The sequence below is a fragment of the Arthrobacter cheniae genome (assembly GCF_003602275.1).
GTDB lineage: Bacteria > Actinomycetota > Actinomycetes > Actinomycetales > Micrococcaceae > Arthrobacter_D > Arthrobacter_D cheniae.
This window is the reverse complement of record NZ_QZVT01000005.1, coordinates 1-56,848: the sequence shown is the minus strand read 5'-3', so window position 1 is coordinate 56,848 and position 56,848 is coordinate 1. Positions and strand designations below refer to the sequence as shown.

General features: G+C 64.0%; 58 protein-coding genes (1 of these 58 cut by a window edge). 29 read left to right on the top strand and 29 right to left on the bottom strand.

What is annotated here, in order from left to right:
* Window positions 1-2,127, bottom strand: the 5' portion of a protein-coding gene (locus tag D6T63_RS10515; RefSeq protein ID WP_120149012.1) for a DEAD/DEAH box helicase. The gene continues 414 nt to the left of window position 1, outside the view; 2,127 of the gene's 2,541 nt are visible here — the first part of the coding sequence; the start codon lies at window positions 2,125-2,127; its stop codon lies off the left edge, out of view.
* A gap of 49 nt (window positions 2,128-2,176) precedes the next feature.
* On the opposite strand from D6T63_RS10515, the gene D6T63_RS10510 reads away from it, so the two are divergent.
* Window positions 2,177-2,950 (top strand): methyltransferase domain-containing protein, encoded by a 774-nt coding sequence (locus D6T63_RS10510; protein WP_120149011.1) that lies wholly within the window; start codon window positions 2,177-2,179, stop codon window positions 2,948-2,950.
* Between the two features lie 224 nt (window positions 2,951-3,174).
* Here the strand turns inward: D6T63_RS10510 and D6T63_RS18910 are convergent, their stop codons facing one another.
* On the bottom strand, window positions 3,175-3,378 hold the full coding sequence (locus D6T63_RS18910) for a hypothetical protein (protein ID WP_147394341.1): 204 nt from the start codon (window positions 3,376-3,378) through the stop codon (window positions 3,175-3,177).
* A gap of 951 nt (window positions 3,379-4,329) precedes the next feature.
* On the opposite strand from D6T63_RS18910, the gene D6T63_RS19230 reads away from it, so the two are divergent.
* The 3 genes from D6T63_RS19230 to D6T63_RS10485 all read left to right on the top strand — a co-directional run bounded on the left by D6T63_RS19230 (window position 4,330) and on the right by D6T63_RS10485 (window position 6,032).
* On the top strand, window positions 4,330-4,503 hold the full coding sequence (locus D6T63_RS19230; RefSeq protein ID WP_182976952.1) for a hypothetical protein: 174 nt from the start codon (window positions 4,330-4,332) through the stop codon (window positions 4,501-4,503).
* Between the two features lie 86 nt (window positions 4,504-4,589).
* Window positions 4,590-4,883: a DUF4287 domain-containing protein gene (locus D6T63_RS10495; RefSeq protein WP_120149008.1), complete on the top strand. Its 294-nt coding sequence runs from the start codon at window positions 4,590-4,592 to the stop codon at window positions 4,881-4,883.
* A gap of 777 nt (window positions 4,884-5,660) precedes the next feature.
* Window positions 5,661-6,032 (top strand): VOC family protein, encoded by a 372-nt coding sequence (locus D6T63_RS10485; protein ID WP_120149006.1) that lies wholly within the window; start codon window positions 5,661-5,663, stop codon window positions 6,030-6,032.
* 341 nt (window positions 6,033-6,373) lie between these two features.
* On the opposite strand, the gene D6T63_RS19790 is transcribed toward D6T63_RS10485, so the two are convergent.
* From D6T63_RS19790 to D6T63_RS10455, 6 genes are all read right to left on the bottom strand, one after another.
* Window positions 6,374-6,556 (bottom strand): hypothetical protein, encoded by a 183-nt coding sequence (locus D6T63_RS19790; RefSeq protein ID WP_235830679.1) that lies wholly within the window; start codon window positions 6,554-6,556, stop codon window positions 6,374-6,376.
* 771 nt (window positions 6,557-7,327) lie between these two features.
* Window positions 7,328-7,654, bottom strand: a complete 327-nt coding sequence (locus D6T63_RS10475; protein ID WP_147394340.1) for a hypothetical protein — start codon at window positions 7,652-7,654, stop codon at window positions 7,328-7,330.
* A gap of 65 nt (window positions 7,655-7,719) precedes the next feature.
* Window positions 7,720-8,469, bottom strand: coding sequence for a signal peptidase I (locus tag D6T63_RS10470; protein WP_120149004.1), 750 nt, complete (start codon window positions 8,467-8,469; stop codon window positions 7,720-7,722).
* A 103-nt stretch (window positions 8,470-8,572) separates the two neighbouring features.
* The gene (locus D6T63_RS10465) at window positions 8,573-9,247 is read right to left on the bottom strand and encodes a TasA family protein (RefSeq protein WP_120149003.1); all 675 of its coding nucleotides are present in this window, start codon (window positions 9,245-9,247) and stop codon (window positions 8,573-8,575) included.
* Window positions 9,248-9,631: 384 nt separating this feature from the next.
* On the bottom strand, window positions 9,632-9,868 hold the full coding sequence (locus D6T63_RS10460) for a YegP family protein (protein WP_120149002.1): 237 nt from the start codon (window positions 9,866-9,868) through the stop codon (window positions 9,632-9,634).
* 398 nt (window positions 9,869-10,266) lie between these two features.
* Window positions 10,267-11,346 (bottom strand): sodium:calcium antiporter, encoded by a 1,080-nt coding sequence (locus D6T63_RS10455; RefSeq protein ID WP_220725920.1) that lies wholly within the window; start codon window positions 11,344-11,346, stop codon window positions 10,267-10,269.
* 225 nt (window positions 11,347-11,571) lie between these two features.
* On the opposite strand from D6T63_RS10455, the gene D6T63_RS10450 reads away from it, so the two are divergent.
* The gene (locus D6T63_RS10450; protein ID WP_120149001.1) at window positions 11,572-11,757 is read left to right on the top strand and encodes a hypothetical protein; all 186 of its coding nucleotides are present in this window, start codon (window positions 11,572-11,574) and stop codon (window positions 11,755-11,757) included.
* Between the two features lie 905 nt (window positions 11,758-12,662).
* Here the strand turns inward: D6T63_RS10450 and D6T63_RS10445 are convergent.
* Complete coding sequence (locus D6T63_RS10445) at window positions 12,663-13,286, bottom strand: Chromate resistance protein ChrB (protein WP_220725919.1); 624 nt, start codon at window positions 13,284-13,286, stop codon at window positions 12,663-12,665.
* A 292-nt stretch (window positions 13,287-13,578) separates the two neighbouring features.
* On the opposite strand from D6T63_RS10445, the gene D6T63_RS18905 reads away from it, so the two are divergent.
* On the top strand, window positions 13,579-14,361 hold the full coding sequence (locus D6T63_RS18905) for a hypothetical protein (protein ID WP_147394339.1): 783 nt from the start codon (window positions 13,579-13,581) through the stop codon (window positions 14,359-14,361).
* Between the two features lie 153 nt (window positions 14,362-14,514).
* Here D6T63_RS18905 and D6T63_RS10435 read toward each other — a convergent pair whose 3' ends face one another.
* Complete coding sequence (locus tag D6T63_RS10435) at window positions 14,515-14,877, bottom strand: hypothetical protein (protein WP_147394337.1); 363 nt, start codon at window positions 14,875-14,877, stop codon at window positions 14,515-14,517.
* A gap of 278 nt (window positions 14,878-15,155) precedes the next feature.
* Between D6T63_RS10435 and D6T63_RS10430 the strand changes: the two genes are divergently transcribed.
* On the top strand, window positions 15,156-15,884 hold the full coding sequence (locus D6T63_RS10430) for a CPBP family intramembrane glutamic endopeptidase (protein ID WP_147394336.1): 729 nt from the start codon (window positions 15,156-15,158) through the stop codon (window positions 15,882-15,884).
* A gap of 223 nt (window positions 15,885-16,107) precedes the next feature.
* Here the strand turns inward: D6T63_RS10430 and D6T63_RS10425 are convergent, their stop codons facing one another.
* Both D6T63_RS10425 and D6T63_RS10420 read right to left on the bottom strand, forming a co-directional pair.
* Window positions 16,108-16,554: a DUF1772 domain-containing protein gene (locus D6T63_RS10425; RefSeq protein ID WP_120148997.1), complete on the bottom strand. Its 447-nt coding sequence runs from the start codon at window positions 16,552-16,554 to the stop codon at window positions 16,108-16,110.
* A gap of 262 nt (window positions 16,555-16,816) precedes the next feature.
* Entirely contained in the window at window positions 16,817-17,356 is a 540-nt protein-coding gene (locus D6T63_RS10420) for an SDR family oxidoreductase (RefSeq protein WP_220725918.1), read from the bottom strand.
* An 81-nt stretch (window positions 17,357-17,437) separates the two neighbouring features.
* Between D6T63_RS10420 and D6T63_RS10415 the strand changes: the two genes are divergently transcribed.
* Together D6T63_RS10415 and D6T63_RS20020 are read left to right on the top strand one after the other, a co-directional pair.
* The gene (locus tag D6T63_RS10415; RefSeq protein WP_120148996.1) at window positions 17,438-18,370 is read left to right on the top strand and encodes an AraC family transcriptional regulator; all 933 of its coding nucleotides are present in this window, start codon (window positions 17,438-17,440) and stop codon (window positions 18,368-18,370) included.
* 164 nt (window positions 18,371-18,534) lie between these two features.
* On the top strand, window positions 18,535-18,669 hold the full coding sequence (locus D6T63_RS20020) for a hypothetical protein (protein ID WP_268878020.1): 135 nt from the start codon (window positions 18,535-18,537) through the stop codon (window positions 18,667-18,669).
* A 173-nt stretch (window positions 18,670-18,842) separates the two neighbouring features.
* Here D6T63_RS20020 and aztD read toward each other — a convergent pair whose 3' ends face one another.
* The 4 genes from aztD to aztB all read right to left on the bottom strand — a co-directional run bounded on the left by aztD (window position 18,843) and on the right by aztB (window position 23,191).
* Window positions 18,843-20,096, bottom strand: a complete 1,254-nt coding sequence (aztD, locus tag D6T63_RS10410; RefSeq protein ID WP_120148995.1) for a zinc metallochaperone AztD — start codon at window positions 20,094-20,096, stop codon at window positions 18,843-18,845.
* Window positions 20,093-21,043 (bottom strand): zinc ABC transporter substrate-binding protein AztC, encoded by a 951-nt coding sequence (gene aztC, locus D6T63_RS10405; RefSeq protein WP_120148994.1) that lies wholly within the window; start codon window positions 21,041-21,043, stop codon window positions 20,093-20,095. The genes aztD and aztC overlap by 4 nt, the downstream gene beginning before the upstream one ends.
* Window positions 21,040-22,110, bottom strand: a complete 1,071-nt coding sequence (locus tag D6T63_RS10400) for an ABC transporter (RefSeq protein ID WP_235830677.1) — start codon at window positions 22,108-22,110, stop codon at window positions 21,040-21,042. The genes aztC and D6T63_RS10400 overlap by 4 nt, the downstream gene beginning before the upstream one ends.
* A gap of 181 nt (window positions 22,111-22,291) precedes the next feature.
* A complete protein-coding gene (gene aztB, locus D6T63_RS10395) occupies window positions 22,292-23,191 on the bottom strand; it encodes a zinc ABC transporter permease AztB (protein WP_120148992.1) in 900 nt (299 codons plus the stop codon).
* 53 nt (window positions 23,192-23,244) lie between these two features.
* Between aztB and aztA the strand changes: the two genes are divergently transcribed.
* Window positions 23,245-23,955 carry a zinc ABC transporter ATP-binding protein AztA gene (gene aztA, locus D6T63_RS10390; RefSeq protein ID WP_120148991.1) on the top strand — a complete coding sequence of 237 codons (711 nt, stop codon included), beginning with the start codon at window positions 23,245-23,247 and terminating at the stop codon, window positions 23,953-23,955.
* 167 nt (window positions 23,956-24,122) lie between these two features.
* On the opposite strand, the gene D6T63_RS10385 is transcribed toward aztA, so the two are convergent.
* The gene (locus tag D6T63_RS10385; RefSeq protein ID WP_120148990.1) at window positions 24,123-24,830 is read right to left on the bottom strand and encodes a GAF and ANTAR domain-containing protein; all 708 of its coding nucleotides are present in this window, start codon (window positions 24,828-24,830) and stop codon (window positions 24,123-24,125) included.
* Window positions 24,831-25,230: 400 nt separating this feature from the next.
* Here D6T63_RS10385 and D6T63_RS10380 point away from each other — a divergent pair, with 400 nt between their 5' ends.
* From D6T63_RS10380 to D6T63_RS10365, 4 genes are all read left to right on the top strand, one after another.
* A complete protein-coding gene (locus tag D6T63_RS10380; protein ID WP_120148989.1) occupies window positions 25,231-25,656 on the top strand; it encodes an ester cyclase in 426 nt (141 codons plus the stop codon).
* 425 nt (window positions 25,657-26,081) lie between these two features.
* Entirely contained in the window at window positions 26,082-26,744 is a 663-nt protein-coding gene (locus D6T63_RS10375) for a DUF3060 domain-containing protein (protein ID WP_120148988.1), read from the top strand.
* 216 nt (window positions 26,745-26,960) lie between these two features.
* Window positions 26,961-27,236 carry a hypothetical protein gene (locus D6T63_RS10370; RefSeq protein ID WP_120148987.1) on the top strand — a complete coding sequence of 92 codons (276 nt, stop codon included), beginning with the start codon at window positions 26,961-26,963 and terminating at the stop codon, window positions 27,234-27,236.
* A gap of 54 nt (window positions 27,237-27,290) precedes the next feature.
* A complete protein-coding gene (locus D6T63_RS10365; protein ID WP_147394335.1) occupies window positions 27,291-27,530 on the top strand; it encodes a hypothetical protein in 240 nt (79 codons plus the stop codon).
* A gap of 16 nt (window positions 27,531-27,546) precedes the next feature.
* Here D6T63_RS10365 and D6T63_RS10360 read toward each other — a convergent pair whose 3' ends face one another.
* The 3 genes from D6T63_RS10360 to D6T63_RS10345 form a co-directional block, all read right to left on the bottom strand.
* On the bottom strand, window positions 27,547-27,849 hold the full coding sequence (locus tag D6T63_RS10360) for an antibiotic biosynthesis monooxygenase family protein (RefSeq protein ID WP_182976951.1): 303 nt from the start codon (window positions 27,847-27,849) through the stop codon (window positions 27,547-27,549).
* A gap of 692 nt (window positions 27,850-28,541) precedes the next feature.
* Entirely contained in the window at window positions 28,542-29,423 is an 882-nt protein-coding gene (locus D6T63_RS10350; RefSeq protein WP_182976950.1) for a DUF427 domain-containing protein, read from the bottom strand.
* 193 nt (window positions 29,424-29,616) lie between these two features.
* Window positions 29,617-30,252, bottom strand: a complete 636-nt coding sequence (locus D6T63_RS10345; RefSeq protein ID WP_120148983.1) for an MBL fold metallo-hydrolase — start codon at window positions 30,250-30,252, stop codon at window positions 29,617-29,619.
* Window positions 30,253-30,455: 203 nt separating this feature from the next.
* Between D6T63_RS10345 and D6T63_RS10340 the strand changes: the two genes are divergently transcribed.
* The 13 genes from D6T63_RS10340 (at window position 30,456) to secG (ending at window position 44,997) form a co-directional block, all read left to right on the top strand.
* Entirely contained in the window at window positions 30,456-30,833 is a 378-nt protein-coding gene (locus tag D6T63_RS10340) for a GntR family transcriptional regulator (protein WP_235830676.1), read from the top strand.
* 85 nt (window positions 30,834-30,918) lie between these two features.
* On the top strand, window positions 30,919-33,831 hold the full coding sequence (uvrA, locus tag D6T63_RS10335) for an excinuclease ABC subunit UvrA (RefSeq protein WP_120148982.1): 2,913 nt from the start codon (window positions 30,919-30,921) through the stop codon (window positions 33,829-33,831).
* An 86-nt stretch (window positions 33,832-33,917) separates the two neighbouring features.
* Window positions 33,918-34,574, top strand: coding sequence for an HAD hydrolase-like protein (locus D6T63_RS10330; protein ID WP_235830705.1), 657 nt, complete (start codon window positions 33,918-33,920; stop codon window positions 34,572-34,574).
* The gene (locus D6T63_RS10325) at window positions 34,561-35,229 is read left to right on the top strand and encodes a lysophospholipid acyltransferase family protein (protein ID WP_120148980.1); all 669 of its coding nucleotides are present in this window, start codon (window positions 34,561-34,563) and stop codon (window positions 35,227-35,229) included. Before D6T63_RS10330 ends, D6T63_RS10325 begins: the two co-directional genes overlap by 14 nt.
* Window positions 35,230-35,346: 117 nt before the next feature.
* Complete coding sequence (uvrC, locus tag D6T63_RS10320) at window positions 35,347-37,398, top strand: excinuclease ABC subunit UvrC (protein ID WP_120148979.1); 2,052 nt, start codon at window positions 35,347-35,349, stop codon at window positions 37,396-37,398.
* 109 nt (window positions 37,399-37,507) lie between these two features.
* Window positions 37,508-38,407, top strand: coding sequence for an RNase adapter RapZ (gene rapZ / locus D6T63_RS10315; RefSeq protein ID WP_120148978.1), 900 nt, complete (start codon window positions 37,508-37,510; stop codon window positions 38,405-38,407).
* Complete coding sequence (locus tag D6T63_RS10310; protein ID WP_120148977.1) at window positions 38,407-39,432, top strand: gluconeogenesis factor YvcK family protein; 1,026 nt, start codon at window positions 38,407-38,409, stop codon at window positions 39,430-39,432. The genes rapZ and D6T63_RS10310 overlap by 1 nt, the downstream gene beginning before the upstream one ends.
* A 10-nt stretch (window positions 39,433-39,442) precedes the next feature.
* Entirely contained in the window at window positions 39,443-40,423 is a 981-nt protein-coding gene (whiA, locus tag D6T63_RS10305) for a DNA-binding protein WhiA (protein WP_120148976.1), read from the top strand.
* Window positions 40,424-40,541: 118 nt separating this feature from the next.
* A complete protein-coding gene (locus tag D6T63_RS10300) occupies window positions 40,542-41,171 on the top strand; it encodes a superoxide dismutase (protein ID WP_120149257.1) in 630 nt (209 codons plus the stop codon).
* A gap of 296 nt (window positions 41,172-41,467) precedes the next feature.
* Window positions 41,468-42,478: a type I glyceraldehyde-3-phosphate dehydrogenase gene (gene gap, locus D6T63_RS10295; protein WP_120148975.1), complete on the top strand. Its 1,011-nt coding sequence runs from the start codon at window positions 41,468-41,470 to the stop codon at window positions 42,476-42,478.
* Window positions 42,479-42,490: 12 nt separating this feature from the next.
* Window positions 42,491-43,741: a phosphoglycerate kinase gene (locus D6T63_RS10290; protein WP_120148974.1), complete on the top strand. Its 1,251-nt coding sequence runs from the start codon at window positions 42,491-42,493 to the stop codon at window positions 43,739-43,741.
* A gap of 136 nt (window positions 43,742-43,877) precedes the next feature.
* Window positions 43,878-44,693: a triose-phosphate isomerase gene (gene tpiA / locus D6T63_RS10285; protein WP_120148973.1), complete on the top strand. Its 816-nt coding sequence runs from the start codon at window positions 43,878-43,880 to the stop codon at window positions 44,691-44,693.
* Window positions 44,694-44,745: 52 nt separating this feature from the next.
* Window positions 44,746-44,997, top strand: a complete 252-nt coding sequence (secG, locus tag D6T63_RS10280; protein WP_043445180.1) for a preprotein translocase subunit SecG — start codon at window positions 44,746-44,748, stop codon at window positions 44,995-44,997.
* A gap of 79 nt (window positions 44,998-45,076) precedes the next feature.
* Here the strand turns inward: secG and pgl are convergent, their stop codons facing one another.
* Window positions 45,077-45,892, bottom strand: coding sequence for a 6-phosphogluconolactonase (gene pgl, locus D6T63_RS10275; protein ID WP_120148972.1), 816 nt, complete (start codon window positions 45,890-45,892; stop codon window positions 45,077-45,079).
* 549 nt (window positions 45,893-46,441) lie between these two features.
* On the opposite strand from pgl, the gene D6T63_RS10265 reads away from it, so the two are divergent.
* Both D6T63_RS10265 and D6T63_RS10260 read left to right on the top strand, forming a co-directional pair.
* On the top strand, window positions 46,442-47,905 hold the full coding sequence (locus D6T63_RS10265) for an NAD(P)-binding domain-containing protein (protein ID WP_120148971.1): 1,464 nt from the start codon (window positions 46,442-46,444) through the stop codon (window positions 47,903-47,905).
* A gap of 307 nt (window positions 47,906-48,212) precedes the next feature.
* Entirely contained in the window at window positions 48,213-48,800 is a 588-nt protein-coding gene (locus tag D6T63_RS10260; protein ID WP_120148970.1) for a TetR/AcrR family transcriptional regulator, read from the top strand.
* 79 nt (window positions 48,801-48,879) lie between these two features.
* Here D6T63_RS10260 and D6T63_RS20225 read toward each other — a convergent pair whose 3' ends face one another.
* The 8 genes from D6T63_RS20225 to D6T63_RS10220 all read right to left on the bottom strand — a co-directional run bounded on the left by D6T63_RS20225 (window position 48,880) and on the right by D6T63_RS10220 (window position 56,828).
* The gene (locus D6T63_RS20225) at window positions 48,880-49,050 is read right to left on the bottom strand and encodes a hypothetical protein (protein ID WP_235830675.1); all 171 of its coding nucleotides are present in this window, start codon (window positions 49,048-49,050) and stop codon (window positions 48,880-48,882) included.
* Between the two features lie 29 nt (window positions 49,051-49,079).
* Window positions 49,080-50,024, bottom strand: a complete 945-nt coding sequence (locus tag D6T63_RS10250; protein ID WP_120148969.1) for a glucose-6-phosphate dehydrogenase assembly protein OpcA — start codon at window positions 50,022-50,024, stop codon at window positions 49,080-49,082.
* Window positions 50,021-51,565, bottom strand: a complete 1,545-nt coding sequence (gene zwf, locus D6T63_RS10245; protein WP_120148968.1) for a glucose-6-phosphate dehydrogenase — start codon at window positions 51,563-51,565, stop codon at window positions 50,021-50,023. The genes D6T63_RS10250 and zwf overlap by 4 nt, the downstream gene beginning before the upstream one ends.
* Window positions 51,566-51,567: 2 nt before the next feature.
* Window positions 51,568-53,265 carry a glucose-6-phosphate isomerase gene (locus D6T63_RS10240; RefSeq protein WP_120148967.1) on the bottom strand — a complete coding sequence of 566 codons (1,698 nt, stop codon included), beginning with the start codon at window positions 53,263-53,265 and terminating at the stop codon, window positions 51,568-51,570.
* A 319-nt stretch (window positions 53,266-53,584) separates the two neighbouring features.
* Window positions 53,585-55,024 carry an NADP-dependent phosphogluconate dehydrogenase gene (gene gndA / locus D6T63_RS10235; protein WP_120148966.1) on the bottom strand — a complete coding sequence of 480 codons (1,440 nt, stop codon included), beginning with the start codon at window positions 55,022-55,024 and terminating at the stop codon, window positions 53,585-53,587.
* Window positions 55,025-55,121: 97 nt separating this feature from the next.
* Window positions 55,122-55,484, bottom strand: coding sequence for a cupin domain-containing protein (locus D6T63_RS10230; RefSeq protein WP_120148965.1), 363 nt, complete (start codon window positions 55,482-55,484; stop codon window positions 55,122-55,124).
* 127 nt (window positions 55,485-55,611) lie between these two features.
* Window positions 55,612-56,292, bottom strand: coding sequence for a DUF5134 domain-containing protein (locus tag D6T63_RS10225; protein WP_120148964.1), 681 nt, complete (start codon window positions 56,290-56,292; stop codon window positions 55,612-55,614).
* A 158-nt stretch (window positions 56,293-56,450) separates the two neighbouring features.
* Window positions 56,451-56,828, bottom strand: coding sequence for a copper amine oxidase (locus D6T63_RS10220; RefSeq protein ID WP_456236540.1), 378 nt, complete (start codon window positions 56,826-56,828; stop codon window positions 56,451-56,453).
* Between the last annotated feature and the right edge of the window lie 20 nt (window positions 56,829-56,848).

The window sequence follows — 56,848 nt, the reverse complement described above, 5'->3', positions numbered from 1 at the left end:
AGCGCCCGTGGTGATGCCGGCCGCGAGCTGCGTCCATTCGTCCAGGAGACTGCTGTCGACCTGGCGGACCAGTTCACCGAGCCACTCCATGATGTCGCTGAGATCCTCCCGCAGGGCCTCGACGGGCACGGTGTGCCGCAACGCCTTGTAGCAGTCGGCGAGGTAGCGGAGGAGGATGCCCTCGGAACGGGTGAGGGAGTAGAAGGCCACATACTCCCCGAAGCTCATGGCCCGCTCGTACATGTCGCGCACCACGGATTTCGGCGCGAGTTCGAAATCGCCGAGCCAGGGAGCGGACGACCGGTACACATCGAAGGCCTGCTGGAGCAATTCCTCGAGCGGCTTTGGGTAGCTGACCTCTTCGAGGCGGGCCATGCGCGCGTCGTAGTCGATGCCTTCGGCCTTCATTGCAGCCACCGCTTCGCCGCGGGCCTTCTTCTCCTGCGCGTTGAGCACCTGACGTGGTTTCTCGAGCGTCGCCTCGATGACGGAGACGACGTCGAGCGCGTAGCCCGGGGCCTCGGGGTCCAGGATCTCCAGGCTGGCGAGGGCAAAGGGGGACAGCGGCTGGTTGAGCGCGAAGTTAGCCTGGAAGTGCACCTTGAGCCGCACCCGTCGTCCATCCGGTTCCGGCTCCGGGAGCTTCTCCACGATGCCCGCTGTGACGAGCTCGCGGTAGATGCCGATAGCCCGCTTCATCAGGCGTAGCTGGGAGGCGCGCGTCTCGTGGTTCTCGCTGAGCAGCCGCTTGGCCGCAATGAAGGGGTCGCCGGGCCGTTCCAGCAGGTTCAGGAGCATCGAATGGCTGACGGAAAACGACGACGTCAGAGGATCCGGGACGCTCTCGACGAGCCGCTCGTACGTGGGCTTACCCCAGGAGACGAAGCCCTGTGGCGGCTTCTTCCGCACCACCTGGCGCAGCTTCTTCTGGTCGTCGCCGAACTTGCCCACCGCCTTCGCCATGGCTTTCACGTTCTCGACGACGTGCTCCGGCGCCTGCACGACGACGGTACCGGCGGTGTCATAGCCCGCGCGCCCCGCCCTGCCTGAGATCTGGTGGAATTCCCGCGCGTTGAGCAGGCGCGTGCGGACGCCGTCGTACTTGCTCAGGGCGGTCAGCAGTACCGTCCGGATGGGCACATTGATTCCGACGCCGAGCGTGTCCGTTCCGCAGATGACTTTCAGCAGGCCGGCTTGCGCGAGCTGTTCGACGAGGCGACGGTACTTGGGGAGCATGCCCGCGTGGTGGACGCCGATGCCGTGACGGACGAGCCGGTTGAGGGTCTTGCCGAAGCCGGCGGAGAACCGGAAGGACGCGATGAGCTCGGCTATGCGGTCCTTCTCCTCGCGCGTGCAGACGTTGACGCTCATCAGGTTCTGGGCGCGCTCGATGGCCTCTGCCTGACTGAAGTGCACCACGTACACCGGCGCCTGCCGAGTGGAGAGCAGTTCCTCGAGGGACTCCTGTACCGGTGTCTCGACGTAGTAGAAGTGCAGCGGGATGGGGCGTTCGACGGAGGTCACGGTGGCAGTCGCGCGGCCCGTCAGTTCGGTCAGGTCCTTCTCGAATCGCGTGACGTCGCCGAGCGTCGCCGACATGATGAGGAACTGGGCCTGCGGCAGTTCGAGCAGCGGCACCTGCCAGGCCCACCCCCGCTGCGGGTCGGAGTAGAAGTGGAATTCGTCCATGACCACCGTGTCGACGTCGGCCGCGGAACCCTCCCTGAGGGCCAGGTTCGCGAGAATCTCCGCCGTGCAGCAGATAATCGGGGCATCCTGATTGACGCCGGAGTCGCCGGTGATCATGCCGACGTTCTCCGGACCGAAGATGTCGCAGAGTGCGAAGAACTTCTCCGAAACGAGCGCCTTGATCGGGGCGGTGTAGTAGCTCGTCCGCCCCTCGGCGAAGGACTTCAGGTGTGCGGCAATCGCGACGAGCGACTTACCGGACCCGGTGGGCGTCGCCAGGATGACGTTGTTCCCCGAGACCAACTCCATCGCCGCCTCGTCCTGGGCGGGGTACAGCGCCAGTCCGCGCGTGGTCGCCCAGGTCGTGAAGGCCTCGTAGACCGCGTCCGCGGTGAGTCGGCCGTCGTCGTGCCGTGGAAGGTGTTCTTGGATCCTCATGGTCCGTTCAGCCTACCGGTGGCGGTGTCGTCCGGAGTTAGGGTGGATCATGCGTTGGCATCCGGCACTGTACGGCCACCATGCGGGCCTTCGGGGACGCCCGTTCATGGACCTGGTCGGGCGGATCGGGCATGATGCGCCGCGCTCCGTCGTCGACCTCGGCTGTGGACCCGGTGACCTGACCGAGATGCTGGCGATTCGATGGCCGGATGCGGCGGTGCGGGGGATCGACGCGAGCAGGGACATGATCGACGCAGCCGGGCATCGCCCTCCCATGCCGAACCTGTCGTTCGAAGCCGGGGACCTGCGCCATTACGAGCCGGGCGGGGACGACGTCGTCGTGACCAATGCAGCCCTTCAATGGGTCCCTGGACATCAGGATCTCCTTGCAGCATGGGCGGAGGGCCTGTCGGCCGGAGGATGGCTCGCGATGCAGGTGCCCGGTAACTTCTCGGCTCCATCCCACACCCTTCTGCGCCTGCATGCCGCGAACGAGCGGTGGAAGGACCGGCTGCACGGGGTGCTGCGCCACGACGATGCCGTGGGCGAGCCGCCGGAGTACCTCCACATCCTGCTGTCCGCGGGGCTCGAGGCGGACGTGTGGGAGACGACCTACCAGCAGGTGCTCCAGGGGGAGGACGCCGTCCTCGACTGGATGCGCGGCGCCGGCCTCCGGCCGATCCTGGACGCGCTGTCCGCGGAGGAGGGCGGAGAGTTCGAGGCCGGCTACGGAGAGTTGCTCCGCGCCGCATACCCGCGGAGCGGGCACGGGACGGTCTTCGGCTTCCGTCGACTCTTCGCCGTCGGGTATAGAGCAGCCTGAACGGAACGAACCTTTGGCCGGATTGTGGAGCAGTGTCCTGACCATCAACACCACCACGAGTGGAAACGCGTTCCCTACGTGCCCGCCCGCACGCTACAGCAGGGCAATGGATCAGTGCCCTGAACTGACGCATTCGAGGTATCGCTGCACGCCCGCTTTCTGACACCCGGTAGGAGCTGCCAAGCCTAAGACCGTTCAGCGCCCCGGAACGGAGTGCATGAGCGTCAGGCCGAGCAGCGCTCCTGCAGCTGCCGAGCCTTCCGCACGACACTGATCAGTGATTCGTCGCCCTGCCGAAAGCTCTCGACGGCATCACGGAGCTCAGTGATTTGGCTGGCCAGCTCCGGCGGGGCCGTCCTGGCAATCTCATCGATCTCGACCAGCAGTCCCAGCGGATCGGTGGCTAGCTGCTCAGGTGCCGTGCGCACCAGGTCAAGAATCCGAGCACATGCGTCATCGACGGTGTCGACGGCCGCACCGGTGGCCGGCTCTGTGGAGGGTGCCGAGCTTACCGGTGATCCTGCGGGTGATTGGGGGGCATCGGGTTCTGGATCGGCGAACGAGCAACCGGTAAGGACCAGCAGTACGGCCGCCATGGACAGGGCGCGAGACTTGCTGAATCGGGTAGCACGCAGTGGCAGCACGACGAACGTCCTCTTCGGATCGGGTAACGGGGTCAACGCATCACGAGCGTCTCATCCTACTGTCAAGGTGGAGTGGGCTGGACAGGAGTAGGGCGAAGCAACGTACGCAAGGCTGGAGCTCGGACGATATGTCGCCTCATGAATGGCGAATGAGACGGCCCCCCTTCCTACATCAACTCGCTCAAGCGCATTGTGCGGACGATATGCCGTGCCCGGAAGACTTGGCCGTCCAGTAGGAGGGCCGCAAGGTGAAGTCGGGCGATTCACCTCATGATTCTTTTTCAGGAACTAGTGAGCTGTGACGTTGTCTGGGAGGCTCCTTCAGTGACCGATAACAGCACACCTCATCCACTTCCGACCGCCGCACCTCCACGATTCGCGGATCCACGGCGGATAGGAACTCTCGTTGGGTTGGTGGGTGCTTGTGTCTTCGTTTTCTCCTACACACCAGGATTCTCCGACGTACCATCCACCGCGGCGCGCATTCTTGTCGTCGCGTGCGTCGGTGCAACCCTCTGGTTCCTCTTCGCCGCCCCACGCTCCCTCGGCCTCTTTGTACCGCCTCGCGGGTGGCACATCGGGGTCTACATCCTTTGCGTCGTCCTGGAGTTCACGCTGATAGCGGCCGGTGGCCGGTGGCTCGAGTCGGTGGGGGAATTAGAGCTACGGCCTGCGTTGATCGCTTTGACTGTTGGCCTACATTTTCTTCCCTTTGCCTGGGCCTTCAAGGAGCGCATGTTCTACACGCTAGGCGGAACACTCGCCTTTCTGGGTGGTTTGGGCCTTATTGTCGCCACCCAGGCCAGCGCTCTTGGAGCCGCTGTCGGATCAGGGTTGGTCATGTCGCTCATCCTGCTTACCTACAGCCTGGGCCTCTTCGCACCTCGCCGAAATAATGGAAACCCCTGACGGCTACAGGCGACCCCTCGCGGTGAAGGATCGGCTAGCGGACTCCCAAGGGATGAGGCACACTGACCGAAAGAAAGGAGACGTCGATGTCGTTCCAGGCCTACCTCGATACGGTCGAGAAAAAGACGGGGCTTACACCGCGCCAGTTGATCGGCATTGCGCAGCAGCGCGGTTTAGGTCCCGAGACCAAGGCGGGACCCATCCTCACATGGCTGTCGGAGGAATACGGACTCGGGCGGGGCCACGGCATGGCCATGGTTCACGTCATCACGAGAGGCGACAGCATCGGTAGCAAACACGTCGGCACGGGCGGTGCCCACAGTGACCCCAAGGACCACCTGTGGCTCGACGGTATCGCCACCAAGCCAGAGGGCTACTGAGCGGTCGAAGCACTGCATCGAGCACAAGAAGTACCCAACCTAGCCCGGGCAGGGACTACCCCGATCCTCGAGGCATCCTGTCGGCGCCGCACGAACTTTGGACGGGCTAAGGCGCCCATCGCCTGTCGTCTTGGGGGCTCGAGTGCTCCGTATGACGTCATCCACGCGGCCGGTCGGGCGATCCCAGGACGAAGCTTTCCGTCGAGCGATCGCCCTACGCTCCTTTCATCCGCACGGTGAGCGTCGGAAGCTTCCCTCCAACAACTACTCGTCAAGGCTTTCTACCCCGGCGCGAGGTCGAACGAGGAACTGGCCTTGCCGGCCTCATCACGACGATCAGCAGAGTGGCAAACGGCCCGAAGAACAGGGACAGGAAGAACCACGCCAATCGGGATCGATTCTTGTGTTCGGCCAGCCCCGCGTTGATGACGGCCACAGCGAACCAGAAGAACGCTCCCTCTGACCCTGCATAATCATTCATTGGCACGGAGTAGTTGTTCATCGCTGGGTGATTCGGTACAGGAAAGAACCGATGATCAGCCACATCACCGGAACGATGAGAATGCTGAATTCGCGTAAAGCCATGACTGCCCCCACCGTTTGCCTGCCTTCCCTCCGAGCCTAGCCGGGACAATTGATCCTCGCTTCGCAACGGGAGCTAAGCCATCGCTCGGTTGGACCTGCCTCGAACAACGTGCACCCGTTGGTCTGTCGGAAGCGGAAGCGGAAGGGTTGGGACGCTCTTGACGTCGTTACGGTCACGGCTATCGTCAGGGGATGGAGCGCGTGACGGGTATCGGTGGCATGTTCTTCCAAGCCAGGGATCCGGAGGCTCTGACTCGGTGGTACAGCGTTCATCTGGGCGTTGATGCTCCGCCCGGGTCCTACGACGTTTCGTCGTGGAGACAGGAGGCTGGGGCCACGGTGTTCGCTGCACTGCCTTTTGGATCAGAGCATTTTCCGGCCGGAACGGCGTGGGCTGTGACGTTTCGGGTGCGGGACCTCGCCGCGATGGTCACTCAGCTCGAGGATGCAGGCATACCTGTCAGGCGTGACCCGGTGAGTTATCCGAACGGGGTGTTCGCGGACCTTCAGGATCCGGAGGGGCACGCTATCCAGCTCTGGCAGGCTGCCGGAGCTGATGGATAAAGTGCTGCAGCACCTGGGAACAATTCGTTCGTCGAATCGCGGCCACCACCTGTCGCAACACTGGTCGGCAGGAAAACCCAGTGCCCTAGCCGGTCGGTCTGCCGGACGGGTTCAAAGCCGTAGGTGAAACATTCCCTGAGGGCGCTGAGGGACATCCAGACGAGCTGACCGCGCCTCACCTTATCTGAACGGTTTTGCCCACGTCGGCGAAGGGCCTGTGTAGGCCCAGATCACGCCACGGCGACTGAATTACGAAGAATAACCGTCGAGGGGTGCCAGATGAGGTGAGGCCCGGCTGGTTTTCCTGCCGCCTTCGCTCCATTGTCTCGGGAGCACCCTGGTCAGCGGTTGGTAGTAGCGCGTTGGGTGGCGGTGAAGGCGAAGTTCACGCAGCCGGCCAGGCCTTGGAAGTCGTTGTTCGCGGTAGTGGGCAAGGTAGCGGTGACGCGGAGGTTGTCCGCCCTGGTGGTACTGATGGATGCAAGGTTGGACAGGACGAGGTCTGCGCCGATGATGGGGCGCATCGGCAGGACGCTGGCAATGGTCCCACCGCAGGTGTAGGTGTAGGCAGGCGCGGTGCCGGCTTCGGTCCAGGGAATGCTGCAGGCGTCGACGGTGACCTGCAGGCCGTTGGCTGCATCGGTGGTGAGCTTGGTGGCCGCGTGGTGGCTGTGGTGGTGAGGGTGACACGGCCGAAGTTCTGGTTGCCGACGTTGGTGAGGGTGGCCACGCGCTGCATCGCGTCGCCGGGCACACCCCCGGCGAAGGCTACGGTGAGGCGGTTCTCAGCGGTACCCGCGGTACCGAGGCGGACCTCTACGGTGCCGGCTGTCAGCGTGTCATCAACCGATGTGGTGGAGGTGAAGGAACCATACGTGCCAGCACCAGCGGCAGCTGCTGCCGCCCCGACAGCGCCTACGGAAGCAAGGACCTTGACCAGCAATGGCTTTGCCTGTCGGTACCTTTGCAGCGCAGGTGTCATGCCGAGCCGTCCGCTGCAACGCGCCTCGATCCCATGTGTCTCCCCAGATCACGGTGGGCCCATACGTCCTGAACGGCTGAACTCACGCCGCCGTGGTGCCTCACCACGTCCTGAACGGCTGAACTCACGCCGCCGTGGTGCCTCACCACGTCCCGATCGTCGAGCCTATGCCGTAGTGGTCCTCGCGACGGGACCAACCGCCCGATGCTGCGCAAGAACTGAGGATAAAGTGCCTACCCCGGTCGCAGGGGACAAGGGCGCTAGCACGGGGAGTTCCCGAAAATCTCATCAAGAAGGCCCTGACCTGCCCGGCTCAGGTAGCGAGCGCCTTGAATGCGTCGCGGAAGCGGTGCGCTTCCAAGTGCAGCACCTTCACCACGGTGTCGCTGTCGACGTGGGAGAAAGGGGTTGTCAGCGCGGCGTCGACCACGGCGTGGAGCCGTGCGGCTCCGACCATCGCCGCGCTGGCCATCAGGCTGAGCATCGCCACCCGTCCCTCTTCCTCGTCTAGCCGGTTCAACGCCGTGCCGATCCGTTCGATGCGGGATTCGAGCATCGACGTGAACGTGCCCACGAAAGCCAGGGCCCAAGCACGGCAGGATAGTTCCTGCACGAGGCAACCGAAGGCGGGCAGGTCCACGATTGGCACTATCGCAGGCACCTCCCCGTGCCACGTGCCCACCGACGGCAGGAGCGGGCGTGAACTCACTGACGCCCAGCAACTGCAGCGTCAGAACCACCAGCGTCAGAAGCCCCGGCGGCAGGACCAGCATCGACATGCGAGGCAGAACCGGTGTCGGTGTCTGTGCCTGCGTCGGTGTTTGTTTGGGGGGTAGTGGGGCGTGACCAGATCATGATGAGAACGCCGAGGACCAGGACCGCGGGCGCCCCGTAGACGAGGATGGTGTTCACGATGGGTGTGCGAAGGGCCCGGATGGCGTCTCCGATGACGGGAACGACGAAAGCTTGTTCGTAGACGAAGTCGCCGTCAAGGGTTGCGACCCACGGGTCCACCGCATCGTTCGCGTCGCCCTTGGTGCGGACCGCTATCGTCCCATCCGGATTGGCGATGACCTCGACGACCCGGTGGGTTTCGACCCGATGGTCTTCCACGGGGATGTGATAGCTGATGACGTCGCCGACCTGTACGTCGGCGACGGGTTGCTCGGTGGTGACCACGACGTCGCCCGGGACGATCTCCGGTGCCATGCTGCCGGTGAGCATCGTCGCTGTCTGGTAACCCATGAAACGCGGTCCGACAGCGAGGAACAAGAACACAAGCACAGCGCCGATCACGACGAGCGTGCCGGTCAGGTTCACCAGGCGGCGAACGACCCGCCCTATCAGGGAGCCTTCAGATCTACCCGGACCCTCACCGGGTTCGGGAGACGAACCCGTGCGAACCGGTGCCGGCGTCGAAAGGATGGACTGCGGGGCTCGGTCGATAACCGTCATACGGATCCATCTCCTTCATATCCGGCCCGAAGACCAGGTCGACGTCGGGCGGTGAGCCCGTGTCCGGAGGAATCCCCGGACGCCGCGCTTCGTGCCCGGAGGGCTAGCGGCTGGTGGCGGCGCGCTGCGTGGCGGTAAAGGCGAAGTTCACGGAACCGGTCAAGCCCTGGAATGTGTTGTCGGCGGCGGTGGGCAGAGTCGCGGTGACGCGGAGGTTGTCTGTTTTGGCGCTGACGATCGACTGCAGGTTCGTGAGGGCGTAGTCGGTGCCGAGGATGGGGCGGGTGGACAGGACGCTGGTGGTGGTGCCTGTGCAGGTGTAGGTGTACGCGGGGGCGGTGCCGGCTTCGGTCCAGGGGTCGGTGCACGCGTCGACGGTGACCTGCAGGCCGAGGGCGGCGTCGGTGAGGAGCTTCGTGGGGAGGGTCTGCGCATTCGGGGTCACGGCCGTGGTGGTGAGGGTGACACCGCCGAAATCCTGGTTGCCGGCATTCGTGAGGGTTGCCACTCGCTGGACGGAATCGCCGGGGATGACCCCGATGGCCGGAACGGTGAGGCGGTTGGTGGCGGTGCCGGCGTCGCCGAGGGCTACTTTCAGGGTGCCGGCGGTCACGGTCTCGCTGGCGGAGGTGGTGGAGGTGAACGAACCATACGTGCCAAGACCCGCCACCGAAGCGGCGACACCGAGCAGTGCGACGGAGGCGAGGACCTTGCCGGAGGTGGACTTCATGCTGATGCGCTTAGCCGGGGTGGAGGACGTGCGTGCGGTGCGTGCCATGGTGAGACCCGTTTCGTGAAGAGATGCCAGGTGTGGCAATCAGGAGGAGCAGTGTTTCATGTTCGTGGTCCGGCACCCCCAAGGCGCCGTTCCTTCTAGAACCAATCCTGATCCCCACCCCTCAAATCACTACTAGTTGAAGCTCGAAGGAAAACCGAAGAAACGCCGAAGACGGAAAGGCCCTCTTCAGGAGACGGAGGAAGAGTCCGGTACGGGTGACTGCTGGTTCGCCGGACGCTCACTGGTACAGCGCTACGTACATGAAGTAGGCGGAGGTGCGGTGCGAGCCATCCCGGGCTATAAATGTCGGTCACCAATTTGTTGGGGGCGCCGAGCCGCGGGCGTCAACCACGTCCGCTGACGCTGCACTCGCCTCCTGAGGGCCTAATTGATTGCGGGTCCTACCGGTCGTCGCGGGGCTCCTGCTGTGTGAGGTCTTGGTAAGCAGAGGTCCGTAATGAGGCCGGTTCCCGCGCACTCACGGACGGCACGGATACCCGCTACGGCCGCAGCCTTGTCCGGGAAAGGTTTGGACACGGCGATTACTGTCCCGTCGGGTGTTTTCAATCTGAATCTGTATGCATCGTCTCGATCATGAAAAAGTTCGATCACCGCGGCCATGAATTCCCCCTGGAATCACCCGGGCAGAAGGACTGCTCGGGCTCGTCATCAAAACCTGAACGCAACGCCGCGTCCCGATCTGGCCCTGTAACGGGATAGAGCTTGCCCCATGTGACCCCAGCCACACCCATTCTCCGATGGTAAAGACCTCATCGTGTACTGGCGAGTACGTGTCGACAACGAGCCACGAACCCCGTGATGCCGGTGTTCCACCTGCTGATGTGCCAACCCGACGACGCGGAGACACTCCGGCGTCGGGCCGCACAGGTGTAGATGCAGGTGTCGGGTTGGCTGTGACTGACTCAAGTCCCACGAGATGTACCCATCCTGCATCTGATTGGTTGTGGAAACTGGCAGGGACTTAGTTGATCTCCACTGATGGAGGGTCGTCCAAGAGTTCAGTCCATCTCGACTGGTATTTCCCCGAAGCCGAAGAAGGTTACCGTCCAATAGACGATGTAGAGACCAAGGAGGACAAAGCCGTGCCATCTGCGCAGATGTCCTGTCCAGAGGAAGTATGTCGCGACCCAGGTCATCAGCGTCAGTGCGGGCAGGTGCCACGTGAACACCTGGGGGTCGACGATTACGCTGCCGAAAAGCAGAAGCACGCCGAGTTTTGCCGTCACTGAGAAGACCGCGCTGCCGATCAGGTTGGCGATGCCTATTTCTGGAGCGCCTTTCATGGCAGGCCTGACCGTGAGGTAAAGGTCTTCGAGAGTCAGGACGAGGGTGGCGATCGTCGCGCCGAAAACGGTCGCTTCCATGCCGAGGTCTTCCAGAATGCCTCCGGTTCCCTCAGCGACAAGATAGGCACCGAGGATGAGCCCGACGAGCGCGAGGGCGACCAGCGCCAGTGCAGGTAAGCCAACGCGCCGATTCGCTTCCGGGAACGGCATTTTCTTGGTAAAGAACTTGCTCGATTGGCTTGGTGACGCCCCACCTTCGCCGCGGGTCAAGGTCAGCGTGTCTGTGCTGGAAGCGGCTTGACTGCCGGGCGTGCGAGCCATCTCATAGGCCTCGAACATCTCAGCATCACGGAAAACTGGCCTGTTAGCCCTGGATTCCCGGACGACCACGTAGGTGAGGAACACCAGGAAGAGGCCCACCAGAATGAATCCGTGGACGATTGTCATTGGCCCGGTCAAGAGGAACGGGATGAGTATGAGAGGTGAGAGGGCAAAGATACCGAGGTAGTCCCGCGGGATGCTGACTCTCGTCGGAGCCACGATTGCCGCAATAGCGAGGACGATACCGCTGTACGACACAGTGGTTCCGAAGACAATGCCGACTGCAACCCCGTCCATATCCTCTAGGTTGAGAACAACCCCGAGGGCTACATCATCGAACTCGATCCCGGTGAAGATTATGGCGAGTAGAAAGACCGAGACCGTCAGGCCTCGCGCTGCGCCGACCAGATGACTGACGAGTTTGTCGGCGGCGTAGATCAATAGCGCTGCGCCAAGAATGAACGTGATCATAGAAACCATAATGTCTTGACGAGGCCTTTGAACGTGTGAGTACCGAGGGGACGCCTTCACTGTAATTGACATCACAACGGAGAGGAAGACCCTTTTCTCTCCTCTTTGATGCATTCAACCCGGCACTACAAGAATATAGTGACGCTTGTTATGAAACGTAAATAACAGTGGTTACATCTGGTCCCCATGTGGAATTCGGCGTCTGTGTGAGTTTCGTGTCCGAGCATGGACACAGGAGGAACTGAGGCTACGCGGTACCGGTGGCCGAACCAGTACGGGCCCGAACAGAACACCGAGGAGTCCAAGCGGACCCAGGAGTCGGAGGGAAACGCCCGCCTCAAGCGGCTGTTGGCGTATCAGGTCCTCGTCAACGACATCGTGAAGTGGCGAAGGCGGCTTGTGGAGCCCTGAGCCCCGCCGTCGTGCCGTGCGCACGGCGATTTAGAAGTTCGGGACAACCGAGATCATCCTGCAAGATCATCGGTCAGAACCGATCCGCGTTACGCAAGAGAAACCCGACATCGGCTTCGCCGAAGTACAGCTCCGGGCAGCTCCGCACGCTGTCGCCGTACCGGATTCTGGGCCGCGGATCAAGAACGCCTCGCAGCGGAATACCTGATACACGTAGTCGCTTTGAACCTCCAATTCGCGCTGAACTCCTGCGGCCGGCACAACCGGTTCCAGGGCGTCGCGGACGAATAGACGCCCATTGCGCTGGCAATCGTCCAGCGTCGGTCGTTGAAGGCCGCGGAGGTGGTCGCCGTGCGTGAGGGCGTCGTTGCCGAAACCGGGACCACCTCGACCTTCGTCACGCTTGACGCCTGATTCAGAAGCGAACAACTATCCGGACACCCTCGACACCATGGCCGAATAGGCTGGTAGGGCCTAATCACTTCGTCTCGATTGTAGGAATTTCACCGTAACGACCGAAATGGTCGCCGGAAGGGGACCGCCTTGATGCATCCAAGATTTTCTGATTGTGTCTTTATGCAACACATCGCCAAAATTAGCTGATCGTATCCAATACGGCGCGACCGTTGATGCGGTTCTCAATCAGATCTACGTCACCTGAGATTGCCCCAAGCCATGACTCCGACGACCAAAAGCGATTGCATTAGCGGCCTGAACGGTAAGAGCCATTGTGACACCGAGCCAGACCAATCAAGGCCGGTAGCGGTTGGCCAGCACCAATGTGGCCAGGAGAGTGGTGTTGAGCAATCCGACAAGACTGTGCCGAAGGTCAGCAGGACCGCCAGCAGTTCCGTCCTTGTGGCCTCGATTCATCCGTCCGGTCAGGTCTGCGGTGATAGTCGTGACTAGGATGTGCCGTCCAACTCGGCAGCGTAAACGTGCTCTGCGAACTCATTCAACGCCTCGGCGCACGCCTCAACAGCTTCCCGCGCCTGCCCCCCACACAGAGCTTCGAGCGTGTCACGCGCACTGATCTTGTCCAGCCAGGCACGCAGCTTGGCCAGATCCTCCTCGTTCTCCTCGAGCTCGGGGTATGTGAACTTCTCCGCTTTGGTTTCCTTTTCAAGCTCGGCATGGAAGTCCGCGCATTTGCCGAGCAGTTCGGCATACTCCGCATCCCGAGCAGCGTTGAATTCCGCGACGATCTGTTCGACACCGACGAGCGTCTCGGCCCGCAGAAGCTGACCGGAGCCGCCAAGGCCCTCGACCTCGGCCCGCAGCTTGCGCATCGTCCGTTCCGCCCAAGGAGACTCAGGCAGCGCCGCGACCGAGTTTGCCAAGTAGATCGCACCCGCAGCCTTAAGTCGCCGCCACACCATGGCACGTAAACGCGACGGCTCACTGGGTAGCCGGTAGATCAGAAGCAGCCAATTGGCATTCATGCTGGGGCTCTGCTTCCCTGCCCCGGGAGCCAACGACAGGAGCAGGAGAATCGAGAGGAGCTCCTTGGCAGGAGAACGCAGAGTCATGCAAATGATCTTGCCATGTGTGCACATCGAGCTTCCGCCCGGACATCTCGCCCGGGCGGAAGCCTGCGCGCCTCGTTGCAGACGTTCGGAGCTTCGTCTGGAGCATCGGTCCCGGTCTGCCCTCGACCGCTTCGACCACACAACGTCGACGGACAGCCGGCAAGCGGGGACACAACGGACTAACGGAACGGCAACGATCGAATGACGGCCGCAACAATTTTATTAAGGCCGTTTTCCACCAGCGAACTGAGCACCACAATAGAACGGTCCACCTAGCTACAAAGGAATAACCATGGGCCGTTCAGCAACCCCAACCGTTGGATTCACCGGGGCCGTATGCCTCGCATTCATTCTCAGCTCCTGCGCTACTCCGCAAGCCAACCCGGCCACCCCACAGGAAACCCCACCCGCAGCAACATCCACGGCATCACCCCCATCCGACACGACATCCACCACTGCGAAACCAGACGGTTCAGCCACGAGCAACCCCACCACTACTCCAGCCACTTCCGCCCCGGCAAGTTCCGCATCGGAGGCAGATGTCGTCACCTACACGACGTCTGATGGCGCCCTGTCCTTCGATCATCCGATCGACTGGACGGTGGCCGAGAGCCCCGACGCGGCAGCACCTAGCGGGGTGTTCGTCGTCGTCAATGATGCCGCCGGAAGACAACTCGCCACGCTTCAGACCAACCTCGTCACCGCTTCGGTGTGCACCGAGAAAGTTCCATACTCCGTGATCAATTCCGAACCGCTGCCTGCACTGGCACAAGCAGGCGAGACGCCGACGTTCCGGTTCGAGTCCCGCACCAATCCGTACGCCACCGATCCCGTGAAGATGGTGACGTTCGCGTACGGCATCACCTCGTCTCCGGATCCCACCGGGCCAGATGCCTGCCCTATCGCCCACTTCTTCACCTGGCCCCCCAGCGGTGCGGCATTCGGAGGGATCTACGACCCCTTCGACACTTCGCCCGGCAGGCCCATGCACGTAGACACCCCAGAGGTCTACGCGGAGACCGAGGAGTACCAAAAGATCAGGGCAATGATCACCTCCCTCCGTCCAACCGGCTGACGAGAAGTGCCCGGGCAAAATCTTGGCCCGCGAACAACGAACCCGTGTGGAACGGCGACCAGCGGAGCGAAACAGGGGGATCCGTCCGGTGGCCGTTCATATTCCACTCGCCGTTCTCCACTTCAACACATATGGATAGCGTTACGAGGTAGCTCAGCTGATGATCGCTCGAACGGCACATTCTTGATCTCGCCCGAGCCAGCTGTGCAGTATGAGGACTAGAGCCGTGCCGGACAGCAGGCCGTCGGCCAGTCCAGCCGGCAGAAGGAAGATCATCAATGAAAGGGTCACCAGACACATCGCGATCGAAAGACCGGCTCCCCAGAGGCGGTTCCGCCACAAAGCAACCGCTCCAATAATTCGAAGAACACCGAAGATCCCACTCATGCCAATCATCAGATAGAGATTCTCCTGGAGGTAGGGGAGAGCGAAGACGGTTGCGTGTTCAGCAATCGATGCTTGCTCGGTTCCAATGAACAAAAGGACGATCAGACCGAGTGCTGCAGTTCCTTCCATGAGAGCCCCTTGAACGAGGAGGAGGACCGCAGCCCATCGCAACTCTTCGACTCTGCTCGTTCTAGGGTCCATGACCGAAGCATAGGCAAGTACCGCCATTCCTCTCCTTCGCGTTGATGGACCAGCGGGCGCGCCTCGCGGCAATCGATGGAGCACGTCGAGGATCCTTCACCGGACGGTTTCAGTGGTGGGTGCACGACCAGGCTCGTTTCGATGGGCGCCGTGGTGTCAGGTAGGTGCTCCTAGGCGCCCCACTACTGTCGCTGTATGTTCGGTCCATGATGACCACACGGGGGAGCGACCTGGCTTTTGGTGCGGCTGTCCATGTGGGTCGCTTCGGCGTCATACTCGGCGGATTGGCTCTCGCTCCTTTGATCGGTATTCAGGGGTGGTACGCCGGGCTGTTCGTCAACGTGCTCTGCTGCCTCTTCGCGGCCGGGTTGGTGACCTATTTCGGACTGTGGTCACGAATCGGCATTACCCGCCTGTGGGCCGGACGGGCCGCGGCGCTCCTCGTTGTGTTGCTCCTGCTGGAAGCTCTGGTGTGGATTCTTCCGGCCGGCCTCGACATCACTTCACCCGGAGCATCGCTCTGGGTGGTGACACTTCTCCTGGTGGGATTCAATGAGGAACTCATCAGCCGGGGCGTGGTCCTCGAACGGCTCAGCCGGAGCTATAGGGCAGCGCCCGCCGTGATCCTGACTGGGGCGCTCTTTGGCTTGCAGCACCTGTCCCTGTTCGCCACGACGGATCGTGGCACGTTTGACATCCTCACCAATGTTCTCCTGTCGGGGGTCGTGGGCTTCGCCATGGCCGCCTTCCAGTACCGCTTCCACTGGATCCTGCCCCTGATCCTCGTGCATGCACTTGCGGACTTCACCGCTATCCATACGCGGGAGCCCCACGGCGACGCCTTCGCCGCCGCTACCGCCATCGTCTTCGTGGGTATCGGTGTCCTGGCTCTCAGGAAGGATACGGCCCCCAAAAAAACCATGGCAGAAGTGTGAAGGCGACGGGACGTCAGGTACTGGGATCGTGTCATCCCTGCGCCTGACGTCCCGCCCGACGAGCCTCTGACGGCCAGCTTCGACGTGCGGGAGTGGACGTTTTGCCAGAACCGACTCAGTACGCCCCTGCGGTGACCTGCCCGCAGCCCAGCACAACAACGATTTCCCAACGCGTGCGGCATTCGTCCAGGGCATTCGGGATCGAGCTTCGACCACGATGCGCCTATGCGTTGCTTTCGGTGGTGAGGATCCAGTGGGTGCCTGCGATAACGACCGCGGTGGTGGCGAGTGCGGCTCGTAGTGTGTTTGCGGTTATCCAGCGGCGGCGATACTCGGCCCAGAAGCTTGCACCTTCTCGAGCGAGTTGCCGATTGAGAGGGACGCTGATGGTGATCGTCACGATGGTGCTTGCGAGGGATGTGCCGGCGATGACCATGTCCGTGACTCCTCCGCGCGGTATTGCGCTGATGGCTAGGCCGATGGCTGCTGCGGTGGCGGATCCGAAAAGCAGAATAAAGGGGCCATGTTCGGCTTTCCGGTTGATGAGGAGCATTGCGGCAGTTGCGTCGTGATTGTCGAGCCGCGCGAGTGCGGGTATGACCATTGTCGAGAAGGCTGCATAGATGCCGCCGACCAGCCCGGCTCCTACTACTGCGGCGACTTGGATCATGACCAGATTCCTGAGTCGGCGGTCCGCCGCGCGTAGGATGCCAAGGATGCTGGAGGGCGGCCGAGCAGTTGTTCGACGCCGTCTGCCCGTGATGCGTTCCGTCCATCCAGGATGTAGGTGAACAAGTAAGCCAACGGTTCGGCCTCCGCGGCCGGCACTCCGTCGACTGCCAGATCGTCGACGAAAGTCGACACGTCGACTGCCTCGAAGGTGACCGGCCTACCGCAAGCGTTACCAAGCACTGCAGCTGCTTGGGCGAAGGTCAGCAGTTCCGGCCCGATAGCTCATACGTCGCATCGTCTACGGGTGTCCGGGTCAGGGCTACGACTGCCGCGTCAGCTACGTCCTCCAAGTCCACGAAAGCTTCTGGAACGTCAGGGGCGGGTAGCCGCAACCGACCCCGACGCACCGGGCCGGTGAGGAAATGTTCGGAGAAATTCTGCTGGAACCAGGAACAGCGCAGCACCGTGGTCGGCACGCTGCCCTTGCGCAGCGCCTCCTCGCTTGCCCGAGCGCCTTCCTCTCCCCGGCCCGAGAGCAGAACCAGCCGCTCCAGACCTTCCTTTGCAGCTAGCTGACCAAGTGCCTCCATCTTTTCTGGCACTCCAGGGAGGGCGAGGTCAGGGGTGAAGCAGACGTAGGCCGCGGAGGCATCGCGGAAAGTAGCCTCCCAGGTCGAGCGGTCGTCCCAGTCAAAGCCGGTGCGCCGCGAGGCGGATCGTACCGGTAGTCCGGCAGCGACGAGTCGGTCAGTGATACGTGAGCCGGATCGTCCAGCGCCGCCGAGGATGAGAGTAGTCATACAGCCAGTACACCGGCAGACAATCAGATTGTGAATGGGCCAGACTCGCTCCCGCCTTCGTGATCGTCTAGCGTTGCTCGGGTGGATCCGCTGACGCATTTCCTTGACGGCCCTCGAGCAGCCAACGCGTTCGCTCTCGCCATGAGTATGAGTGCCCCATGGGGCATCACGGTGAACGATCAGGCGGCTCTCACCGTGCTCGTCGTCACCCGCGGGCAGGCCCGGGTGAATGGCACGCTGCTCAACGCAAGTGATGTTGCCCTGATACGCGGCCCTGAGCCCTACGAAGTAACCGACGCCGCCACCAGTACACCCTCGATCGAGATCGGGCCCGGACAGCAGTGCACCACCCTCGATGGTCGCGACCTCCGCGATGAATTCCGGCACGGCATCCGTCGATGGGGCAACGCGATCGACGGGGAAACCGCGCTCCTTGTCGGCACGTATCAACGCCCTGACAACGCCGGCGGCCTCGTCACACGCGCCCTGCCCCGCCTCGCCGTGGTCCCGGGCGCACGTGCCGACAACGCCCTCATCCAACTCCTTCAGTGTGAACTGGCCAACGAAGATCCAGCAGCCCAGATCGTCGTCGACCGCCTCCTCGACGTCCTCGTCGTCAACACCATCCGCAGCTGGATCAGTGACCCCGACCGCCCGGTGACGGCCACCTGGCTCACCTGCAACGATCCGCTGGTTGTCCGCGCCCTTGAATGCCTGCACACTGACCCCGCTGCCCCCTGGACCGTGGACACTCTCGCCCGCAAGGTGAACGCCTCCCGCGCCACACTCGCGGCCCGCTTCCGAACGAGCGTCGGAGAGCCACCGATGACCTACCTCACCCGATGGCGACTCACTCTCGCTGGCGACTTACTCCACACTCCGTCCAACACGGTTGCAGGAGTTGCCCACAGCGTCGGATACAACAACGCCTACGCATTCAGCACAGCGTTCAAGCGCCAAGCCAGCACAACTCCCACCGAATACCGTCATCGCCGCCCCGTTCTAGCACCATGAACTGTGTAGGGCTGTCCGTAAGCGATTGTGGTGTCTCGTTTTCGTTGTCCTGAATCCCATGAGTTGCAAGACGGGAATCTCCCCGAGATCTCAGATCTTCACGATGACAAAGGACCGTCATGGGCAGAAGGGGAGTCACGGTCGAAGGGCAGATGGAACCAGCCTTGCAATCATCTGGTCGTCGCCCGTGGCGAGCCGTCATGATCATCCTCGCCGGCATCCTGACTGGGATCCTCGGTGCTCACCTGGAGGAAGCAGGTGCTGACGCAGTCATGGGCTCCTTCGACTTCGGGTCCTGACTTCTCAGCGGGGCGGTGTCCGTGAGCCGGACGGTGGTCCTGACCAGATCGTCGTTGTCCCACTGATTGTCAGGGCGTGCTGGTGCCGGACGCTGCATACGAGGTCATCGACGGTGGAGCTGGCGCCGTCGAGGTTCCAGCTCCACCGAGAACGAGAACGAGAACGAATAGGATCAGCCTTCGACTGCTGCGATCTCGTTCGGGACGCCGGGGAGTTCTCCGGATGAGGTGATGTCCCCGGTGGTGATGTCCACGGCGTAGAGCTTCTTCGCGGCGGGGTCGGTGATGTAAGCGGTTTCACCGATCACCTCGATGGCCGGGTGCGGGTCCTGCCACTCGATGGGCCCTTCCCAGGCCTCGATCACAGGGATGGAATTCGTGACCTCCCCGGTCTCGGGATCGAGGGTGTGCAGGGCGCCGTCGGTGGCGATGATGAGGATCTCCTCATCGGGTCCGCGGGCGACATCGCGGAACGTGTACTCGACACCCTCGGGCAGGTCGATGACTTGCATGGTCTTCGTCCCGGTGTCGATCAGGGCGAGTTCGCTCAGCAGGTAGTCCTCGGCGTCGGGGTTGGAGTTGTAGTCACCGGCGATGATAGGACTGTTCTCGCTGACATAGGCGTTGCCGATGCGTCCGTACTCGTCCGGCGAGATGATCTTGGTGATCTCGCCCTTGTCGTAGACGAGGGCGCCGTCGCTGCAGCCGAAGGCGACCACCTCGTTCATCGCGGTGCCTTCACCGTGGATGGAGGGGCACTCGTCGCTGCTGGCGGTCTCGTTCCCGTCGGCGTCGAGGACCTTGATCCCCGATCGGCTCTCGGAGTTGCCGACCGTGGTGAGGAAGGTGCCGTCCTCGAGGACGATGGAGACGCCGTGGTGCGCCTCATCGCCTGTGATGACGTCGGTCGCGGGGAGGCTGTCTCCAGCATCGAGCAGGTCGTCAGTGGTGAAGATGGTGGTATCGCTGGTGCCGTCGGCGTAGAGGACGGTCTTGTCACCGTGCTGGACCACGTGTCCGGCGGTTTCGGCTTCGAACATCAGGTCGGTGAGCTTCGGTTCTGCCTGCTGGGATCCGGAGGAATCGGTCCAGGTCCCGAGATCCAGGACCCGGAAGCCCTCGGGGACGGTGACAAGGGCGTGGCGCCCGTCGCCTGCGGGGTTGAGCCGTGTGAACCCGTCGATGGGGAGATCGCCCTCGAGTTCCAATGTGGTGCCTACGACGACGGCGATGCCGCCGTCGTAGGACAGTGCGACGCGGGAGGTGGGTGACGCGGAGGTCGCCGAGGGGGTGGGGTCTGGTGTGGCTGATGCTTCGGACGCCGGTTCCGGGGAGGACCCACATGCCGTCATGAGCAGAGCGGAACTGGCGACGGTCGCCGCGAGGGCGAGGTGCCTCCGGTGTTTCGTGAGCTGATTCGCTGTCATTGTTTTCCTTCTGTTTCTTTTGGATTCGAGGGTGAGAGTCCGGTGGAGATGCGCTCGGTGTTGGTGCGCATCATGGTCAGGTAGGTGTCTGCGCCCTCACCGGGATCAGTGAGTGATTCGGTGAAGAGTTCGACGACGTCGACGTCGATGTTCGCGCCGTCCGCGAGGACCTGGACGAGTCGGTCCGGCTGGGAGGACTCGGCGAAGATGGTGTTCACCTGCGCCTCTTCGATGGCCGCGACGAGGTCGCGCAGGTCGGAGGCGCTGGGCGAGGCCAGGGTTGTGCCGCCCGGGATCACGGCGCCGATGACGCGGAAGTCGTATCGTGCGGCGAGGTAGCCGAAGACGTGGTGGTTGGTCACGAGGTTCCGCCGGTCAACGGGAACCGCTGTGAGGGCTTCTGTCATGGCTGCGTCGAGGTCTGCGAGCTCTGCCTGATAGGTGGCCGCCGAGGTTTCGATGGCTCGGGGAGCGATGCCGTCGATACTCAGAACCCGTTGCTCGAGAGTGTCGACGACGTCGACCATGAGGGCCGGATCGGTCCAGAAGTGGGGGTCCGGCGCACCCTCGGTGTCACCCTCTGTATAGGCGAGGGGCTCGATGACCTCTCCGGCGACGAGGATGGGCACGTCGTCGGACTGTGCGCTGTCGATGTGCTGCTGTAAGCCTTCCTCGAGGCCAAGACCGTTCGTGACGATCAGGTCTGCCTGCCGCATCATGGCTCCGTCCTGTGCGGAGATTTCGAAGGAGTGCGGGTCGGCGTTCGGCTGCATGAGCACACGTACCTCGGCCTCGTCGCCGACGACGTTCTGGACGACGTCTCCAAGAATGTTGGTGGTGACCACGATGACGGGTTTGTCGGAGCCGGCGGTAGCGCACCCCGACGCTCCGATGACCGTTGCTGAGGCGAGGATCAGGGCCAGGGGCTTGAAGAGGACCCTGCTCATCGGCCGGTTTCCGCGAAGTGTGCAGGAACGCTGGCGGTGTCGAAGGTCCGGGCGATGCGCGCGTTGTCGGCGAAGTCGATCTCATGGAGCTGTTGTTCGGCGGGAGCATTGAGGTAAGCCCGCTGTTGGTCGGTGGTCAGTTCGACCCCGGCAAGAAGTGCCGGATTCTTCAGGGTCCCGGCCAGAAGCGGTTCGGTTGCGGCGATCGTTCCGGAAGTCTCGGCGGAGAGCACGAGGATGCGACCGTCGTTCCCGAGGGCGATGACGTGGCCTTCCCTGTCGTCGACGGCGGAAACCTGCAGCAACGGAGCTTCCGTGGGGATGAACTGCCAGGAACGTCGACGGGTATCCAGTAACCAGGCGCCCTGGTCCCCGGCGACCGCGGCGACTGTTGGCCGCCCTTCGCGGGCCCGGAACTCTGTTGCTTTGTCCGTGGGCGGGTCTGCCGGGTAGGGGATCCGTTCGAACGTGACCTGGTCACCATCGAGCGTTACCAGAAGGGCGCCGTCGTCGCACCCGATGACGATGCCGACAGGTGTGGTGATAGTGCCCTGGGCGTCGACACATTCAGCTGACGAACCATCCACCAGTTCGCCGTCAGCGTCGTATACCTGAACGGACGCCGCTGTCGCATCGATTCCTGGTCGGGTCAGGAGGGTGAGGTTCGACAGTGGGATGAGCATCCCTCCGTGTGGTTGTCCCGAAAATTCGGTACGAACGGTCAGTTCGCCCTGCGCCAGGGCGTCGTTGTCGAGCACTGCGCCCTCACCGCTGTCGGGGAAGTAGATTCCCGTGCCTGAGGAGCCGGGCGTCACCATCGCTTCGCCCGTGCCGTCGATCGTCCCGATGATCTTCGGTTCGCCGCGGTAGTAGTGGAAGTGGTCCTCGTGGTCCCAGGTCCACATGCCACTGTCGATGACCGTCATGACCCCGGTCGTGGCGGACGACGTGAAGAGATGGCGGCCGTCCGTGAAGGTGTCACTGACGTCCTGGACTTCACCGATACCAGTGGTGGTCTCGTCTGCCAGGTCGAGCAGGTCGACGTGGCCGTCCGTGTCCACGGTCATCAGGTGAAGCTGAGGCTCCGCTACTTCCGTGGAGCCTTGAAGAGTCCCGTGTCCATCACCAACAGGAGCAGGTGCCGAACCGGAAGCGACCAAAGGATTATTCACGTCATCCCCGGACGAGTCCGTCGACGAGCAGGAGGCAAGGGTGAGGGCGAGCAAGGGAAGGGCGAGAAGCAGGATGTTAGGCGTGTGCACGAAGGGCTTTCTGTGAAGGGATTGTCGGTTCCGGACCGGTGGACCTGTTACCAGAGCTGTCGCGGGTCGGGCGCCGGCGGGTGAGGTTGCGGGTGATGTTCGACAGGGAGGCGCAGCCGATGGCTGCAAGGGCGATCGACCCGCCGGCCGCCGTGCCGTAGTACCAGGAGGCCAGGAGACCGAGGAAGACGGATGCTGCGCCGATCAGTGCCGCGAGGACCATCGTGGTGGGGATGCGCGAGGCCCAAGGAGCAGCAGCAACGGCTGGGGCGAGGAGCAATCCGATGACGAGCAGCGCGCCGACAGCCTGGTAGGAGGCGACGACGGCGAGTGTCACCAGCCCCACGAGGAGCACCTGCGCGAGCTGTGGGCGCAAACCCATGACCTGCGCGATCCGGCGGTCGAAGGCGAGGGCCACGAAGGCGCGATGGAAGGCGCGCGCGACGAGGACGGTGACCAGCAGTGCACCGGCAAGGCCCCACACACCGTCGGACCCGATCGCCAGCACGTCCCCGAACAGGATTGCCGTCGCATCGGTCGCAAAGCTCTTCGAGTAGGAGATGATGATGATCCCGGCGGCGAGCATGCCGACGAAGAACAGGCCGATGCTCGTGTCGTGTGAGAGGCGCCCACGGCGTGCCAGGAAACTCACGCCGAGACTCATGGCGATCGCGCTGGCCGCCGCTCCGAGGATCACGGGAACCCCAGCCAGGGTCGCCAGTGCCACCCCGGGCAGCATTCCGTGCGCCATCGCCTCGCCCAGGAACGCCATTCCCCGGATCACGACCCATGTTCCGACGACGGCGCAGATCGCAGCACAGAGCGATCCGCCCAAGAGGGCGCGCAGCATGAAGTCTGTGGCGAACGGTTCCAGGAGCAAGGTCACCGGGCAACCATAGGCTTAAATGATTATCATTCTCAATATGGTACTTTCAGGTGATGTCCCTGATCAGAACCTCTTCCGCTCGATCTGCTCCCCGACCAGGTGCGGCCGATCCGGGGGTGCTCACGCTGACCGATGTGTGGTTCGACCACGACGGGGTTGACGCCCTGTGCGGCATCTCCCTGTCGATCCAGCCGGGTGCTGTGACAGCTATCGCCGGCCCCAACGGGTCAGGGAAATCGACGGTTCTGGCGGTTCTCGCCGGCCTGCTGAACCCCCGCAGTGGCATGGTGTCCGTACCCCCGCGGGTCCGCAGGGCCCTTGTCGTACAGCGCAGCGAGGTCCCCGACAGCATGCCGCTGACGGTGCGGGACGCTGTGACCATGGGACGATGGCCTACCGCGGGCATGGTGCGATGCCTGCGCGCTCAAGACCATCAGATCATCGACGGTTGCATCGGTCTCGTTGGCCTTGACGGCTACCAGGACCGCCTCCTCAGCGCCCTCTCGGGTGGTCAGCGGCAACGCGCCTTCCTGGCACAAGGGTTGGCGCAACGCGCCGACATCGTCCTGCTCGACGAACCCACGACCGGCCTCGATGCTGTTACCCGGGGAGTCGTCGCAGATGTCCTGCTCACCGAACGGGCGCGCGGCGCCACCATGATCTGTGTAACCCATGACGACGTCGCACTCACTGCAGCCGACCATGTCATCCGGCTCGAGGGAGGCCGCGTAGCCCCTGCAGAAGTGGCGCTCACCGAGGCATGAAGGTACCGGAGAACGTGCCGCCGTCGATAACCGTTCGTGATTCGGCTTGATCTTGCCTGTGAGGTCGTCCAGGTCCTCACGTCGGCCCCGGGGAATTCCTGATGCTGGTACAGCGACGATCGGAGAACCACGATCGATGACCGGCGGACACGAGAGTCCCCTGTCGGTCAGGTCGTGAAGTGAGTGATCGGTGGAACACCGCTTGCATGCATGACGAGGTTCTTTGCCACGTCGCGCAATTTGATCTGGCGGGAATTCGAGGCTCGTCGAAGGATGGCGAAAGCCTCCTCCTGGGTGCACTGATTCTGGCTGATGATGATGCCGATGGCCGTGTCGATGGTGGTACGTGACTCCATTGCTGAACGCATGTTCACCGTCAACTCCTGGTACCGGGTCAGGCGTACCCTCATCTCCACGGACGTACCTACCTGCTCCGCGAAGACCGATGCGATGCGCTGCCTTTCGACTGTGAAGAAAGCTACGGGCTGCGCATAGAAGTTCAGTGCCGCGAAGCCTGCAGTACCGATTTTCAAGGGAACGCTGAGGATCGAGGCAAACCCCAAAGACGCAGGGATCTGGAAGAACGGCGGATGATCCACATCGCTGGTGTCGTCGGCTACCTGCAACTCCGATGCGCTCAGGGCCTGCAGGGCAGGACCTTCACCGATCGCGTGCTGAGCATCGATCCCCATATACATGCTGGTAATTGTCGGTGAACCGCCGCAGAACAACGTCTGCCCGCTCTCACCTTTAAACATCAGCCCACACTCCACCGACCCGTCATCGCCAAAGAGCCTCCCGCCGCCGAAGGTGAGCTGTTTGAAGAAGTCCGTGATGCTCCCGCTATCGAGCACCGAATCCGATACGTCGATCACCTGTAACGCGTCACGATCTGCATGAGTGGAAGCGTACCCACAACCCACTCCCGATGACCCACCCCGGGATACTCGTTAACCCCTGCGCTTGATCGCGCCGGCGGCTACGGTCCCGTCGAGTAGCCAGGCATTCACTCCTCAAAGGACATGGCCTGAGTTCAGTTTCCCGCGCGGCCCCTCGAGCAGAAATGAGGAAGGTGTTCGAGACGATGGTGATCTCGACCGGTCAACCGACCGCCTGGACCCCAGGTCCAGATCGTCGTCTCACTGATTGCCAGGGCTTGGTGAGAGCGTGGGGCACTCATTCGACAGCTGATTTCTTGCCTACCCGCGGCCACCGGCTCACACTTGCAGGAGGTGGCCGGTGAGCAGCGATTGAAACGGTGTACGAGGAGCCGCAATGCCAGACGGTTCAGACCTTCGCGAAGCGTATGGAAGGATCATCGGTGCGGTGGGAGCTGGTGATTCCGTAGCGCTGGAAAAACTGATTGCTGCTGATCTGATCGACCACATGCCTGTACCCGGTCAGCCTGAAGGGCGCGCAGGCTTCATCTTCTGGGTGCGCAGTATGCATGCCGCCTCTCCCGATATGACGGGCGTCGTCTCCGACACCGTGGTGGAAGGCGACAAGATCGCTGGGCGGGTGCTGTGGACCGGCACACACGAAGGGGAGTTCCTCGGCCTGCCCGGTACCGGCCGGCAGATAGCAATCAATGCCATGCACCTTGTTCGGTTCGAGGACGGGCTGGCGGCGGAGTGGTGGGGCGCCGCAGACCTTCTCGGCGCTGCAATGAAGTTGAATGCACGGTTGGAACCTTCCCCCTAGGCAGGCGATCTGCTGTACGCCGGGGTGCCGGTTCTCTCCTCAGGTGTTCGTCACGTCAGCTGTGAGCTTTGCCGCACAAGGTTCCCGCATCAATTCAGGCGCATCCCATGGATTTCGGTAACTCTTCCGCGGAACCGCTCAGCGACCGGATGGGTCCAGTCGGCGGCGATCCTGAAACCCTCCGCGATGCGCCGGCCCTTTTGAACAAGGCCACCTCAGGTCCTCGAGACTCTGTTCAGGCTTGTTCCAGATATGTGGTGTCGTAGTCAACGCCCGCCTACCCCACTTGTCCGTTCATTCGGCAGTAGCTGCTCCATCGTCACGGACGCAACGAGCAAGTACGCTTATTTTCTGGCGGGTTTCGACAGGATGACCGGCTCAGGAGACAGTAAACAGAAGAGCTCATTGCCAGTCAGGGAGAACCGATGAACCCCCAGAACCAAACCCTTACGCGTGTGGGACTGCTCGCTTCCGCCGTCCTCTTCCTCGCGGGATGTTCCTTGGATTCCGGCACAGACGCCGGGACTGCTCCGACTAACAGTGACACTTCGACGTCGGCGCCTACCGCGGGTGAGGAATCGGAGTCGGCATCCGCAACTCCTACCGCATCGGCCACCTCGAGCAGGACAGTGACGCCGTCGGCAACAGCATCGCCGGGACCATCTGCCTCGGGTTCCGCTTCGGCTGGAGTCGGCTCCGCAGGCGCGATCTCGTTGGTGGCTGGAGCGGAGCACAAGATCACGAGTTCGGGGGAGACGGTAACGGTCGAATGCTCCGGGGGTGGAGACATCGATGTCGAGACCGATGACGTGGAACTAACGGTGACCGGCGACTGCGAGGACATCGAGATAGATGGGAATACCAATACGGTCACCGGTGGTGCTGCGGACAAGATCGATATCGAAGGCGACGGCAACACTGCCACGAGTGGGTCGGTCGAGGAAGTCAGCGTCGACGGGGACAGGAACACGATCGAGGTCGAGGAAACCCGCGATATCGACGTTCAAGGCGATGACAACACCATCACCTACCAGTCCGGTGACCCGAGCATCGAGACAGAAGGAAACAACTCGGTCTCAGCCTCTTGACCGCTGTCCGACCGTTGATCGACCCAGCGAGGAGTCGCACGAGTCAAGTGGTCGGAAGACGGCATGTACTGATTTACCAGCGCCGGACGCGGGACTAGGTTGAGGCCATCGGGTCGACCCGTTCATTGCGTGAAGCCGACCGGTGTCCCGATTCCTGCTCCATCTAATCCCGAAGCCTGCCCATCGGGTGGGCTGTACAAGGAGGAAGACAGCACCATGGCACAGAACCTGAATCAGCCCGTTACCGATGACAGCATCAAGGTGCGTCAACTCAGCCACTACCAGTTCAGTTGGGTGGCGGGAGAGCCTGGCCAGCCTGGTTCGTGGACCCTTCAGTTGGTCCTCGATCAGGGTGCGTGGGAGGAAGTCCTGACCATCGACGCTGATGATGCAGATAATCTTCAGGACCTGCTCTCCTCAGCTGAAACCGTTTATTACGACGTTCAGCGCCGAACCCTGATGTTCGGCACCACGGAAGCTGGCCACCACTAGCACCAAGGCCATCCCGACATCGGGAGGGGACGGGCGGCGCCCGTCCCTTCCCGCATGTCAGGGTGGTTGTCGAGCAGGGTGGTTGTCGAGCAGGGTCGCGGCGGGGTCGAGGCGGCGTCGAGTTCCTGGCTGGATCCATTCCGACGCGCCCATCAGCTCCGCATCCTGACGACCGTGTCCGTGGACGACATCACCCGGGCGGTCGCGATCCTCGGCGCACACCGACGCGATCCGCCCCCAATCACCCGGGCTCTGTCGAACCTCACGTTCTTCTGCTGGGGGAGAAACGGCTAGACACCGCCGCCATCGATCACGCTGACGTACCGACGGGCACCCCATCGAAATGGATGATGTCGAGTGCCTGGGCGTGGTTTTGCAGTTCCGCGAGCACGGCACGGCCGTGCTCGCTGGCAGGGAACACCTCGGTATGATCCTCGAGCGTGTCCCACGTCACGCGTAAAAGGTACACTGCCTCCCGGTCGACGCTCGGGTAAAGGTCCACGGAGCGGCAACCTTGTGATGCCAGAAGGTGGGCCTGGACCTGCGGGAAAGCCGCAAGGAACGCCTCATGGCCGTCGGGTCGAATCGTCAGCGTTGCATGTTCAATGATCAATGTGGACTTCTTCCTATGTAAGGGCACATCGAACCGGCACCAGGACCCGCATACAGATTGTCCGCCCGCGAGTCACACCGCCGATTTCCGTGCACGCCCGCCTGGCGAGACTGTGAGCCCGCCAGTAGACGATCTGTAATCTAGGGCACTTTCCACCCTTCGACCCTGTTTGAGTCCGATTAATTTCACGAACTCTCATCCAGCTATCACCGTCCGAACGAGTCACCCCGCATGGATTGAACTCTATTGGTCCGCCGATTGACATCTTCAGCCCATTCGATGGCTGACGTCGGCAGGCCGTCCGCACCGGTTCTGGGGTGTGCTTCCGTAGTCGGGCCAGCGGACGGTAAGAGTCCGGTCCGGTGTCTGCGCCGGACGTTTCGGACGTGACTCGAGTGGTGTCGAGTACGGCCGCACGTAAGTTCGCTGTCCGTGGTCCAGGAGCGACGGTTGGAGCTATCCGAGCCGCACACGAACCAGTCGTCGTCGAGGTTGCAGATCCTGGCATGGACGCAGATGGCGGTTCCCGCCTGGAGACCACTTACCGCAGCAGACCTATGCTTCGAGCCATCGCCCCCGGATCGGAGTGCGAGGCGACATGTACTTGTGATGATTCAGTGATCGTCCCGGTTTCCAATCTCTGCCGACGCAACGTGCCGACGGTGGCCCGAAGCTGTGAGGAGTTACGGACGTCACGACCACGGAGTGACTGCGCGCCTCTGTTGCTCGCCGTCCAGGACGAGGTCTAGTCGCTCGTCGAGGAACGCGACGTAATCCTGCACGTCGGCTGCGTCACTCAGCGGGTGCTCGTACTGCCACGCGATGTCATCCACTCTCCTGTCCCCGATGATCGCGGAGTACCAGGTCGCACGACCCTTGTACGAGCACATCGAGCGTGTCGGGCTGGTCTCGAGCGGCACCACGACGTCCTCGATCGGAAGGTAGTACCGGGCAGGCAGGTTCGTCTCGAACAGCATCCGCGCCCGGGTGGTGTCGGCGAGGATGTGCCCGTCGAGCATCAGCTGCACGTGCCGGGAGGTGCCCCGGATGTCGATGCGACCGTATGGGTCGTGCGGATGGCTGATGATCTCGACGTCTTCCTCGAGCCAGCTGTCGAAGTCGCCGAATGCGAGGATCACGTAATCGGCCAGGCCCGCATCGCGTGCGCGGAATCCGGATGCCGCGGCGTCCATTCCCGCAACGCGCACCTCGACCGGCTCGCCCTGCGTCGAACGCACGTCGAATGGGATACGCGGGTCGAACACGGGGATCTTCGACAGGTCGGACAGCATGAATCCGACCGGACCATCCTTGAGTGGCGCTGGGGTGCGAACCGAGATCTCGGCGCGAATGTCCTCGATCGGGACGGCATACCCGGGCACGACCCGGCGCGGCTCCCACACGAGCATCGCGCGCGTGGTGTCGACGACGGTCTTTCCACCGAGCGTGGCGCGGATGCGCTTCACCGTCGGCTCGTATCTCAGCTTCTGGAGCAGCTGCCCCATCACATCCCGCATGCACACGCCGGCGGCGTCGGCGTCCTGGACGCGTGGGTTTCCTGGAGGGCTCGACATGGACTCACGGTAGACCCGCGCCGACGCGTCCGAACAGAGGCGGACGGTGCACCCGTCACCGCATGGCGCCAACTAGCTTTCGCTGCGTTCAGCGTCCTGGGGCGAGGTTCGTCCGTGAGCGCGACTCGCAGGAGCGCAGGTGGCGGCAAGCCCGAATGCCCCGTTTCGATCCCTCTGGATCTGGCGGAGCCACTTACCAGCGGCGTTCGAGCCATTCGGGCAGGTGTGGACGTTCAGCGCCGAGCGTCGTCCCCGCCCCATGGCCGGGATGAACGACGGTGTCATCGGGTAGGTAGTCGAACACCCGCGTGGTCACATCGTCGATGAGGCTATCGAAGTCGTCAGCTGTTGTCGTACGTCCAACGCCCCCCGGGAAGAGCGAGTCCCCGGTGAAGAGATGTGCCGGACCATGGGGGTCGCGGTACAGGAGTGCGACGGAGCCGGGGGTGTGTCCGCGCAGGTGGATGGCCTCGAGCTCGAAGCCCTCGAAGGAGCCGACGTCGTGATGCTGTAGCCGGACGTCCGTCGGTACCGGGATGTCCGCGACGTCGTCCGCGCCGGCGGCAGTGCGCGCCTTCGTGACCTCCCTGACCTCCTCCAACGCCCGCACGTGGTCCCAGTGGGAGTGGGTCGTGATGATGAGGGCCAGCCGTGCCTCCGCGTCGGTGTCCTCCTGGGCATCCGCGAGCAGCGCGAGGATCGCCGGGGCGTCGTCCGCGGCGTCGATCAGTACCTGCGCGCCGGTCGACCTCGAGGTCAGCAGGTAGACATTGTTGTCCATCTCGGACACGGAGATGGAGCGGATGGTCACTTCGCTGAGCTGATGCATGAGCCCAGTCTAGGCAGGCGGTGCAGTGCGATGCAGGCGGCGTCGGCAGGGTGTGACGCCGCGTTGAAGGGGCGGCGCGGGAGCGGACGCCGCCGGGCATCGGGGGAGCGGGCACCTTGCCCCGCTCCCGACGGCGGTAGGGTGCAGGTGTACCCGGCTCGGGCTCGAGGCCGGCAAGTCAGGACGACGGCGGGAGGTCAGGTGTGGAGCAGGAGATCGCGCGGTGGTTGCAGCTGGACCCGGAGAGCAGGATGCCCCCGTTCGAGCAGATCAAGCAATCCATCCTCGCCGCCGCCAATTCGGGTCAGGTGGCTGTCGGGACCAGATTGCCGGCGGTACGCGCGCTCGCGGCACACCTGGGCATCGCGACGAACACGGTCGCGCGTGCTTACCGGGAACTGGAGCAGGCCGGAGTCGTGGAAACGAAGGGACGGGCAGGGACCGTGATCACCGCCGGGGGCGACGACGCCCGCCGCCGGGTCGCGAGCGCAGCGGACGAATTCGCCGCCGTCGTGCGGTCTGCAGGGTTACTCGAGAGCGAGGCGGTCGCTATCGCGCGGGCAGCATTGCGCCGAGCGTGAACGGTCCCGCACAAGGAACCAGAATCGCGCGGAACAAGGGCTATTCGAATATGTCTTCGAACCTCTTTTCACCTACAGTTGTCTGGTGTCTATAGCGAAATCCCTCGAGCAGCACGCCCACAATCCGCAGCCGGCCCCCCAGGACCTGTCGCGGCTGATCGTCAAGGGTGCGCGCGAGCACAACCTGCGGAACGTCGACCTCGATCTGCCGCGTGACGCCATGATCGTCTTCACGGGGCTGTCGGGCTCGGGCAAGTCCTCCCTGGCCTTCGATACCATCTTCGCGGAAGGGCAGCGTCGGTATGTCGAGTCGCTGTCCGCCTACGCCCGCCAGTTCCTGGGCCAGGTTGACAAGCCCGACGTCGACTTCATCGAGGGTCTGTCTCCCGCGGTCTCGATCGACCAGAAGTCGACGAGCAAGAATCCGCGCTCCACCGTGGGCACCATTACCGAGATCTACGACTACATGCGGCTCCTCTGGGCCCGCGTCGGACGCCCCCACTGCCCCATCTGCGGAGAGCCGGTCGCCAAGCAGACGCCGCAGCAGATCGTCGACCAGCTGCTCGAACTCGACGAGGGCACGCGCTTCCAGGTCCTCGCGCCCGTCGTCCGGGCGAGGAAGGGGGAGTTCGTCGACCTCTTCCAGGAGCTGACGGCGAAGGGCTACTCCCGCGCCCGTGTCGACGGCAACCTGGTCCAACTCAGTGATCCGCCGAAGCTCGGCAAGCAGTACAAGCACACGATCGAGGTCATCATCGACCGCCTCGTAGTGAAGAGCGGCATCCAGCAGCGGCTCACGGACTCCGTCGAGACCGCGCTGAAGCTGGCCGATGGACGCGTGCTCGCCGAATTCGTCGACCTTCCCGAGGATGACGAGAAGCGATTGCACGCCTTCTCCGAGCACTTGGCCTGCCCGAACGAGCACCCACTCGCCATCGACGAGATCGAGCCGCGCTCATTCTCGTTCAACAACCCCTTCGGTGCGTGCCCGGCCTGCACGGGCATCGGCACCAAGCTCGAAGTCGACGAAGAGCTCGTCGTCCCCAATCCCGACCTCAGCCTCGCCGAGGGCGCCATTGCCCCGTGGTCCCTCGGGACTGCCATGCTCGAATACTGGACGCGCCTTCTCGAGGGACTCGCGTCGGAGCTCAACTTCGACATCACGACGCCGTGGCGGAAGCTTCCGGACCGGGCCCGCGAGGCGGCACTCTACGGCAAGGACCACAAGGTCGTGGTGCAGTACAAGAACCGTTTCGGCCGCGAGCGGAAGTACAGTACCGGTTTCGAGGGCGCCATCCAGTACATCCAGCGCAAGCACCTCGAGACGGAGTCGGACAACGCCAGGGACCGCTACGAGGAGTACATGCGGGAGATCCCGTGCCCCACGTGCGGTGGCGCTCGGCTCAATCCCGCCTCGCTCTCGGTCCTCATCAACGGCCGCTCCATCGCCGAGGTCGCCGCCATGCCGATGCGCGACTGCGCCGACTTCCTCGACAACCTCGTGCTCACAGGGCGTGAGGCGCAGATCGCCAACCAGGTCCTCAAGGAGATCCAGGCGCGGCTCACGTTCCTCCTCGACGTCGGCCTCGAATACCTGAACCTCGAACGCGCATCCGGCACACTGTCCGGCGGCGAGGCCCAGCGCATCCGCCTTGCCACGCAGATCGGTTCCGGACTCGTCGGTGTGCTCTACGTGCTCGACGAGCCGTCCATCGGACTGCACCAGCGTGACAACCGCCGCCTGATCGAGACGCTCACCCGCCTGCGGAACCTCGGCAACACGCTGATCGTCGTCGAGCATGACGAGGACACGATTGCCGAGGCCGACTGGATCGTCGACATCGGACCGGGTGCCGGGGAGCACGGCGGTGAGGTGGTCCACTCCGGCCTGCTCGAGGATCTGCTCACGAACGAGAGGTCGCTGACCGGGGACTACCTCTCGGGACGCCGGAAGATCGAGATCCCGAAGAAACGTCGGAAGATCGACCGGTCCCGCCAGTTGAAGATCGTCGGTGCGCGGGAGCACAACCTCGTGAACCTGGACGCCACGATTCCGCTCGGCGTCCTGACGGCCGTCACCGGCGTGAGCGGTTCGGGCAAGTCGACCCTGGTCAACGACATCCTGTACAAGGTGCTGGCGAACAAGCTGAACGGTGCCAAGCAGGTAGCCGGGCGACACAAGCGCATCGACGGCCTGGAGCACCTGGACAAGGTGATCCACGTGGACCAGAGCCCTATCGGCCGGACACCCCGTTCTAACCCGGCCACCTACACCGGCGTCTTCGACAACATCCGGAAACTGTTCGCGGAGACCACCGAGGCGAAGGTCCGCGGCTACCTCCCGGGCCGGTTCTCCTTCAACGTGAAGGGGGGCCGCTGTGAGGCGTGCTCGGGCGACGGCACGCTGAAGATCGAGATGAACTTCCTGCCCGATGTCTACGTCCCGTGCGAGGTGTGCCATGGAGCGCGCTACAACCGCGAGACGCTCGAGGTGCACTACAAGGGAAAGACCATCGCCGACGTGCTCAACATGCCGATCGAGGAGGGCGCGGAATTCTTCGCGGCCTTCAGCCCGATCGCGCGACACCTCAATACCCTCGTGGAGGTCGGGCTCGGTTATGTCCGGCTCGGGCAGCCCGCGACGACCCTGTCGGGAGGCGAGGCGCAGCGCGTGAAGCTCGCGAGTGAACTGCAGAAGCGGTCCAACGGTCGTAGCGTCTACGTCCTCGACGAGCCGACGACGGGCCTGCACTTCGAGGACATCCGGAAGCTCCTCATCGTGCTGCAGGGTCTCGTGGACAAGGGCAACACCGTGATCACCATCGAACACAACCTCGACGTCATCAAGAGCGCCGACTGGGTGATCGACCTGGGACCGGACGGTGGTTCGGGCGGTGGACAGATCATCGCGACGGGTACTCCCGAGCAGGTGGCGAAGAGCGACAGGAGCTACACCGGGACTTTCCTCAAAGAGGTTCTGGAGAAGGCCGCCGTCTAGCACCTCGGCCGACCGCGAATATACCCGGGAGGGCATGCGTGATGCATGCCCTCCCGGTGCTATGGCAAGCTTGGCCGGTGGCACATATGCATGCGTTGATACTCTTCGACCTCGACGGAACGCTCGTCGACCCGGCGGGAGCCATCACCGGAGGTATCAGCGCCGCCCTGCGGGTGCATGGTCTGCCCGTGCCGGACGAGGGCGTGCTCCAGGCGATGGTGGGCCCGCCGCTGGTGCATTCGCTGTCAGCGCTCGGCGGGGTACCTGATTCCTGCATCCCGGAGGTCATGGCGACCTATCGCGCAGGCTACGTGGCGACTGGGATGGCGCAGAGCCGTCCCTATCCGGGAATTGCGAGATGCGTCGAGGCGCTGACCGCCGAGGGAGCCGTCGTCGCCGTGGCCACCCAGAAACCCGAGTGGCTGGCGGAGGAGCTCCTGACCGCGCAGGGAATGCGCCACCTCTTCGCATCGGTGCACGGCTCTCCGCGTGACGAGAGTGCGACTGTCGGCGGTAAGGCACCCATCATCCGCGCGGCACTTGATGCCCATCGGCAGGACGCGGAGCATGCCGTGATGATCGGTGACCGCAGGCACGACGTCGAGGGTTCCACCGCGAACGGCATCCCCTGCATCGGCGTCGGGTGGGGGTTCGCCGCTCCAGGTGAACTGGAAGATGCGGGTGCTGCCGCCGTCGTGCAGTCAGCGGATGAACTGCTGGAGGTGCTCCGTGGGGGTCTATGACCTGACGCGCAGCACCACCCGAGGACTGATCGCCGGTCTCTGCAGGCCCACCGTCGAGGGGCTCCACCACGTCCCGAAGGACGGACCGTTCATCGTCGCGCCCAACCACCTGTCATTCCTCGACAGCGTGCTCGTCCAGGCGCTCATGCCGCGGCCCGTCGCCTTCTTCGCCAAAGCCGAGTACTTCACCGGAACCGGGGTCCGGGGGGCCCTGATGAAATCCTTCTTCGAGGGCGTGGGGTCCATACCGGTCGAGCGCGGGCAGCAGGCCGCCAGCGTGCAGGCCCTGCGTACCCTCCTCGAACTGCTGGAGCGCGGGGACGGCGTGGGCATCTACCCCGAGGGGACCCGCTCGCGCGACGGCCGTCTCTACCGGGGAAGGACCGGCGTCGGGTGGCTCGCTCTCACCACGGGAGCGCCCGTGGTGCCCGTCGGCCTCGTCGACACCGATGCACTGCAGCCTGCAGGCGGGAGGGGAGTCCGCCCCCAGCACTTCACGATGCGGATCGGCGCACCGCTCGTCTTCGCGAAGACCGGACCGGCTCACCCGCTGCCGGCGCGGCGGACCGCCACGGACACCATCATGGACAGCATCGCCGCGCTCAGCGGTCAGGAGCGCGCGCCCCACTACAACCAGAGCCCAGCTGCCGAGTAGCGCAGCAGCACGGCGTTCGTGTACCTGCCGGTCCTACGTCGCGGATCCCGTCAGCGGTCAGCGGAAAGCAACCCGCCGGGTCACGACGTGTCACCGGTCAGTCCTAGGATTGAGGGCGTGGCGAACCCAGTGACATATCGGCCGAAGACAGGCGAGATCCCGCTCGATCCTGGGGTATACCGTTTCCGGGACGAACACGGTCGGGTCATCTACGTCGGGAAGGCCAAGAACCTCCGCTCCCGCCTCAACTCCTACTTCGCGAACCCGCAGGGACTCCTGGCCAAGACGCGCACCATGGTGTTCACCGCAGCGAGTGTCGAGTGGACCGTGGTCGGCAGCGAGCTGGAGGCGCTCCAGCTGGAGTACACGTGGATCAAGGAGTTCGATCCGCGCTTCAACATCATGTTCCGCGACGACAAGTCGTACCCCTATCTCGCCGTGACCCTGGGGGAGAAGTATCCCCGAGTACAGGTCATGCGCGGGGACAAGCGGAAGGACACCCGCTACTTCGGGCCGTTCTACCCGGCGAAGGCCATCCGCGAGACGGTCGACACCATGATCCGGGTCTTCCCGGTCAGGACGTGCAGCAGTGGAGTCTTCAAGCGCGCCGAGCGGACCGGCCGGCCCTGCCTGCTCGGGTACATCGACAAGTGCTCCGCACCGTGCGTCGGCCGGATCAGCGCGGAGGACCACAAGGCCCTCGCGAACGACTTCTGCGATTTCATGTCCGGCGAGGCGAAGAAATTCATCTCCGGCCTGGAGAAGAAGATGGCGGAGGCCGTCGCGGAGCTCGACTACGAGTCCGCCGCGCGCCTGCGTGACGACATCTCAGCGCTCCGCCGGGTCTTCGAGCGCAACACTGTCGTCCTCAGCGAGGACACGGACGCGGACATCTTCGCCCTCAGGGAGGACGAGCTCGAAGCTGCGGCCCAGGTCTTCCACGTCAGGGGAGGTCGTATCAGGGGACAGCGGGGATGGGTCGTCGAGAAGGTCGAGGACATGGACACGCCGGACCTCGTGGAGCACCTGCTGCAGCAGGTCTACGGGGAGGCCAGCAGCAGCAACGAACAGATCCCGAAGGAGGTCCTCGTCCCGGTCCTCCCGAGCAACGCCGACCAGGTGCTCGAGTGGCTCCGCGGACTCCGGGGAGGCCGCGTCGACGTCCGTGTGCCGCAGCGCGGCGACAAGGCCACGCTGATGGGCACGGTCGAGCAGAACGCCGCTGATGCTCTCCGCCTGCACAAGAGCCGCCGGGCCGGCGACATCACCACGCGGTCCGCTGCGCTGCAGGAACTCCAGGAAGCCCTCGACCTGCCCCAGCCCCTGATGCGCATCGAGTGTTTCGACATCTCGCACGTGCAGGGCACCAATGTGGTGGCGTCGATGGTCGTCGTGGAGGACGGCCTGCCGCGCAAGTCCGAGTACCGCAAGTTCTCGATCACGGGAGAAGCGGCCCGCGACGACACGGCGTCGATGTACGACGTCATCTACCGCCGATTCCGCAACTACCTTGCAGGCAAGGCCGGCGAGCAGCGTGATCCGGCTGCTCCGGATCCGGACCTTGGGACCGATCTTGGGGCCGAGGACGAGGGTTCGATCCTCGAGCACCCCGAGGTGGGCGAGCAGGGGGAGCCCGTCAGGGACACGACGACGGCAATCTCCCGTAATCGGTTCGCCTACCCGCCGAGCCTCGTCGTCGTCGACGGTGGACCGCCCCAGGTGGCTGCGGCTTCCCGCGCGCTCGCGGACCTCGGGATCGACGACGTCTTCGTCATCGGCCTCGCCAAGCGACTCGAGGAGGTGTGGGTGCAGGACAGTGAATTCCCCGTCATCCTGCCGCGCGCCTCCGAGGGTCTTTTCATGCTCCAACGCATTCGCGACGAGGCACACCGCTTCGCGATCACGTTCCACCGGCAGAAGCGAGGCAAATCGATGACGGCCTCCGCGCTCGACGAGGTGCCCGGCCTGGGTCCGGCGAAGCGGAAGGCCCTGCTCAAGCACTTCGGCTCGGTCAAGAAGATCCGCGTGGCGTCCGTGGCGGAGCTGGTCGAGGTGCCCGGCGTCGGTCCTTCCCTCGCTGAGACCATCCGAACCTCCCTCGCCGTGGGTGCCGAGGATGCTCCCGCTCCTGCCGTCAACATGACCACGGGCGAGATCATGGAAGATTAGTTAGGCTGAAGGCGCTGCCGCAGCAGAGCCGCAGAGATCACACAGACCGCATATACCGGGGCATCCAGAGTGACCGAAGCCCCCGTCGAGCCGGAACGGATGCACCACGATGACTGAGGCCACGAGCCTGACTCCGGTCAAACCCACCGAGTCCGAGCTGCTGGTGGTGACCGGTATGTCTGGCGCCGGGCGCAGTACGGCCGCCAACGCCCTCGAAGATCATGGCTGGTACGTGGTGGAGAACCTTCCACCGCAGATGCTGACCACACTCACCGAGCTCGTCGCCCGCACCCCGCAATCCATCCCGAAGCTCGCCGTGGTGATCGATGTCCGCGGCAAGGAACTGTTCAGCGACATCAAGGCGTCGCTCGCGGGTCTGCGTGCGGCGGGCGTCAACTACAGGGTGCTCTTCCTCGACGCCGATGACGCGGTGCTGGTGCGCCGGTTCGAGCAGGGCCGCCGCCCCCACCCGTTGCAGGGTGACGGACGTATCTCCGACGGCATCGCTGCCGAGCGCGAGGTGCTGAAGGAGCTGAAGCACTCCTCCGACATCGTGATCGACACGACCGAACTCAACGTGCACGCCCTGGCCACCAGCGTCACCGAACTGTTCTCCGAATCAGGACCGATCGTCCTGAGGCTCAACGTCATGAGTTTCGGCTTCAAGTACGGACTGCCCGTGGACGCCAACTATGTGGCGGACGTCCGGTTCATCCCGAACCCCCACTGGGTGCCCGTCCTGCGCCCGCAGACGGGCCTCGACGCCCCGGTGCGCGACTTCGTGCTCGGCGCGCAGGGGGCTGGGGACTTCATCGACCGGTACGTCCACGCGCTCGCGCCCGTCCTCGACGGCTACCGCCGCGAGAACAAGCACTACGCCACCATCGCCGTCGGCTGCACGGGCGGAAAGCACCGCTCTGTCGCGGTGACGGAGGAGATTGCGCAGCGCCTGGCGCAGTTGCCGGGCGTCCAGGTCACGGCGCACCACCGCGACCTCGGGCGTGAGTAGTGGCGCTGTTCTCGGGGCCGCTGCCCCTCATCCCCCCGGCCGCCCGCAGGAAGGGTGAGGGACAGGGCGCCGGGCCCTCCGTCGTCGCGCTGGGAGGCGGTCACGGACTCTCGGCGTCGCTCTCCGCACTGCGCCTCCTGACGCAGGAACTGACCGCCGTGGTGACGGTCGCCGACGACGGCGGATCCTCCGGCCGCCTCCGCCACGAACTCGGGATGCTTCCTCCGGGGGATCTCAGGATGGCCCTGGCGGCACTCTGCGACGACACCGACTGGGGCCGCACCTGGCGCGACGTCATGCAGCACCGCTTCACCTCCCGCGACGGCGTGGAGGGATCCCTCGACGGCCATGCAATGGGGAACCTCCTCATCGTCACCCTGTGGGAGCTGCTCGGAGACCCGGTGGCCGGCCTGCAGTGGGCCGGGGCCCTACTCGGAGCCCGCGGACGGGTCCTGCCGATGGCCAGTGTGCCGCTGACCATCGAGGGGGATGTGCTGAGCGAGGTGGACGGCTCGCTGCGCGTCAGGACCGTCACCGGCCAGGCGAAGCTCGCGGTCGCCGCAGAGGGCGGCAATGTGAGCAACGTCCGGCTCCTGCCGCCGTCCGCACCCGCCTGCAAGGATTCACTGGAAGCGATCGAACTCGCCGACTGGGTGATCCTCGGGCCCGGCTCCTGGTACACGTCCGTACTGCCGCACCTGCTGCTCCCCGAGCTCCGCGATGCCCTCTGCAGGACGTCCGCCAAACGTTGCCTCACCATGAACCTGAGCAATGACACCAAGGAAACCCAGGGCATGAGTGCGATCGACCATCTCACCGTGATCTCGCGCTACGCCCCCGAATTCACGGTCGACGTCGTCCTTGCCGATCCCGCCGTCGTCGCGGACCGCGCGGAGTTCGAGCGAGCCGTCGCCAGAATGGGCGGACGCGCGGTCTTCGGTAGAGTGGGAGCTTCGACCGGTAAGCCCGTACACGATCCGCTGCGGCTGGCGACGTCCTACAACGACATGTTTGGGGAGAACTAGGAGTGTATTTGTGGCCCTGACCGCCGACGTCAAAGAAGAGCTGTCCCACCTCGACGTCAAGAAGTCTTCGGTACGCAAGGCCGAGGTGTCCGCGCTGCTGAGATTCGCGGGGGGCCTTCACATCATCTCCGGCAGGATCGTGATCGAGGCCGAAGTGGATCTCGCCTCGACGGCACGCCGCCTGCGCGCCGCCATCGCCGAGGTGTACGGACACAACAGCGAGATCATCGTCGTCACCGGCGGAGGCCTGAAGCGCGGCAACCGCTACGTCGTACGGGTGGTGCGCGACGGCGAATCCCTCGCCCGCCAAACGGGCCTGCTCGACACCCGCGGCCGCCCCGTCCGAGGTCTGCCGTCCGCCGTCGTCAATGGTTCCACGGCCGACGCGGAGGCGGTCTGGCGCGGAGCGTTCCTCGCCCACGGATCCCTGACCGAGCCGGGGCGCTCGTCCTCCCTCGAGGTGACCTGTCCCGGACCCGAGTCCGCGCTGGCCCTGGTGGGCGCCGCGCGTCGCCTCGACATCGCGGCCAAGGCCCGGGAGGTGCGCAGCGTCGACCGGGTCGTCATCCGCGACGGCGACACCATCGCAGCCCTGCTGACCCGCATGGGTGCCCATGACGCCCTGATGGTCTGGGAGGAGCGCCGCATGCGCAAGGAGGTCCGGGCGACGGCGAACCGCCTCGCGAACTTCGACGACGCCAACCTCCGGAGGTCCGCCCAGGCCGCCGTCGCGGCCGGAGCGCGGGTCGATCGCGCGCTCGAGATCCTGGGGGAGACGGTGCCCGAGCATCTGCGCTACGCGGGTGAGCTGCGGGTCGCCCACAAGGAGGCGAGCCTCGATGAACTGGGGCGCCTCGCCGACCCGCCGATGACCAAGGACGCCATCGCGGGACGCATCCGCAGGTTGTTGGCCATGGCGGACAAGCGCGCCTCCGACATCGGGATCCCGGGGACCGATGCGAATGTGACCCCGGACATGCTGGACGAGTGAATGAGTGCATAGGATGGAACGGCAAGCCCGCTTCTGATCGAGCGGGGCGCCCACCGTCCGGACCCCTGAAGGGGCCCAGGAGCGCGCGGGTACATCAGATCACTACATGGAGGACTACGTGAGCGAATACGTACTGCCGGATCTCGACTACGACTACGCGGCCCTGGAGCCGCACATCTCGGGCCGCATCATGGAGCTGCACCACTCCAAGCACCAGGCCACCTACGTCAAGGGCGCCAACGACGCTCTCGCGCAGCTCGCCGAGGCCCGCGAGAAGGGCGAGTTCGGCACCATCCCCAAGCTCTCCAAGGACCTCGCGTTCCACGTCGGCGGTGTCATCAACCACAGCATCTTCTGGAAGAACATGTCCCCCGAGGGCGGCGACAAGCCCGAGGGCGAGCTCGCAGCAGCCCTGGCCGACGCGTTCGGGTCCTTCGACGCGTTCCGCGCGCACTTCACCGCCGCGGCGACGTCGCTGCAGGGCTCCGGCTGGGCCGTCCTGGCGTACGAGCCGCTGGGCAAGAACATCGTGATCGAGCAGCTCTACGACCAGCAGGGCAATGTACCCGTGGGCACCATCCCGCTGCTGATGCTCGACATGTGGGAGCACGCGTTCTACCTGGACTACGTCAACGTCAAGCCCGACTACGTCAAGGCCTGGTGGAACCTGGTGAACTGGGCCGATGTCCAGACCCGTTTCCAGGCAGCAACCACCGGCGCCTCGATCCTCATCACGCCGGGCCGCTGACCCCCGTTCACGGACCACGAAGGAAATCCTGCTCCGGACGGGTGTGCCTGATCATGGGCACACCATCGGAGCAACCCGCGTCACGAGTGCGTGCGGAAACGCCGCGCTGAGTAAGGTTGGAGCCGTGCAGGGAGTGATCCCGGTACGGCTCCCGCCACGGATACCGCTCCGCAGGGAGTGAGCAGGACCCGATCAACGTCGGCACGAAGGGGTGCCCGGTACTAGATGTATTTGTCGCCGGCGCCACCCGAGAACCGGTCGGCCGGCGGCACCACCTATGAAGGAGATGGAAACCCGTGACTACTCGTGTTGGAATCAATGGCTTCGGACGTATCGGCCGCAACTACTTCCGCGCGGCCCTCGAGCAGGGCACCGGCCTCGAGATCGTTGCCGTCAATGACCTGACGAGTCCCGAGGCCCTCGCGCACCTGCTCAAGTACGACTCCGTCACCGGTCGCCTCAAGGCTTCCGTCGAGGTCGAGGGCGGTGACCTCGTGGTCGATGGAAAGCGCGTCAAGGTCCTGGCCGAGCGCGATCCCGCGAATCTCCCCTGGGCAGACCTCGGTGTCGACATCGTGATCGAGTCGACCGGATTCTTCACCAAGGCAGCCGATGCGCAGAAGCACATCGACGCCGGCGCCAAGAAGGTCCTGATCTCCGCTCCCGCGTCCGACGAGGACTTCACCGTGGTGCTCGGAGTGAACGACGGTGACTACGACCCCGAGAACCACCACATCATCTCCAACGCATCCTGCACCACGAACTGCCTCGGCCCCCTCGCCAAGGTGCTCAATGACGCCTTCGGCATCGAACGCGGTCTGATGACGACGATCCACGCCTATACGGCGGACCAGAACCTGCAGGACGGCCCCCACAAGGACCTCCGCCGCGCCCGCGCAGCAGCGATCAACATGGTTCCCACCTCGACGGGCGCTGCGAAGGCGATCGGCCTCGTCCTCCCGGAGCTCAAGGGCAAGCTCGACGGTTTCGCCATCCGCGTTCCCGTGCCCACAGGCTCGGCTACCGACCTCACGGTCACCTTGGGCCGTGAGGTCACTGTGGACGAAGTGAATGCAGCCTACGCCGCAGCCGCAGCGGATGGCCCACTCAAGGGCTACCTCTCCTACACCGATGACCCGATCGTCTCCTCGGACATCGTCACGGACCCGTCGTCGTGCATCTTCGACTCGGGCCTGACCAAGGTCCTCGGCAACCAGGTCAAGGTGGTCGGCTGGTACGACAACGAGTGGGGCTACTCCAGCCGCCTGGTCGACCTGACCGAAATCGTCGCTGCCAAGCTTTCCTAGGCGGACCCGCCCATGGCTTATGCATCACTCGACGAGCTCCTCGCTGAAGGAGTACGTGGACGCCGCGTCATCGTGCGCTCGGACCTGAACGTCCCGCTCGAGGGAGAGACCCCTGCGCTCAAGGTCACCGACGACGGCCGCGTGCGTGCCTCCCTGCCCGTTCTGCGCAAGTTGAGCGAGGCAGGGGCCGCCGTGATCGTCGTGGCCCACCTCGGGCGGCCCAAGGGAGCGCCCGAGGAGAAGTACTCGCTCAAGCCGGCCGTCGATGTCCTGAGGGATCTGGCGGATTTCCCCGTCACCCTGGCCGCCGATACCACGGGGAACGAAGCCCGCAGTGCGGCTGCCGCCCTGACCGAGGGTGAAGTGCTCGTCCTCGAGAACGTGCGCTTCGATGCGAGGGAGACGAGCAAGGACGACGGTGAGCGTTCCGCGTTCGCCCGCGAGCTCGCCGACCTCGCGGGGGAGGACGGGGCCTATGTGGATGACGCGTTCGGCGCGGTGCACCGCAAGCATGCGAGCGTGTTCGACATCGCGGCCCTCCTGCCTGCCTACCAGGGCGACCTGGTCAAGGCGGAACTCGTGGTGCTCGAGAAGCTGACGAAGGACCCGCAGCGGCCCTTCGTCGTGGTGCTCGGCGGCTCGAAGGTCTCCGACAAGCTCGCCGTGATCGAGAACCTGATCGGCACCGCCGACCGCATCCTCGTGGGCGGAGGGATGGTGTTCACGTTCCTCGTCGCCCAGGGACACAAGGTGGGTGCGAGCCTCCTCGAGGAGGACCAGGTCGACACTGTCCGCGGCTACCTCGAGCGCGGGGCGCGCGACGGTACGCAGTTCGTCCTGCCCACGGACATCGTCGTCGCGGAGAAGTTCGCTGCGGATGCCAGGCACAGCGTGATCGCGGCCGATGCCATCGAGTCGGGGCCGTACGGCGCGCAGGGGATCGGGCTCGACATAGGTCCCGTGACGGGCGAGGACTTCGCGGCGAACATCGCCGAGGCGAAGACCGTGTTCTGGAACGGACCCATGGGAGTTTTCGAGTTCGATTCCTTCGCCGGTGGCACGCGCTCCGTCGCGCAGGCCCTCGTCGATGCGCAGGCTGCCGGTGCGCTGACCGTGGTCGGTGGAGGAGACTCGGCGGCCGCCGTGCGCGGTCTCGGTTTTGCCGACGACCAGTTCGGGCATATTTCGACCGGTGGGGGAGCGAGCCTCGAATACCTCGAGGGCAAGGAACTGCCAGGCCTGACAGCCCTCTCCCGCGACTAGCGGAGAACCAGGGGGTCGGCGGGCCAGCAACCCCGCAGGACCAGCCGCCCGACACGGGCGCACAGGACGGGCGGGATCCGCGGGGCTCAGGCCGCGCGGATCCCGCCGCCATGAAACGAAGCAGATGGAGTAGACGATGACCACCTCGACCAACGGCGCGTTCGACCGCCGACCGCTCATCGCGGGAAATTGGAAGATGAACCTCGACCACATGCAGGGCATCACCTTCCTGCAGAAGCTCGCCTGGACCCTCGACGACGCGGGCCACGACTACTCGCGGGTGGAGGTTTCGGTCTTCCCTCCCTTCACCGACCTCCGCGGCGTCCAGACGCTCGTCAAGGGTGACAACCTGGAAGTGGTTTACGGAGGGCAGGACCTCTCGCCCGAGGATTCAGGCGCGTATACCGGCGATATCTCGGGTCAGTTCCTCGGCAAACTGGACTGCACCTACGTGCTGGTCGGCCACTCCGAACGCCGCACCATCCACAACGAGTCGGACGAGGTGCTGAACCGCAAGGTCCACGCTGCTTACCGTCACGGACTCGTGCCCGTCCTCTGCATCGGTGAGGGCCTCGAGATCCGCCAGGCCGGAACGCACGTCGCGCACACCCTCGAGCAGCTCCGCAAGGGCGTAGCCGGTCTGTCCGCGGAACAGGCTGCCACCCTCGTGGTCGCCTACGAGCCCGTCTGGGCCATCGGCACGGGAGAAGTCGCAGGCCCGGACGACGCCCAGGAGATGTGCGCCGCCATCCGTGCAGAACTCGGCACCCTGTTCGACACCGAGACCGCGTCCAGAACCCGCCTGCTCTATGGCGGATCGGTGAAGGCGGCCAACGCCGCGAGCATCCTCAGGGAGCGCGACGTCGACGGCGTGCTCGTCGGCGGTGCGAGCCTCGACGTTTCCGAGTTTGCTAGTATTGTCAGGTTCGAACAGCATCTGGTGACAGACTAGTTCCGTGCGCCTGCCGCTCCATCGAGCGGCTCTCGAGCCTTGAAAGGGCCCCGTGGAAATCCTTCGTATCATCCTGCTCGTCCTGCTCGGGATCACCAGCCTCCTGCTGACCCTGCTGATCCTGCTCCACAAGGGCCGTGGCGGCGGAATGTCGGACATGTTCGGTGGCGGTATGACCTCGAGCATGGGATCGTCCGGAGTAGCCGAACGGAACCTCAACCGCTTCACCGTCGCACTCGGTCTCGCCTGGGGCGTCGTCATCGTCGCTCTCGGGCTGATTCAGCGCTTCGCAGGCGAGTCGTAGGGCTTCAGGCTCGCTCAGACATGACAGGGCCCCCGCTTCCAAGAAGGAAGCGGGGGCCCTGTCATGTCCGATGCCGGTATCAGTCGCCCGATTCGTCATCCTGGTCGATCAGCCGGCCGGGCAGTTTTTGTGCCGCGTCCTGGTCGATGAGCCATAGCGTCTTCCGTACTCCACGGGCTCCCGCAGCCGGGACCTGGACGTGCCCTGCTCCTGCGAGGGCGAGGCCCACGGCGCCGGCCTTGTCGCTGCCGCTGACGGACAGCCAGACCTCCTGCGCAGTATTGATGGTCTCGAGCGTCAGGGACACTCGCTGCGGAGGAGGCTTCGGCGCATCGGCGACGCCCACCGTCGTCGTACCCTTGGTGCGGATACCCGCCATCTCAGGGAAGAGGGACGCGATGTGCGCATCGGGACCGACACCCAGCAGCAGGACGTCGAAGCGCGGTAGGCGGGGATCCGGCTGCACCGCATCCGCGTCGATGTCGAGCTCGGCCCTCGCAGCTGCCGCCAGTTGCTCGGCGTAGTCCAGGGCCGCCGCGTTCTCGTCGGGGAACTCGTCCTTCGACCCGAACTCGTGCACCTTGTCCGGATCCACCGTGATGTGGTCGAGGAGCGCACCACGGGCCTGGACAGCATTGCGGTCGGGATCGTTGGTCCCCAGGAACCGCTCGTCACCCCACCAGAAGTGGACATTCGCCCAATCCACGGCGGAGTGTGCCGGGGACTCTGCCACGGCCTCGAGCGCAGCGGTGCCCATCGATCCTCCCGTCAGCACGACGGTCGCCGTGCCGCGGTCGCTCTGAACGTCGACCAGCCGCGTGATCAGGCGGGCCGCCACCGCCGCCGCGAGCGAGGTCTGGGAAGGATGGATGCTGACTTTCGGTTCAGCGCTCACTGGTTCGGACACTCCTCAGGTTGGTGCGGGTGAGGCCTTCTGTGATGACTTCGCCGAAGACCNTCCTCTTCTTCCCCAAGGGCACGGCCGTCAAATTCGAAACCCCCGACTACGCCCTCGGGTTCTTCGCCGGCGACCGCAACTTCGCAGCCTAAACCAATCATGCAGTCAGGATCCGTGCCGGCCGACCACGTCTGACCGGCCGGCACGGATCGAACGCTCCCAGCAGGCCCCTGCCCTGAGCCGCCGGCTGTGAACCCGTCGGACTGTTCTTGGGTAGACGTCCGCGCGTCGGACCAAGCCCAATCTGGGAACCGACTTCTCTGAGCGACGGGCCGTCAACCATTGACAACACCAGCCTGATATTCATCGGCAAGTCTCCCAATGTATCGGTTTCCAGTAGAAGCAGCGCCGGAACTGCACATTGTAAGTACAGAGACCTAGCCCTGCTATTCCCAAAATATTGCACCCGCTCGGTTGGTTCAGCGGGTGGCATAACTTACAGCATCGCGCACTAGCGGCACATAAAATTTGGAAGAGGAAAGCAGCATGACACTTCGAGTCGGAATAATCGGTGCGGGTCCCAGCGGCCTGGCGCAACTGCGGGCATTCGAATCAGCCCGACAAAAAGGCGCCGTCATCCCTGATATCAAGTGCTTCGAAAAGCAGGATGATTGGGGCGGGCAGTGGAACAACAGCTGGCGTATCGGCTTGGACGGTCACGGCGAACCTGTCCACTCCAGCATGTACCGCCACCTATGGTCGAACGGGCCTAAGGAGTGCCTCGAGTTCTCGGACTACTCCTTCGACGAGCACTTCGGCCGCCCCATCTCCTCTTTTCCGCCACGAGAGGTTCTTTTCGACTACATCAAGGGACGGGTGGAAAAGTCCGACGTGCGCAAGTACGTGCAGTTCAACGCTGTCGCGCGTCACACCAGCTACAACGAGGTCACGCAGGAATTCACCGTCACGGTTGAGGACCTCAAGACGAACCTCACGGAGACCCACGTGTTCGACAAGCTCGTGGTTGCGACAGGTCACTTCCACGTTCCCGCGGTCCCCGAATTCAAGGGCATCAAAACCTTCCCGGGCGAGGTTCTGCACGCGCACGATTTCCGTGGAGCCGAGCGATTCAACGGCAAGAGACTGCTCATGATCGGCAGCAGCTACTCCGCTGAGGACATCGGTATGCAGTCCCACAAGATGGGAGCCGCCTCGATCACTCTCAGCTATCGCACGACTCCGATGGGTTACGACTGGCCCTGGAACACGGTGGAGCGCCCGCTTGTCACTCACTTCGAAGGCAACACCGCATATTTCAGCGATGGCACCTACGACGATTTCGATGCTGTGGTGCTGTGCACCGGCTACCAGCACAAGTACCCGTTCCTGCCCAGTGAGCTGTCCCTGAAATCGCCGAACGTACTGTATCCGAGCAATCTCTACAAGGGCGTTGTGTGGCAGCAGAACACTAATCTGTTCTACCTGGGCGCACAGGACCAGTACTACACATTCAACATGTTCGATGCACAAGCGTGGTTCGCCCGCGATGTCATGATCGGGCGTATTCAGCTTCCGGCCCTAGATGAGCGCGAGGCGGACATCGCGGATTGGCTCGAGCGTCAGGCCGCGCTTTCCGATCACGACGCGGAGGCGGACTTCCAGTCCGATTACCTCCGGGAACTCATCGACGCCACCGACTATCCCTCTTTCGACCTTGATGCGGTTTCCCAGTTGTTCAAGGACTGGATGCACAACAAGCACACAGATATTCTGGGCTACCGCGACGCTGTCCACCGGTCCGTCGTCACCGGCACCATGGCGACCAAGCATCACACCCGATGGATCAACGCTTTGGATGACTCCATGGAGCGCTACCTGAACGGACCGTCCCAAGAGGACTCCAGCGCGCCTGCCGGTCTCACCGACAGGCACCGTGGGGGCCAGGAAGACCTTGAAGGCAGCGGTGCAGGACCGTCCCTGATACGCCACGCGCACACCTCCGTGTCGTGAACTCGCTGCAGCAATCACACTCCGGTGAGGGGTGAGTGGTAACTCAGCCTTCTTAGGTGGAAGTAAGCGGTGCCGCTCCGCCAGGTCACCAACCGGTCACGTCGGGCAGCGGCACCGCCTGGACGCCCCAATACCATGACAGGGAACCCCACTAGTCCAACCTCGACGTTGGCCAAGTGGGGTTTCCTGTGACCTGCGCTTGTGAATGACCTCAGCCGTCCGAAAGCGAAACTGCACGCAGTCATTTGGGCGATAAGCTTGGGGTGCCCCAGATTGGGTGGAGACCTGGGAGACTGGAGAGTGACCTGTGCGGGTACCGACTGTAGAACGAAAAGAACAGCTCATCGCAGCGACTGTGGAACTGATGAGGCGAGAAGGCGTTCAATCAGTGACCATGCGAAACATCGCTAAGGAAGCCAACGCCCCCTTAGCTGCCGCACACTATTGCTTCAGCGATAAGAGCGAATTAATGGATGCCGCTGCCGAGGCCTGGTTGAACAACATGAACCGTTTCTCGCGCGACGTTCCGGCCCATCTGGGCCTCCGTAAAGTTGTGGAACAAGTGGCGGAAGGCTACTGGCGGTCCTTGGAGGAAGAGCCCGACAGCCTCCTGGCTGAAATGGAGCTCATATTATGGGCAACGCGAAATGCTAATGCAAGCCCACTGGCTGCGAAAATCTATCCGGCCTATGAAGTGGAACTGGGAAAACTCTTCTCAGCCGCACCGGAGTATACCGACGGCGAGTGTTTCATGGATTCGGTTACCCTCGTTCGGTCTTTCCTGATGATTTACGATGGGGCAGCCCTTCAGTACATCACCGATCCGACACAAAAAAACCTCCGCTCCATCTTCCTTTTAACGGTCGATGCTCTCCTGACAAAAGCCGGCGTCTAACTTCGGCATCCGGACCAGGATCAGACGGTAGCGGCCCGCCGGTTCCGAGGGTGCGGGACGCCATCCGTCCTTCGAAGAATCAGACGACGGGTTCGCGCAGTTCCTCAACGGCCAGGGCTGGGGCGCCGGCACCGAGGAGTCCCTTCAGGTCGAAGCCGGACTTGGCCTGCTCATCAAGACAAGCGTGCATCTCAAGGAAGTCCGCACCCAAGGCGCGGACTTCCTTGGCGTCAGCTTCGAGCTCTCTCATCCCAGCGAAGGCAAGCGTGTGCACTGTTGTCAGCGCTCACTGGTTCGGGTGCTCCTCAGGTTGGTGCGGGTGAGGCCTTCTGTGATGACTTCGCCGAAGACTTCGTCGGGGTCCAGTCGCCTCAGCTCCTCCGCGAGGCAGTCCCGTAGGCCTCTTCGGGGGAGGGAGATGTGCTGGACGGGCTGGTGGGGTTGGTGCAGTTCCGCGACGTCGTGGTGGGGGCGGTGCAGCTCGATGTCTCCGCCTTCTCTTGTGAGGCGGACGCGCTTGAGCCCGGTTCCGGCTTCGCTGGCGATGATGGTCACGGGGGCATTGAGCGCTCTGGTGAGCCAGGCCGCGAGCAGCACGGTGCTGGGGGAGTCGGACGCGCCCTCCACGGTGACCGCCGTGATGGGCTCGTCGCCGTCGAGCTGGTCCAGGACGGCGGCGAGCTGGATGCGCCAGTTGGTCAGGCGTGTCCAGGCGAGGTCGGTGTCGCCGGCGGCGTAGGTGCTGCTGATGTTGAACAGCGCGGCCGTGGGGTCCGACTCGTTGGCGGAGTCCGTGATCCTGCGGTGCGCGATGCTGCCGATCGATGTCTGGCAGGCTGCTTTCGGCACCCCGTGCGGCCACCAGGCCACGATCGGGGCATCGGGCAGCAGGAGGGCCGACACCAGGGACTCGTTCTCGTGCGCGAGCTCGCCGTACCCGCGGAGCACGACCACCTCCGACGCTCCTGCGTCACCGCCGACGCGGATCTGCCCGTCGAGCCGGGTGGGCTCGTCCGGGGATTCCTCGGCCAGGACGATGATGCGGCACGGGTGCTCCCGGCTCGCTTCGTTCGCGGCGTCGATGGCTTGTTCCTCGTACCCTGATTTGGTGATGACCACGAGCGTCAGCACGCGTCCCAGCGCTACGACGCCGCCGCGTTCGCGCATGGACATCAGTTCCTTGGACACCTTCGAGGTGGTGGTGTCGGGTAGCTCTACGATCATGGCCTTCTCCAGGTTCGTCCATCGGCTGCGAGCAGCTCGTCGGCGGATGCGGGACCCCAGCTGCCGGGCACGTAGGGTTCGGGCTGGCCGTCGAGGGACTTCCAGTACTTCTCGAACGGGTCGAGGATCTTCCACGACAGTTCCACTTCCTCCTGGCGGGGGAAGAGCGGTGGTTCGCCGAGCAGGACATCGAGGATGAGCCGCTCGTAGGCTTCGGGGCTCGACTCGGTGAAGGAGTGGCCGTAGCCGAAGTCCATGGTGACGTCGCGGACCTCGGTCTGTGTTCCGGGCACCTTGGAACCGAACCGGATGGTCACGCCCTCATCGGGCTGCACCCGGATGACGACGGCGTTCTGCCCGAAGTCCTCCTCGTTGTGGTCCCGGAACAGCAGGTTGGGAGCGCGTTTGAACACGACGGCGATCTCCGTGACCCTGCGACCGAGCCGCTTGCCGGCGCGAAGGTAGAACGGCACCCCGGACCAGCGGCGCGTATGGATGTCCAGGCGCAGCGCGGCGAAGCTCTCCGTCGTGGAGCCGGCCGGGATGCCGTCCTCCTCGAGGAAACCGTTCACGCGCTCACCGCCCTGCCACCCGGCCTCGTACTGGCCGCGCGCCGACCGTCCGGAGAGGTCCTCGGGCAGGGAGACCGCCGCGAGGACCTTCTCCTTCTCGGCCCGGAGATGCTGGGCGTCGAACGAGATCGGTTCCTCCATCGCGGTGAGGGCGAGCAGCTGCAGGAGGTGGTTCTGGATGACGTCGCGGGCCGCGCCCACGCCGTCGTAATAGCCTGCCCGGCTACCGATCCCGATGTCCTCGGCCATGGTGATCTGCACGTGGTCGACGTAGTTGGCGTTCCACAGGGGTTCGAACAGCTGGTTCGCGAAGCGCAGCGCGAGGATGTTCTGAACCGTTTCCTTGCCGAGGTAGTGATCGATGCGGAAGACGGCATCGGGCGGGAAGACCTCCTCGACGATGCTGTTGAGCTCGCGCGCGGACTCGAGGTCGTGCCCGAAGGGCTTTTCGATGACCACGCGACGCCACTGTCCGTCGTCGGGCTGGGCCAGGCCGTGCTCGGAGAGCTTTTGGCAGACCGCTTCGAACGCGTTGGGCGGGATGGAGAGGTAGAACGCGTGGTTGCCGCGGGTGCCCCTGCTCTGGTCGAGCTCGTCGATGCACCCCTTGAGGTTCTTGAAGGCCTCGTCGTCATCAAACTCCCCCTTGACGAACCGGATGCCCGCCGACAACTGCTGCCACACGGTCTCGTTGAAGGGTGTTCGTGCGTATTGCGTCACGGACTCCCTGACCTGCTCCACGAAGTCCTCGTCGCTCCAGTCCCGGCGGCCGAAACCGACGAGACCGAAGCTTGGCGGCAGGAGCCCCCGGTTCGCGAGATCGTAGATGGCCGGCATGAGCTTTTTCCGCGCGAGGTCTCCGGTCACACCGAACAGGACCAGCGACGAGGGACCGGCAATCCGGCTCAGCCGCCGGTCACGCGGATCCCGCAGGGGATTGGCGGCTCTCGCCGTCGTCCTGTCAGCCATACTCAACCGTTCTCGTGGTGGCCCTGGCCGGAAGCGGCGAGGGAGGAAATGGCATCGCGCAGCTGAGCGACGCCTGCAGCGCGGTCCGTGAGGTGCAGGCGCAGCACGGGCCGCCCATGATCGGCGAGCACCTGAGCGTCCCCTGCAGCCTGTGCGGAGATGAGCTGCCCGAAAGTGAACGGCCTGTCCTTGATCGGAAGATCTGTGCTGTTGGCGCCGGTGATCTGCAGGTAGACGCCGATCGGCGATCCACCCTTGTGGTACTGCCCCGTGGAGTGCAGGAACCGGGGTCCCCAACCGAAGGTGACCGGGCGGCCGGTCAGTGCGGCCAGCGGCGAGCGGATCTCCTCGAGGGCGAACTGGCGAAGGCGGTCCAGGTACGCCTGGACCGACAGGTAGCCGTTGGCGGGCAGCGCGGCGAGCAGTGCCCGCAGTGCCTCGTCGAGCGTGCTCGACGAGCCCAGCAGGCCGGCCTCGCCGCGGATCTCCACAGCGCCATCGACGAACGCGGCCGCAGTAGGCTCCGGCTGCGCCTCGAGAAGACCGCGGGCGGCCTTCTTGGCAGCCTCGACGTCGGGCTGGTCGAACGGGTTGATCCCGAGCAGGCGCCCGGCGACCGCGACCGCGTACTCCCAGACGAACATCTGGCTGCCCAGGGTGCCGCTGACGGTCACACCGGTACCGGTCATCAACCCACCACCAGACTCACCACCGGACTCACCACCGGACTCGTCACTGGGCGCCTCATCGAACGGTGCCTCATTGAAGGGTGCCAGTATCACCGGCATGACGTCGTCCGCCACCGCGGCCAGCTCCGGGGCGCCGGTCGAGGCGACGACGGGCAACAGGCCCGTGCCGAGCTTGCCCGTGGATTCGGCGATGAGCTGTTCGACCCAGTCCGTGAAGCCCGGCAGACCGGAACCGGCGTCGGCGAAGACGATCTTGTCGCGCAGAGGCGCAGTGCCGCCCAGGACCGCCCCCAACTGCAGCCCGACATTGTCGACGTCATCGTCACCGAGGAACTCGGCGCTTTCCTCGGCGTCATCGAGAAGTGTCTCGATGTCCGCTCCGGCAAGGCCGGAGGGGACGAGTCCGAAAGCGGTCAGCGCCGAGTAGCGGCCGCCGACCTCGGGATTGGCGTTGAAGACCTTGCGGTAACCGGCCTTCCGTGCTGCTTCCTCCAGCGGGGACCCCGGGTCCGTCACGACGACGATCCGGGAGGCGGCGTCGATGCCGGCGTCGGTGAACGCCTGCTCGAACAGCCGGCGCTGCGAGTCCGTCTCGATGGTGGAACCGGACTTCGACGACACCACGATCGCCGTGCGCTGCAGGTCTTCGAGGGCTGTGCGCACCTGCTCGGGATCCGTGGCGTCCAGCACGACCAGTTCAACGCCGGCTTCCTTCGTGATGACCTCCGGCGCGAGCGAGGAACCGCCCATGCCGCAGAGCACGATCCGGTCGACGCCCTCCGCGTTCAGGTCGGAGCGAAGGCCGGCGATCTCCGGCAGGAGGGCACGCGAACCTTCGAACAGGTCGATCCACCCGAGACGGATCGATGCCTCGTGCTCCGCATCAACACCCCACAGGGTGGAGTCCTTCGCGAACAGCCGGGAAGCGAAACGGTCCTTCACGAGTGCGGGTACAACCGACTCGACAGCGGCAAGAGCCGCGCCGGACGCGGTAAGAGCAAATGAGCCCATCGGTGTCAGCCCTTCGCTGAGTCGAGGGCGGTCTGGACGGTCTCGAGGAGTTCGGTNGCCGGGAAGCGAAACGGTCCTTCACGAGTGCGGGTACAACCGACTCGACAGCGGCAAGAGCCGCGCCGGACGCGGTAAGAGCAAATGAGCCCATCGGTGTCAGCGACGACGAGCCTGTTATGCGGGAGCGGCGGTGGTTACCTAGCTCCGGCACCGGATTGTGGGGAGACTTAGCACTCAAATCAACGTTGATAACGACCATCGTTGCCTTCTACCTTTCAATAGGCGAAACGCTCTCGACCAAACGCATCGGAGGTAATTTCTAGTGGGTGTCGACGGCTTCGATTTCCGACTTGTCTTCGCCCCACAGGGTGTGGAACGTGCCTTCGGTATCCACGCGGTTGTAGGTGTGCGCTCCGAAGAGGTCGCGCAGTCCCTGCGTGAGGGCTGCCGGCAGGCGCTTGCGGCGCAGGCCGTCGTAGTAGGCCAGCGATGCCGAGAAGACGGGCACGGGGATGCCGAGCTGAACGGCCGTCGCGACCACGCGGCGCCAGGCCGGGACGGCTCCTGCGATGGCTTCGGCGAAGGCGGGGGCGAGCAGGAGGTTGGCCGGGCGGGTGTCCGCTTCGGCGTAGGCCTTCATGATGTCGTCGAGGAGTTCGGCGCGGATGATGCAGCCGGCGCGCCACAGCGAGGCGATCTCGTCGAGCTTCAACTCCCAGCCGTATTCCTTGGCTGCGGCGGTCAGCATGTCGATGCCCTGGGCATAGCTGACGAGCTTCGAGGCGTACAGGGCGAGCCGGACGTCCTCCACGAAGGTCTCGGGCAGGTCCACCGACCCCTCATGACCGTGCAGGATGTCCTGGGCCAGCACTCGCTGCTCCTTCTGCGAGGAAAGCGCACGCGCGAACACCGATTCGGCGATGCCCGACGTCGGACTGCCCAGTTCCAGCGCGGAGACCACCGTCCAGCGGCCGGTCCCCTTCTGCCCGGCGGCGTCGACGACGACGTCCACAAAGGGCCTGCCCGTGCGCTCGTCGATATGTCCGAGCACCTCGGCGGTGATCTCGATGAGGAACGACGACAGGGTGCCCGAGTTCCAGTCCGTGAAGATCTTCGCCTGGTCCGCCGGCTCGATACCGGCTCCTAACCGCAGGAGATCGAAGGCCTCGCCGATGACCTGCATGTCCGCGTACTCGATACCGTTGTGCACCATCTTCACGAAGTGGCCGGCTCCGTCCGTGCCGATCCACCGGCAGCAGGGCTCACCGTTGTACTTGGCGGAGATCTTCTCGAGCATCGGGCCGAGGGAATCGTAGGACTCCCGCGATCCGCCGGGCATGATCGACGGACCGAGAAGCGCTCCCTCCTCGCCGCCCGAGACGCCGACACCGACGAAGTGGAGGTCCTGCCGGGAGAGCGCGGCTTCGCGCCGGCGCGTGTCCTCGTAGTGGGAGTTCCCGCCGTCGATCACGATGTCGCCGGGCTCCAGGAGCGGGGCGAGCTGGTCGATCACGGAATCGACGGGCTTGCCCGCCTTGACCATGATCAACACGCGGCGCGGCTTCTCGAGCGAGTCGACGAGCTCCTGCAGGGTCTCCGTGCGGATGAACTCGCCGTCGTCGCCGTGCTTCAGCAGCAGCGTGTCCGTCTTCTCGATGGACCTGTTGTGGAGGGCCACGGTGTAACCGTTCCTGGCCAGGTTCCGGGCCAAGTTCGCTCCCATGACTGCCAGGCCTGTGACGCCGATCTGTGCCGACACTAGTAGAAGTCCTTTCAAATGTCATCGCGAAAAAGTGGGCTTAGACCCCCCTCGACTGAGTATTATCCGGGTCCGTTCAGGTATAACTGCCGCTCGGTCAGCGTGTGAAGATTACAAAGAACTTCCGAATTCGTTCCTGAATCTCCCACGTTCCTTGCCAACCAATCGGGAAAATCGCCGAGGTTCCAGCCTCTACGGTGATAGCTTCACCATTGTCCTCAGTTACCACCATGCGACCTTCAAGGACGTAGATTGCTTCCCCGCGCTCCAGAAACTCCCACCGCGAAAGGCCCGGTTCGGCTTCCCAAACTCCGGAGAGGATACGTGAATCGTCACTGGTGAAAGGGATGGCAATCCTCGTTGGAATTTCCTCACCCAGTACCTCGGCCAACGGAGGCGCCAGTGGAGATTCGTCGAGCTTCCCGTTGAAGAGTTCCTCGGGCCGAAATGTGATGCTCATGAAATTTACCTTTCTTCTGTTACTCACCGGTGGAGTTCCCGGCGGGCTCATAGCAACAGCCGCGTCTCGATGGAGCACGGGCTGATATTTGATTCTTGACTCTGGTGATTGGGACGGGAGTAGGTGTTCATGTCGCCATGGTGGCGAACATCAGGGCCATGACCACGGCACCGAGGGCTTCGAGTCCGTGTTCTGCGCGGACTGAGTGACGTGTAGCTTGATTTAGCGCAGTGGTTCTGTTTGCCCGGACACGCAGTAGGAGAACAATGAAAGCAACTGCCGCGGCTCCGAAGAATACGGTCAGCATGATCGCCAGATCGGGTAAATCATTGATCTCCGTTCCTGCGGTGCCGTGGGCACCATGTGTCGGGGCTGCATGTGTCGTTGCGTGGTGGACATGCGACGCCTGCGAGAAGGCTATGGGAGCGATTTCATTGCCGGCGGTAGTTACGGGAGCCATCATTGCAACCATGACGGCGGCACCGGCCATGGAGACGCTGTGGTAGACGCACTTCACCCGGCTCTGCCTTCCGGCGCAGAGGGTTCTGAATTCCGGTCGGGCGACCGATTGAATGACGAACCACAGTGTCGCGCCGGTAAGGACTGCGATCTGAGCCAGCAGGGTCGAAGGCGCGAGGTTCCACAACATGGCAGCCATCAGGACATTCATAAGGGCGTGAAGGCTCTTGTTTACACGGCCGGTGAGGTGGTCGGACCGTAGCGCGTGCCAAAGATGGTAGCTCCCACTCAGCAACAGGACCGCTGTGAGGGTCCAGGTGATTTCGGGGGTGCTGAACAAATGGATCACGCTCCCACTGCTGGATCGGGTAAACGGTGGACGTGGTTCCCGGTGCTGCTGTTACAGCACCGGGAACCGCCTTTCACAAACTGCTCGAACACCAACTCCTGATCGCTTCCACATTCCTACTCAGTGGAAAGTTGTGGGCTAGGTTCGAGTTTTCCTTGTTATNTTTGGTCGAAGAAGCCGTGGGGTTCGAGGAGGAAGCCGATGTTCTGGCGGGGCATGATGGGCCAGTCCTCGAGCCGGACGACGTGGTGCATGCCGAAGGTGTACCAGACGACGAGGTCTTCATCGACGATGTTCCGGTCCTTTTGGGTCCAGACGTGCACGCCGTCGTGTTCGCCGGTGGCTTGGTTGGGGAACTCTCCGGCGGCGAAGCGTTCTGTGCGGTCGTAGGCGGTGACCCAGAGGTTGTTGCGGGCGAACTGGGCGCGCTTGCTGACGAAGGACTCGTTTCCTGCGGCTAGTTGGATGCCGTCGGTGGGGATGAGGCGGTACGCGACGGGCTCGTCGACGAGGTTCTTGCTGTCGCGGTTGGCGATTTTCCAGAACCGGTGTTTGG

Bases quoted from the DNA above. Each gene is read 5' to 3' on its own strand.
- D6T63_RS10510 (WP_120149011.1), top strand. From the start codon at position 2,177: ATGCGTTGGCATCCGGCACTGTACGGCCACCATGCGGGCCTTCGGGGA.
- D6T63_RS19230 (WP_182976952.1), top strand. From the start codon at position 4,330: ATGTTCTACACGCTAGGCGGAACACTCGCCTTTCTGGGTGGTTTGGGC.
- D6T63_RS10495 (WP_120149008.1), top strand. From the start codon at position 4,590: ATGTCGTTCCAGGCCTACCTCGATACGGTCGAGAAAAAGACGGGGCTT.
- D6T63_RS10485 (WP_120149006.1), top strand. From the start codon at position 5,661: ATGGAGCGCGTGACGGGTATCGGTGGCATGTTCTTCCAAGCCAGGGAT.
- D6T63_RS19790 (WP_235830679.1), bottom strand. From the start codon at position 6,556: ATGCGCCCCATCATCGGCGCAGACCTCGTCCTGTCCAACCTTGCATCC.
- D6T63_RS10470 (WP_120149004.1), bottom strand. From the start codon at position 8,469: ATGACGGTTATCGACCGAGCCCCGCAGTCCATCCTTTCGACGCCGGCA.
- D6T63_RS10465 (WP_120149003.1), bottom strand. From the start codon at position 9,247: ATGGCACGCACCGCACGCACGTCCTCCACCCCGGCTAAGCGCATCAGC.
- D6T63_RS10460 (WP_120149002.1), bottom strand. From the start codon at position 9,868: ATGGCCGCGGTGATCGAACTTTTTCATGATCGAGACGATGCATACAGA.
- D6T63_RS10455 (WP_220725920.1), bottom strand. From the start codon at position 11,346: ATGATCACGTTCATTCTTGGCGCAGCGCTATTGATCTACGCCGCCGAC.
- D6T63_RS10450 (WP_120149001.1), top strand. From the start codon at position 11,572: ATGGACACAGGAGGAACTGAGGCTACGCGGTACCGGTGGCCGAACCAG.
- D6T63_RS10445 (WP_220725919.1), bottom strand. From the start codon at position 13,286: ATGACTCTGCGTTCTCCTGCCAAGGAGCTCCTCTCGATTCTCCTGCTC.
- D6T63_RS18905 (WP_147394339.1), top strand. From the start codon at position 13,579: ATGGGCCGTTCAGCAACCCCAACCGTTGGATTCACCGGGGCCGTATGC.
- D6T63_RS10435 (WP_147394337.1), bottom strand. From the start codon at position 14,877: ATGGAAGGAACTGCAGCACTCGGTCTGATCGTCCTTTTGTTCATTGGA.
- D6T63_RS10430 (WP_147394336.1), top strand. From the start codon at position 15,156: ATGATGACCACACGGGGGAGCGACCTGGCTTTTGGTGCGGCTGTCCAT.
- D6T63_RS10425 (WP_120148997.1), bottom strand. From the start codon at position 16,554: ATGATCCAAGTCGCCGCAGTAGTAGGAGCCGGGCTGGTCGGCGGCATC.
- D6T63_RS10420 (WP_220725918.1), bottom strand. From the start codon at position 17,356: ATGACTACTCTCATCCTCGGCGGCGCTGGACGATCCGGCTCACGTATC.
- aztD (WP_120148995.1), bottom strand. From the start codon at position 20,096: ATGACAGCGAATCAGCTCACGAAACACCGGAGGCACCTCGCCCTCGCG.
- aztC (WP_120148994.1), bottom strand. From the start codon at position 21,043: ATGAGCAGGGTCCTCTTCAAGCCCCTGGCCCTGATCCTCGCCTCAGCA.
- D6T63_RS10400 (WP_235830677.1), bottom strand. From the start codon at position 22,110: ATGACCGTGGACACGGACGGCCACGTCGACCTGCTCGACCTGGCAGAC.
- aztA (WP_120148991.1), top strand. From the start codon at position 23,245: ATGTCCCTGATCAGAACCTCTTCCGCTCGATCTGCTCCCCGACCAGGT.
- D6T63_RS10380 (WP_120148989.1), top strand. From the start codon at position 25,231: ATGCCAGACGGTTCAGACCTTCGCGAAGCGTATGGAAGGATCATCGGT.
- D6T63_RS10375 (WP_120148988.1), top strand. From the start codon at position 26,082: ATGAACCCCCAGAACCAAACCCTTACGCGTGTGGGACTGCTCGCTTCC.
- D6T63_RS10370 (WP_120148987.1), top strand. From the start codon at position 26,961: ATGGCACAGAACCTGAATCAGCCCGTTACCGATGACAGCATCAAGGTG.
- D6T63_RS10365 (WP_147394335.1), top strand. From the start codon at position 27,291: ATGTCAGGGTGGTTGTCGAGCAGGGTGGTTGTCGAGCAGGGTCGCGGC.
- D6T63_RS10350 (WP_182976950.1), bottom strand. From the start codon at position 29,423: ATGTCGAGCCCTCCAGGAAACCCACGCGTCCAGGACGCCGACGCCGCC.
- D6T63_RS10345 (WP_120148983.1), bottom strand. From the start codon at position 30,252: ATGCATCAGCTCAGCGAAGTGACCATCCGCTCCATCTCCGTGTCCGAG.
- D6T63_RS10330 (WP_235830705.1), top strand. From the start codon at position 33,918: ATGCATGCGTTGATACTCTTCGACCTCGACGGAACGCTCGTCGACCCG.
- rapZ (WP_120148978.1), top strand. From the start codon at position 37,508: ATGACTGAGGCCACGAGCCTGACTCCGGTCAAACCCACCGAGTCCGAG.
- D6T63_RS10290 (WP_120148974.1), top strand. From the start codon at position 42,491: ATGGCTTATGCATCACTCGACGAGCTCCTCGCTGAAGGAGTACGTGGA.
- tpiA (WP_120148973.1), top strand. From the start codon at position 43,878: ATGACCACCTCGACCAACGGCGCGTTCGACCGCCGACCGCTCATCGCG.
- D6T63_RS10265 (WP_120148971.1), top strand. From the start codon at position 46,442: ATGACACTTCGAGTCGGAATAATCGGTGCGGGTCCCAGCGGCCTGGCG.
- D6T63_RS20225 (WP_235830675.1), bottom strand. From the start codon at position 49,050: ATGAGAGAGCTCGAAGCTGACGCCAAGGAAGTCCGCGCCTTGGGTGCG.
- D6T63_RS10250 (WP_120148969.1), bottom strand. From the start codon at position 50,024: ATGATCGTAGAGCTACCCGACACCACCACCTCGAAGGTGTCCAAGGAA.
- zwf (WP_120148968.1), bottom strand. From the start codon at position 51,565: ATGGCTGACAGGACGACGGCGAGAGCCGCCAATCCCCTGCGGGATCCG.
- D6T63_RS10240 (WP_120148967.1), bottom strand. From the start codon at position 53,265: ATGGGCTCATTTGCTCTTACCGCGTCCGGCGCGGCTCTTGCCGCTGTC.
- D6T63_RS10230 (WP_120148965.1), bottom strand. From the start codon at position 55,484: ATGAGCATCACATTTCGGCCCGAGGAACTCTTCAACGGGAAGCTCGAC.